At 69.2% G+C, this 57671-nt stretch carries 44 protein-coding genes, 3 pseudogenes, 3 CRISPR repeat arrays and 1 riboswitch (1 of these 51 running past the window's edge); of the genes and pseudogenes, 38 read left to right on the top strand and 9 right to left on the bottom strand.

Annotated features, from left to right (window positions below; genetic code table 11):
* The 14 genes from QFZ74_RS00005 to QFZ74_RS00070 form a co-directional block, all read left to right on the top strand.
* On the top strand, window positions 1-573 hold a 573-nt coding region (locus tag QFZ74_RS00005), incomplete at its 5' end, for a replication-relaxation family protein (RefSeq protein WP_307618692.1).
* Window positions 574-967: 394 nt separating this feature from the next.
* The gene (locus tag QFZ74_RS00010; RefSeq protein WP_307618693.1) at window positions 968-1564 is read left to right on the top strand and encodes a hypothetical protein; all 597 of its coding nucleotides are present in this window, start codon (window positions 968-970) and stop codon (window positions 1562-1564) included.
* A 125-nt stretch (window positions 1565-1689) separates the two neighbouring features.
* A complete protein-coding gene (locus QFZ74_RS00015) occupies window positions 1690-2430 on the top strand; it encodes an ATP/GTP-binding protein (RefSeq protein WP_307618694.1) in 741 nt (246 codons plus the stop codon).
* A gap of 84 nt (window positions 2431-2514) precedes the next feature.
* Window positions 2515-3159, top strand: a complete 645-nt coding sequence (locus QFZ74_RS00020) for an SAF domain-containing protein (RefSeq protein WP_307618695.1) — start codon at window positions 2515-2517, stop codon at window positions 3157-3159.
* Entirely contained in the window at window positions 3159-3986 is an 828-nt protein-coding gene (locus QFZ74_RS00025) for a hypothetical protein (protein WP_307618696.1), read from the top strand. Before QFZ74_RS00020 ends, QFZ74_RS00025 begins: the two co-directional genes overlap by 1 nt.
* Window positions 3976-5463 carry a CpaF family protein gene (locus QFZ74_RS00030; protein ID WP_307618697.1) on the top strand — a complete coding sequence of 496 codons (1488 nt, stop codon included), beginning with the start codon at window positions 3976-3978 and terminating at the stop codon, window positions 5461-5463. Before QFZ74_RS00025 ends, QFZ74_RS00030 begins: the two co-directional genes overlap by 11 nt.
* Window positions 5460-6410, top strand: a complete 951-nt coding sequence (locus QFZ74_RS00035; protein ID WP_307618698.1) for a type II secretion system F family protein — start codon at window positions 5460-5462, stop codon at window positions 6408-6410. The genes QFZ74_RS00030 and QFZ74_RS00035 overlap by 4 nt, the downstream gene beginning before the upstream one ends.
* Window positions 6407-7291: a type II secretion system F family protein gene (locus tag QFZ74_RS00040; RefSeq protein WP_307618699.1), complete on the top strand. Its 885-nt coding sequence runs from the start codon at window positions 6407-6409 to the stop codon at window positions 7289-7291. Before QFZ74_RS00035 ends, QFZ74_RS00040 begins: the two co-directional genes overlap by 4 nt.
* 49 nt (window positions 7292-7340) lie before the next feature.
* Entirely contained in the window at window positions 7341-7553 is a 213-nt protein-coding gene (locus QFZ74_RS00045; RefSeq protein ID WP_307618700.1) for a hypothetical protein, read from the top strand.
* Window positions 7554-7624: 71 nt separating this feature from the next.
* Window positions 7625-8005: a TadE family protein gene (locus QFZ74_RS00050; protein ID WP_373462323.1), complete on the top strand. Its 381-nt coding sequence runs from the start codon at window positions 7625-7627 to the stop codon at window positions 8003-8005.
* Complete coding sequence (locus QFZ74_RS00055; protein ID WP_307618702.1) at window positions 8002-8463, top strand: TadE family protein; 462 nt, start codon at window positions 8002-8004, stop codon at window positions 8461-8463. Before QFZ74_RS00050 ends, QFZ74_RS00055 begins: the two co-directional genes overlap by 4 nt.
* Complete coding sequence (locus tag QFZ74_RS00060; RefSeq protein WP_307618703.1) at window positions 8463-8915, top strand: TadE/TadG family type IV pilus assembly protein; 453 nt, start codon at window positions 8463-8465, stop codon at window positions 8913-8915. The genes QFZ74_RS00055 and QFZ74_RS00060 overlap by 1 nt, the downstream gene beginning before the upstream one ends.
* Window positions 8915-12394: a LysM peptidoglycan-binding domain-containing protein gene (locus QFZ74_RS00065; RefSeq protein ID WP_307618704.1), complete on the top strand. Its 3480-nt coding sequence runs from the start codon at window positions 8915-8917 to the stop codon at window positions 12392-12394. The genes QFZ74_RS00060 and QFZ74_RS00065 overlap by 1 nt, the downstream gene beginning before the upstream one ends.
* 655 nt (window positions 12395-13049) lie before the next feature.
* Complete coding sequence (locus QFZ74_RS00070; protein ID WP_307618705.1) at window positions 13050-13664, top strand: hypothetical protein; 615 nt, start codon at window positions 13050-13052, stop codon at window positions 13662-13664.
* 540 nt (window positions 13665-14204) lie between these two features.
* Here QFZ74_RS00070 and QFZ74_RS00075 read toward each other — a convergent pair.
* The 3 genes from QFZ74_RS00075 to QFZ74_RS30355 form a co-directional block, all read right to left on the bottom strand.
* The gene (locus QFZ74_RS00075; protein ID WP_307618706.1) at window positions 14205-14777 is read right to left on the bottom strand and encodes a hypothetical protein; all 573 of its coding nucleotides are present in this window, start codon (window positions 14775-14777) and stop codon (window positions 14205-14207) included.
* Window positions 14777-17299, bottom strand: a complete 2523-nt coding sequence (locus QFZ74_RS00080) for a type II toxin-antitoxin system prevent-host-death family antitoxin (protein ID WP_307618707.1) — start codon at window positions 17297-17299, stop codon at window positions 14777-14779. The genes QFZ74_RS00075 and QFZ74_RS00080 overlap by 1 nt, the downstream gene beginning before the upstream one ends.
* Before the next feature lie 285 nt (window positions 17300-17584).
* The gene (locus tag QFZ74_RS30355) at window positions 17585-17785 is read right to left on the bottom strand and encodes a hypothetical protein (RefSeq protein WP_373462324.1); all 201 of its coding nucleotides are present in this window, start codon (window positions 17783-17785) and stop codon (window positions 17585-17587) included.
* On the opposite strand from QFZ74_RS30355, the pseudogene QFZ74_RS00085 reads away from it, so the two are divergent.
* A pseudogene (locus QFZ74_RS00085) lies at window positions 17768-18104 on the top strand (DNA polymerase III subunit alpha); the annotation flags it as partial. The gene QFZ74_RS30355 and the pseudogene QFZ74_RS00085 sit on opposite strands and share 18 nt — an antisense overlap.
* A 690-nt stretch (window positions 18105-18794) precedes the next feature.
* Here QFZ74_RS00085 and QFZ74_RS00090 read toward each other — a convergent pair.
* Entirely contained in the window at window positions 18795-18944 is a 150-nt protein-coding gene (locus QFZ74_RS00090) for a hypothetical protein (protein ID WP_307618708.1), read from the bottom strand.
* A gap of 161 nt (window positions 18945-19105) precedes the next feature.
* On the opposite strand from QFZ74_RS00090, the gene QFZ74_RS00095 reads away from it, so the two are divergent.
* From QFZ74_RS00095 to QFZ74_RS00110, 4 genes are all read left to right on the top strand, one after another.
* Window positions 19106-20296, top strand: coding sequence for a helix-turn-helix domain-containing protein (locus QFZ74_RS00095; protein ID WP_307618709.1), 1191 nt, complete (start codon window positions 19106-19108; stop codon window positions 20294-20296).
* Between the two features lie 203 nt (window positions 20297-20499).
* The gene (locus QFZ74_RS00100) at window positions 20500-20916 is read left to right on the top strand and encodes an ATP-binding protein (protein WP_373462325.1); all 417 of its coding nucleotides are present in this window, start codon (window positions 20500-20502) and stop codon (window positions 20914-20916) included.
* Window positions 20913-21278 carry a DUF6415 family natural product biosynthesis protein gene (locus tag QFZ74_RS00105; protein WP_307618710.1) on the top strand — a complete coding sequence of 122 codons (366 nt, stop codon included), beginning with the start codon at window positions 20913-20915 and terminating at the stop codon, window positions 21276-21278. The genes QFZ74_RS00100 and QFZ74_RS00105 overlap by 4 nt, the downstream gene beginning before the upstream one ends.
* 519 nt (window positions 21279-21797) lie before the next feature.
* On the top strand, window positions 21798-22031 hold the full coding sequence (locus tag QFZ74_RS00110) for a hypothetical protein (RefSeq protein WP_307618712.1): 234 nt from the start codon (window positions 21798-21800) through the stop codon (window positions 22029-22031).
* Between the two features lie 99 nt (window positions 22032-22130).
* Here the strand turns inward: QFZ74_RS00110 and QFZ74_RS00115 are convergent, their stop codons facing one another.
* The 3 genes from QFZ74_RS00115 to QFZ74_RS00125 form a co-directional block, all read right to left on the bottom strand.
* On the bottom strand, window positions 22131-22481 hold the full coding sequence (locus tag QFZ74_RS00115; RefSeq protein ID WP_307618713.1) for a hypothetical protein: 351 nt from the start codon (window positions 22479-22481) through the stop codon (window positions 22131-22133).
* Window positions 22482-22679: 198 nt separating this feature from the next.
* Window positions 22680-23354: an HNH endonuclease family protein gene (locus tag QFZ74_RS00120; RefSeq protein ID WP_373462326.1), complete on the bottom strand. Its 675-nt coding sequence runs from the start codon at window positions 23352-23354 to the stop codon at window positions 22680-22682.
* Window positions 23355-23596: 242 nt separating this feature from the next.
* Window positions 23597-25813 (bottom strand): hypothetical protein, encoded by a 2217-nt coding sequence (locus QFZ74_RS00125; protein ID WP_307618714.1) that lies wholly within the window; start codon window positions 25811-25813, stop codon window positions 23597-23599.
* A gap of 469 nt (window positions 25814-26282) precedes the next feature.
* On the opposite strand from QFZ74_RS00125, the gene QFZ74_RS00130 reads away from it, so the two are divergent.
* Window positions 26283-27032, top strand: a complete 750-nt coding sequence (locus QFZ74_RS00130; RefSeq protein ID WP_307618715.1) for a transposase family protein — start codon at window positions 26283-26285, stop codon at window positions 27030-27032.
* Between the two features lie 6 nt (window positions 27033-27038).
* Here QFZ74_RS00130 and QFZ74_RS00135 read toward each other — a convergent pair whose 3' ends face one another.
* Window positions 27039-27704, bottom strand: a complete 666-nt coding sequence (locus tag QFZ74_RS00135; protein WP_373462455.1) for a Type 1 glutamine amidotransferase-like domain-containing protein — start codon at window positions 27702-27704, stop codon at window positions 27039-27041.
* 210 nt (window positions 27705-27914) lie between these two features.
* Between QFZ74_RS00135 and QFZ74_RS00140 the strand changes: the two are divergent.
* From QFZ74_RS00140 to QFZ74_RS00150, 3 genes and pseudogenes are all read left to right on the top strand, one after another.
* Window positions 27915-28178: pseudogene (locus QFZ74_RS00140) on the top strand (hypothetical protein); the annotation flags it as partial.
* Between the two features lie 62 nt (window positions 28179-28240).
* Entirely contained in the window at window positions 28241-29437 is a 1197-nt protein-coding gene (locus tag QFZ74_RS00145) for a site-specific integrase (protein WP_307618717.1), read from the top strand.
* Between the two features lie 160 nt (window positions 29438-29597).
* Complete coding sequence (locus QFZ74_RS00150; RefSeq protein WP_307618718.1) at window positions 29598-30809, top strand: hypothetical protein; 1212 nt, start codon at window positions 29598-29600, stop codon at window positions 30807-30809.
* 168 nt (window positions 30810-30977) lie between these two features.
* On the opposite strand, the gene QFZ74_RS00155 is transcribed toward QFZ74_RS00150, so the two are convergent.
* The gene (locus QFZ74_RS00155; protein ID WP_307618719.1) at window positions 30978-31844 is read right to left on the bottom strand and encodes a bifunctional 5,10-methylenetetrahydrofolate dehydrogenase/5,10-methenyltetrahydrofolate cyclohydrolase; all 867 of its coding nucleotides are present in this window, start codon (window positions 31842-31844) and stop codon (window positions 30978-30980) included.
* Between the two features lie 22 nt (window positions 31845-31866).
* Window positions 31867-31952: riboswitch (ZMP/ZTP riboswitch) on the bottom strand.
* Between the two features lie 249 nt (window positions 31953-32201).
* Here QFZ74_RS00155 and QFZ74_RS00160 point away from each other — a divergent pair.
* From QFZ74_RS00160 to QFZ74_RS00230, 15 genes and pseudogenes are all read left to right on the top strand, one after another.
* Window positions 32202-32744, top strand: coding sequence for a hypothetical protein (locus QFZ74_RS00160; protein ID WP_307618720.1), 543 nt, complete (start codon window positions 32202-32204; stop codon window positions 32742-32744).
* Window positions 32741-34009, top strand: a complete 1269-nt coding sequence (locus QFZ74_RS00165) for a DNA cytosine methyltransferase (RefSeq protein ID WP_307618721.1) — start codon at window positions 32741-32743, stop codon at window positions 34007-34009. The genes QFZ74_RS00160 and QFZ74_RS00165 overlap by 4 nt, the downstream gene beginning before the upstream one ends.
* A pseudogene (locus QFZ74_RS00170) lies at window positions 34009-34788 on the top strand (DnaB-like helicase N-terminal domain-containing protein); the annotation flags it as partial. The gene QFZ74_RS00165 and the pseudogene QFZ74_RS00170, both read left to right, overlap by 1 nt.
* Window positions 34789-35095: 307 nt before the next feature.
* Window positions 35096-35815 carry a hypothetical protein gene (locus tag QFZ74_RS00175; RefSeq protein WP_307618722.1) on the top strand — a complete coding sequence of 240 codons (720 nt, stop codon included), beginning with the start codon at window positions 35096-35098 and terminating at the stop codon, window positions 35813-35815.
* Window positions 35816-36174: 359 nt separating this feature from the next.
* Window positions 36175-37056: a CRISPR direct-repeat array (repeat unit 28 nt; unit sequence GAGCAACCCCCGCGGGCGCGGGGACGAC).
* 147 nt (window positions 37057-37203) lie between these two features.
* Window positions 37204-40095 (top strand): CRISPR-associated helicase Cas3', encoded by a 2892-nt coding sequence (gene cas3, locus QFZ74_RS00180; RefSeq protein WP_307618723.1) that lies wholly within the window; start codon window positions 37204-37206, stop codon window positions 40093-40095.
* Between the two features lie 277 nt (window positions 40096-40372).
* Window positions 40373-42103: a type I-E CRISPR-associated protein Cse1/CasA gene (gene casA / locus QFZ74_RS00185; RefSeq protein ID WP_307618724.1), complete on the top strand. Its 1731-nt coding sequence runs from the start codon at window positions 40373-40375 to the stop codon at window positions 42101-42103.
* Window positions 42100-43317 carry a type I-E CRISPR-associated protein Cse2/CasB gene (casB, locus tag QFZ74_RS00190; RefSeq protein WP_307618725.1) on the top strand — a complete coding sequence of 406 codons (1218 nt, stop codon included), beginning with the start codon at window positions 42100-42102 and terminating at the stop codon, window positions 43315-43317. Before casA ends, casB begins: the two co-directional genes overlap by 4 nt.
* A gap of 156 nt (window positions 43318-43473) precedes the next feature.
* Entirely contained in the window at window positions 43474-44658 is a 1185-nt protein-coding gene (gene cas7e, locus QFZ74_RS00195; protein WP_307618726.1) for a type I-E CRISPR-associated protein Cas7/Cse4/CasC, read from the top strand.
* A complete protein-coding gene (gene cas5e / locus QFZ74_RS00200; RefSeq protein WP_307618727.1) occupies window positions 44655-45446 on the top strand; it encodes a type I-E CRISPR-associated protein Cas5/CasD in 792 nt (263 codons plus the stop codon). The genes cas7e and cas5e overlap by 4 nt, the downstream gene beginning before the upstream one ends.
* A gap of 4 nt (window positions 45447-45450) precedes the next feature.
* Window positions 45451-46239: a type I-E CRISPR-associated protein Cas6/Cse3/CasE gene (gene cas6e / locus QFZ74_RS00205; RefSeq protein WP_307618728.1), complete on the top strand. Its 789-nt coding sequence runs from the start codon at window positions 45451-45453 to the stop codon at window positions 46237-46239.
* On the top strand, window positions 46232-47233 hold the full coding sequence (gene cas1e / locus QFZ74_RS00210) for a type I-E CRISPR-associated endonuclease Cas1e (RefSeq protein ID WP_307618729.1): 1002 nt from the start codon (window positions 46232-46234) through the stop codon (window positions 47231-47233). The genes cas6e and cas1e overlap by 8 nt, the downstream gene beginning before the upstream one ends.
* Window positions 47230-47550 carry a type I-E CRISPR-associated endoribonuclease Cas2e gene (gene cas2e / locus QFZ74_RS00215; protein WP_307618730.1) on the top strand — a complete coding sequence of 107 codons (321 nt, stop codon included), beginning with the start codon at window positions 47230-47232 and terminating at the stop codon, window positions 47548-47550. Before cas1e ends, cas2e begins: the two co-directional genes overlap by 4 nt.
* 47 nt (window positions 47551-47597) lie before the next feature.
* Window positions 47598-51896: a CRISPR direct-repeat array (repeat unit 28 nt; unit sequence GTCGTCCCCGCGCCCGCGGGGGTTGCTC).
* 87 nt (window positions 51897-51983) lie between these two features.
* A protein-coding gene (locus QFZ74_RS00220) for an IS5 family transposase (RefSeq protein ID WP_307618731.1) occupies window positions 51984-52866 on the top strand; the annotation gives its coding sequence in 2 pieces (ribosomal slippage) (window positions 51984-52532 and window positions 52534-52866; 882 coding nt in all).
* A gap of 72 nt (window positions 52867-52938) precedes the next feature.
* Window positions 52939-53730 carry a hypothetical protein gene (locus tag QFZ74_RS00225; protein ID WP_307618732.1) on the top strand — a complete coding sequence of 264 codons (792 nt, stop codon included), beginning with the start codon at window positions 52939-52941 and terminating at the stop codon, window positions 53728-53730.
* A gap of 44 nt (window positions 53731-53774) precedes the next feature.
* Window positions 53775-55144: direct repeats of the CRISPR family, unit length 28 nt; unit sequence GTCGTCCCCGCGCCCGCGGGGGTTGCTC.
* 1382 nt (window positions 55145-56526) lie between these two features.
* On the top strand, window positions 56527-57671 hold the 5' portion of the coding sequence (locus QFZ74_RS00230) for a hypothetical protein (protein WP_307618733.1). It continues 139 nt past the right edge of the window; the window shows 1145 of its 1284 coding nt (coding positions 1-1145); it begins with the start codon at window positions 56527-56529; the stop codon falls past the right edge of the window.

Raw genomic sequence — 57671 nt, forward strand, 5'->3', positions numbered from 1 at the left:
CTGAAAACCCCGCACACTCTCACTGTCCTGCGTACGCACCTGGCGTTCGTCGCCGACGCGCGCCGACGCGGCGACGAGCACGGCCACCTGGACTGGACCCCCGAGGTCTTCCACGCGATCGGCGACGGAGAGAAAGTCGTAGCCGACGCCGTCATGCACTACACCCTCATCGACAGCCAACAGCGGCGGAAACTCCGGGCATTCATCGAGATCGACCGCACCACGATGAGCAGCGAACGCCTGGCGGCGAAGCTGATCGAGTACGCCCGCCTGTGGTCGTACGAGCCGCAGCCCGTCGGCCGACGGCGCCAGACAGACCGGCCCGGCTGGCTGCGCTGGTACCCAGTCTTTCCCCGGGTCCTCTTCGTACTCACCGGCGCTTCACGTCAGACGATGGACAACCGGATCAACGACCTCAAGGCCATGGTCACTCACCAACCGCTCGTAGCCGACCTGGCCCGCGAAGTTCCATTGGGGGCAGTCGTCCTGAACGACCTGGAAGAACACGGCGCTACCTCCGACGTGTGGGTGCCACTGACTGGGGGCAAGCCCCGCCCGTGGACCGAACTGTGACACCACAGCACCCCGCCTGGCCGGGTAAGGCACACCAGTCCCGTCTTGAAGGCCAACCATGAGAAGAACCGGCAGGCGAAGATCTCGTTCTTGTGAACGGAGGGAAGGTCGTCCGCGCGGAACTCGGTCGGGTTCGTGTGCGGCCGGAACGAGCAAGCACACAGGACTACAAACCGACATCCGGTTCCGAAAGCGACCGGTGCAGCCCGAGTTGTAACGAGTGAACCTACGGGGCAGGGAAGTTGACCGGCATGTACGTAACTTGCGACTGCGCACAAGCGTCACCGCAACTCAAACCAGTCGTCAGGCCTGGTTCCTCCGAGCGGGAGTTGACTCAGCGGCTTCACACCACGTCACACGGGGAGACAATGTGACACACACACCACGGCGCCCGATGAAAACCACCATCATCTGCGATCGTACTGTCCGCTTCCGAAACCGCGCGGTCGTAACTGTCGCATTGGGTGCCGCGCTAGTCCTGACCGCGTGCAGCTACTCCGATGGGCAGAGAAAGGCAGCCGAGACCTCCCCCGCGGTTTCAAGTACGCCTGCATCGCCGTCGGTTGACGCAACCCAGGCAGCGAAGGCAGAGGTGATTGCCAGCTACCGCGCCTACTGGAAAGAAGTCGAGCGGGTCTACGCCAACGCCAGCGTCGACGGAACGGACATTGCTACGTACGCGGCGAGCGCCGCCCTCGTACGGGCCAAGAGCGACAGTGAACGTCTGCGCGTGAACGGACGCCTTATCACAGGCACTGTCCGCGTCAACTATCCGAAGGCCACGGTCAACCTGAACCGGAAGATTCCCAACGCGAAGATCACCAGTTGCCTGGATGTTTCGCGGTGGAACCCCGTCGACAAAGACACCAAGAAGCCTGCCCCGCTGCCCTCGACGCGCATGACGAAATACATCACTGTCGCCACGCTCGAGCGGTGGGATGACCGATGGAAGGTCATCCGAGACGAGCCGCAGGCGGGTCGAGCATGCTGACCTGGCGACTTTCCCTCGGTTGTGCCAGCGGGTTGACGGCCATCTCCTTGACCACCCCCGCTTCTGTTGCCGTAGGACCAAGGGAAGGTGGTGGTGTAGGAGCCTGCGACACGGTCTACGTGTGCGTGGACGCCAACGCGCTGGGAGGTGGTGGCAGAGGTCGTTCCGGTAACGACCAAACGTCACGCAACAATGACAGCAACGACAAGAACAAGAATCCCGTCCAATGCAATTACAAGCTTGCCGACCCGCAACCGCCGGCCGGCAGTCTCGATTGGGAAGGGCACAAGCCGGGCGACGGCGCTGTGTACGTGCAGACATGCCAGTACCTGGACAGTGCCCTGACCGTGGAGCGCATGGGCTGGTCGACTGAGTTGCCTCAAGCCCCCGCGGTCAACCCAGCCGCCCTCGCTCAACAGGCGGTGGACAAGATGCGGCTACTCGGTCCGGATATCGCGAGCCCGCGCGCGGCCGGGCGGTACACGGTGGGTGTGCCGATGTGGATGTGGGTCCACCGGAGCGCCGAGACCTACGGGCCGAACACCGCGTCGGCTTCGGCTGGCGGCGTGACCGTCACTGCGACCGCCAAGGTATCGAAGATCGTCTGGCAGATGGGCGACGGGACCTCCGTGACGTGCAACGGCCCCGGTACCCCGTACCAGGCCTCCGAGGGTATGGCGCAGTCGCCGACTTGCGGGCACGTGTATTCCAAGACGTCAGCCGGTGCCCAGGGCGGCAAGTACCAGGCCACCGCGACCTCGACGTGGACGATCGGCTGGCAGGGCGGCGGAGCGGCCGGCCAGCTCACCGAGAACCGGCAGAGCAATGTGCAGGTGGCAATCGGCGAGGTGCAGGTCGTCAGGTGACGCCGCCGAAAGGAAAGAACGTTGAGTAAGACCCGAGTACGTGTAGACGCGGCGGGCTCGACCGGAGTCCCTCAGCAGGGACGTGTGGCCGGACCGGTTACTCCCCCGCGGGTGTCGGCCCGGCGACGACGCCCCGGTGTCATCGCTCTGTCGTTGGCACTGATTGCCGCGGGAGGAGCCGGTGTCGCCGTCCTGCTGCTGCAGGTCGGCGACCGCATCGAGGTGGTGACCGTGGTGCGCGGTGTCCAGGTCGGCCAGGTGGTCACCGAGCATGACCTGGGCAAGGCCTCTGTCGCCCTGGACCCGCTCGTCACGGCAGTCCGCGGCAGCGACCTGGACTCGGTGGTGGGCAAGCGGGCCGCCGTCGAGCTCACGCCCGGTTCCCTGCTCTCGCCGTCTCAGGTGACGAAGGACAGCCTGGTGAAGGCCGGCGAGCAGTTGGTGCCGATCGGGCTCAAGCCGGAGCAGGTGCCGGCCACGGCACTGGTGCCGGGCCAGAATGTACAGCTGGTCCACGTCCCGGCCCAGGGCGAGACGGACACCGGCAAGACGTCCGACACGTCGCTGCAACCCATCGACGGTCGGGTGGTGAAGGCCTCCAGCGCCGCGCCCGGCACCGGTGTGGTGGTCGTGGACGTCGCCACTACTGCGCAGGACGGCGCCACGGCTGCCGCATGGGTGTCGGCCGGTACCCTGCGCCTGGTCCTCGCTGCTCCGGGCGGTAACTGATGGCTGTGATCGCGCTCGCGGGCTGCAGTGGCGCGCCCGGCGTGACCACGAGCGCTCTCTCCCTGCTGCTGTCCTGGCCGCTGGATCCGGGGCGGCGGATGGTCCTGGCTGAGTGCGACCCGGATGGTGGAGCCGTGCTGCATGGTCTGCTGCAGGGCGGGCTCGGTGACCGGCACGGGCTGCGTAACATCTCTGTCGCCGCCCGTAGGGGCGAGTTCAGCGAAGCTTTCTGGCGGCAGTTGATCGACCTGACGAGCGAAGACGGCAACGGGAAGGCGCCGGGCGACCGGCTGCTGCTGCCTGGCATCAGTGACCCCGCGCAGTCGGCGAGCCTCGGCACGGTCTGGAAGATGCTGGCGCAGATGTTCCGCGGGATCGACGCCGAGACTCACCACGATGTCCTGGTCGACCTCGGTCGCCGAGGCGCGTACGGGCCCTCCGGGGTCTTGGCCGAGCAGGCCGATGCCGTGTTCGTGGTCGTCCGCAACACCCTGCGCTGCCTGCAATCAGCAGAGGCCCGCGTGCGCGCGCTGGAGGAGCGCGTCGGTGACGTCGGCCTGCTGATGATCAACGAGGGTCCGTATCCCGCAGGTGAGGTGCAGCGCGTTCTGCAGGTGCCGGTGGTCGCGACCCTCCCGTATGCGCCGAAGGATGCTCGTGTGCTGTCCGATGGTGCCGAACAGCCGCGTCACTTCGCGAAGTCGCCGCTGATGAAGGCTGCCCGCACGGCCAGCACCGTGATGGTCCAGCGGGCCGCCATGCGCCGGGCCCGACTCGATCCACGCGGCCTACACGCGGCGGGCGGAGAGGTGACCCGTGCACGCTAGGCCCCTGCACCCCGACCCCACGGTGGCGCCGCTGCCCCAGGCGTGGACGCAGCAGCCGAACAACGCGCCTGCCCCTGCCGGTGCTGCCTCGAGTGCACACGTACTCGGCGCGGCAGCTCCTCAGGTCACCGTCGACTACAGGATGGCCCGGGAGATTGCGTCCCAGGTCGCCAAGCAGCGCGAGGAGCTGCTCAAGACCAAGCCCGGCATGGACCGGGCCAGCGAGGAGCAGCGCTGTCTGAACTGGATCGCCGAGGCCGTCGCGCTGTGGTCGGACGCCCACGCGATGACGCCGCAGGAAGACGAGGCGCTGCGGCGCGCGGTGTACGACCTTCTTTTCCGGGCCGGCCGGCTGCAGCCGTATCTGGATGACGAGCGGGTCGAGGACATCATCATCCAGGGTCCGCGCGAGGTGTGGCTCGACTATGGCGACGGCGAGCGTCGCAGGGTCGGCCCCATCGCGGAGTCAGAGGAGGAACTGCTGGAGCTGCTGCGGGGGTTGGCTCGCGGTTCCGGTCACAGTGAGCGCACCATCTCCACGGCGAACCCCACCCTTGCTCTGTCCCTGCAGGACGGCTCCCGCCTTCAGGCCATCACCGGGTTGGGTCCGATGACCTATGCGGTCATCCGTCGGCACCGGGTCTCCCACGCCGATCTCGATGACCTGGTACGGCTGGGCACCATCGACCCGATCCTGCGTGAGTTCCTCGGTGCGTGCGTGCGCGCGGAGAAGAACATCATGATCGCGGGCAAGCAGAAGGCGGGGAAGACCACGCTGATGCGGGCGATGCTCAAGGAGTTCGACCGGGAGTGCCGCTTCGCGACCATCCAGACCGAGGACGAGCTGTTCGCCCACGCCAACGGCTACCACAAGCAGGTCGTCTCCCTGGTGGGGCGCGAGTCCAACGGCGAGAAGGACGTCACCGGGCGGGGCGCCGGCGAGGTCACGCTGCTGGACCTGATGCATCCGGCGCTGCGCATGTCGCTGGAGCGGATTGTGGTCGGCGAGGTCCGCGGCCCGGAGGTCGTCGCCATGATGCAGGCGTTGACGAACGGGTCGGGCGGCAACCTGTGCACTATCCACGCGCGTCGGCCGGACATCATCTTCGACCGGATCGCCGAGCTGTATGCGCTCGCCCAGGAGAACCTTTCTGAACAGCTTGCCTACCGGCAGACCGCCAACGGTCTGGACTTCATCGTGTACGTCGATATGACGGACGAGACGCGGATCGGCGGCCGCCGTCACCGCTATGTCTCCCATGTCCTGGAGCTGACCGGGATCGGCGAGAGTGGGCGGCCGGCTACCAACTCGGTGTTCTCTCCTGGTAGCGAGTTCGGTGAGTTGCGGGCGGTGCCGCGCATGGATCCGGGCTGCATCGACGACCTGCGCCGTGTGGGCTTCGACTCGGCTCTGCTGCAGCAGCCATATGGGGCGTGGCAGGCGCCGCTGCCGCTGAAGGTAGGGGTGAGCCGATGACCCTGCTGTTGGGGCTGTTGAGCGGCATGGCCGTCGTCGGCGGTCTGATCGGTGTCGTGGCGGGTCTGGTGGGAACGACCGCGCCGCGCAGGGCTTTCCTCCGCGAGCGCTGGCAGGCCCTGCGCGGTGGGGAGCATCAAGGCGAGGACGTGCGCCTGCGCCGGCGGACCCTCACGGTCGTGTCCGTCGTGGTCTTCGTTGCCGTGTGGCTGGTCTCGGGGAATTTCGTCGGCGGTGTCCTGCTGGGCGCGGCCGTCGTCGGCGTGCCCTGGCTGATTTCTCCGGCGCAGATGGCTCAGGAGCGCATCGGCCAGCTGGAAGGCTTGAGCGAGTGGACGCAGCGGCTGGCCGGCCTGCTCCGGCTGGGCATGGGTCTGGAACAGGCGATGATCACCAGCCGTCAGGGGGCGCCGGAGGAACTGGCCCCGCAGATCAGCAACTTGTCCGACCGGCTGCGGCTGGGGAGGCGGCCGCAGGGAGCGCTCCGCGCGTTCGCCGATGAACTGAACGATGTCACCGCGGACAAGGTGGTCGCCGCGCTCATTTTGTCGGTCAACGACCGCGGCCCGGGCTTGGCTCAGGCGCTGGAGGACCTGGCAGGCACGGTCCGCGAGGAGGTCGCCAAGAAGCGCGCGATCGAGGCGGACCGTGCGAAGCCTCGGACCACGGTGCGGTGGATGACCATCATCACCGTCGGTGTCATGGTCGCCGGATTCTTCGTGCCGTCCTACACGAAGCCGTACGCGACGCTTCTCGGGCAGCTCGTCCTCGCCTTCCTGACGGCGGGGTTCGTCGGGGTGCTGGCCTTGATGCGGCAGTTGGGCTCGTTCCGCCGTATCCCCCGTTTCTTGATCACTGACCCGACCAGCACGGTCCGACTGCCTGCGCCCACGCCGGGGCCGGACCTGCCGATGGCTGCCCTGGAGCCGGAAGGAGCCATCTCGTGAACCTGCTCCCCGCCGTTCTCACCGGCGCCGCCATCGGCGTCGGCGTGGCGTTGCTGGTTCGGGAATTCCTGCAGCCTCAGCCCGCGTTGGGCCCGGCCCTGAAGCGCAGCGCTCCAGCCGCTCTGACGATGCCCGAACCGGAGCCTGACCGCGAGGAGGTGTGGGGCCGGTGGCTGCTGGCCCGCCTCGAGCGGGCCCCGGGCGTCCGGGTCCCCACCACGAGCCTGGCCCTGCTCGGGCAGGGGCCGGGCCAGTTCATGCTCAAGAAGATCGCGCTCGCTGCGCTGGGTCTGCTCAGCCCGGTGGTCGCGACGATTCCGTGGATCATCGCGGGCGTTGGCCTGCCGTTCTACGTGCCCGCCGGCGTCGGACTCCTCGTTGCGGGGCTGCTATTCATCACGCCCGACCTCGCGGTACGGGACCAGGCCAAGCGGGCCCGGGAGGAGTTTACTCACGCCCTGTCCGCCTACCTCGACCTGGTCGCGCTCAAGCGGGCGGCCGATGCCGGCCCCGCCGAGGCGCTGGAGAAGGCGGCCGAGGTCGGGGAGGGCTGGCCGTTTCTGTATCTGCAGGGCGCCCTGCGCCGGGCCCGGCTGGAGAAGATCCCGCCGTATCAAGCGCTCGCGGAACTGTCCGCCGAATACGACCTGCCGGTTCTGGACGACGTCGCCGACATCATGCGCGGCAGCGCCACCGACGGCGCGGCCGTCTACAAGGCGCTGCGGGCCCGTACCGCCGCGCTCAATGCCGAGTTGCTGGCCGGGCAGGCTGCGGAAGCGAACGCCGTCAGCGAGAAGATGACCGCGCCCGGGGCCTTGCTCGCCGTGTTGGTCATGTTGCTGATGGCGTTCCCGGCGGTGATCCGCATGCTCACCGTCTAGACCACCTCGACTCACTGGTTTTCTGAAGGAGCAAGGAGTGCCGATCTTGATGCAGACCGCAGCCCTCACCTGCCGTGCCGTGCACTGGCTGACCACCCGTCTACACGAGGGCCTGGAGGAGGCCAAGCGTCGGCCGGACCGCGGGGACATCAGCATCACCACCGTCATCATCTGGGTGGCCGTCGTCGCCGGCGCTGTCCTGATCGCCGGGACCATCGCTGTCGTGATCTCCAAGTACAACGGCAAGCTCGCTGGAGTGTGATGTCTCGTTGCGAGCATCTGAAGGGCTGGTGGGCGGAGCGCAGATGGCGCGACGACCGCGGTGGCACTGCGATGCAAGACGACCGCGGTGACACTGCGATTCAGATGGCGATCATCTTTCCGTTCGTGCTGATCGCCACGGTGGCCGTCGTCCAGGTCTCCATGTGGTTTTACGCACGGCAGATCGCGCTGACCGCTGCCCGCGAGGGTCTCACCGCGGCCCGGGCCTACCAGTCGAGGCCGGCCGACGGTGCGGACCAGGCACGGGAGGTGCTGGGCCGTACTGCGGGCGACAGCCTGACCGGATACAGCGTCTCTGCCAGCAGTAGCGGCCAGCGCGTACGGGTTCAGGTCTTGGGCTCCGCCATGTCGATGATCCCGGGCATCTCGGGCCTGCAGGTCGTCCAGTCAGCGTCCGGCCCGGTGGAGCGCTGGACCCTTCCGGGAGAGTGAACCAGGTGGCATACACGGCCCGTCGGGCTCGCAGGCTCGGGAGTGATGAGGGCAGCACCGCGATCGAGGCGGCCATCATCCTTCCGTCGCTGATCATGTTCATCTGTCTGGCGATCACCGGCGGGCGCATCGTCACCTCCGGCGCGAAAATCGACGCGGCAGCCGAGGACGCGGCTCGGGAGGCGTCCATTCACCGCACGGCCGCGGCCGCCCAGCAGGCCGCGCAGACGGCGGCGGCCGAGTCTCTGAACGACCAGGGCATCACGTGCGCGTCCACCACCGTCGACATCAACACCGGTGGTCTCAACGTGCCGGTGGGCCAGGTGGGAACCGTCACCGTGACCGTGACCTGCACGGTCGATCTCTCCGATCTGCTGCTTACGGGGGCACCGGGGGCCCACACCCTCACGTCGACGGCCACCTCGGTCGTGGACCAGTACAGGCAGCGGGGTAATTGATGATCTCCCGTCCGGCAGGTCTGCGCCGAGCGCGGTTGGACGACCGGGGAGGCGTCACGGTGTTCGTCGCCGTCTGCGTCATCGCGCTGATCGGCATCATCGGCGTCGCCATCGACGGCGGCAGCAAGATGCGCGCCACCGAACACGCCGACTACATCGCGGGCGAGGCCGCCCGGGCAGGCGGACAGGCCATCGACCCGACCAAGGCCATCAGCGGGGAAGGGACCGTCGTGAATCCGCAGGACGCAGTCGCCGCCGCCCAGGCCTACCTGCACTCCGCCCGTGCCACCGGCACCGTCACCGTCTCCGGCGACGGCAAGACCCTCAACGTCGTTGTCACCGGCTCCTACGACACGAAGTTCTTGTCCGTGGTGGGGATCGGCTCGCTGTCGACGACCGGCCGCGGCAAGGCCACCCTCCTGCATGGCGTCACCGCTCCCGAAGGAACCTGATGCGCACCGCTCCCTCCCCCGCCGCAGCGACCGGACGCACACTCGGCCGGCTCCTCACAGCCGTACTGAGTCTGCTGGTCCTGGCCTCCGCCGTCGCCGGGCTGCCGCTGCTGCTCGCCTGGACCACCCCGGTCATCTGGGCCTCCACCCACGACGACCTCACACACCTGCTGGACCGGCAGGACACCGGTTCAGCGTTCCTGCTGCTGCTCATCGCGGTGGGCTGGACCGGCTGGGCACAGTTCGCGTTCTGCGCCGTACGCGAGCTGATCGCACAGGTGCGGGGCCGGACGTGGCATGCCCCGCGCGGGCTGGGCGCCTCACAGCGGGCCGCGGCTCTTCTGATCGGCAGCATCCTGGTGCTGCTGCCTACGAGTTCGGCCCTCGCCTCCACCGCCCAAGCCGCCCCGGCCAGTACAGCGGCTCACATCCCCGGCCAGACCCATACCTCGCAGGACGCCAACTCCGTGCACGCCTCGACCCCCGCGGCAAGCTCGGCGACGTCCCACCCGCAGTACACGGTGCGCGAGACGCGGCCCGCGGAAAGCCTGTGGGGCATCGCCGCCAGCGAGTTGGGTGAGGGCGAACGGTGGCGGGAGATCGCCGAACTGAACGAGGGCCGGGTCATGGCCGACGGCCAGGTCTTCAAGGCCAACAGTTTTCTACAGCCCGGCTGGCAGTTGGTGATGCCAAAGCCCCCCGGCACAGCAGGGGGCGTCCGTACACAGCTGGCCGACGAAACCCCGCCGAGCCGCGAGGACGACGCGGGCGGCGAGGGCGGCGAGGGCGGCGAGGGCGGCGAGGGCGGCGAGCACATTGTGGCGGTCCACTCCGGCGACTCCCTGTCGACGATCGCGGAAGACGAGCTCGAAGACGCCGACGCGTGGCCGGCGCTGTTCAAGGCCAGCCAGGGCAAACCGCAGCCGGATGGCCTGCCCGCCATCTCCGATCCGAATGTGATCTACGCGGGGCAGCAGGTCACTGTGCCCGACAGCCACACCGACCAGCCGCCCCTGGAACGGGACCAGGGCAATGAGACGGGCACCACAGGCAGCAAGGAGCCCCCTCCCCCGACCGCCCAGAAGCCCGGAGGTGAGCAGAAGCCAGGTGACGGCCCAGGACATGAGCAGGCACCCGCGCCCGCGTCCCCGGAGCCCAGCGCACCGGCCAGTCGGCCTGCTCAGCAACCCGGACAGGAGCAGGCCGCACCTTCCGCTCCGGCCTCCGCGACGCCCGAGCCAAGCGTGAGCGTCTCACGTCCCGCTGCCTCCCCCTCCGCGTCGACTGAGCCGTCCGGCTCCGCTGCCTCCTCCGCGGCCGCGGCGTCCGAGACCCCGGCGATGGCTCCGGCCAGCAGCTCTCTGAACCTGCGGACCGTTGTGGGTGCCGGGGCGCTGTTGGCGGCCGCCGTCACCGGTGCTCTCGCGTTGCGCAGGACGCTGCAGCGCCGCCGCCGCAAGCCCGGCGAGACGATCGCCATCGCGTCGGAGACCTCCACGGCGGAGGCGCAGTTGGCGGCTGCTGCGGAGCCAGGCGGAGCCTCCCGATTGGATGTGGCCCTGCGCACCCTGGCCCACCAGGTGGCCCAGGAGGACGACGCCGCGCTCGTGCCGGCTTTGCGGGCCGCCCGGATCGGGAGCCGCTCCTTGGAGGTCCTGCCCGAGGACCTCGCCCTGGAGCCGCAGGCACCCTTCGTCTCCGGGCAGGACGGATGGTGGGTCCTGCCTGCCGATGCTGACCTCCTGGACGAGGAGACGGCACGCGCGGTGCCGGCACCGTATCCAGGGATGGTCACGGTCGGCAGCACCGAAACAGGTGACCTCCTGCTTCTCAACCTCGCTCAGATGTCGTCGCTGCTGCTGGACGGCAACCCGGTCCACATCGCGGAGGTGTGCACCTCGCTCGCTCTGGAGCTCGCGATGAGCCCGTGGGCGAGCGAAGTCGAGGTCGTCACCGTGGGGTTCGGCGAAGACCTGCCCCAGCTGCTGCCCACCGCGCGGATCGCCCACATGCGGCAGGCGGTGCACGCGCTGCGGGACCTGGGTGAACGGCTATTGGAAGCGCACCAGATGCCCGAGATCCAGCACCAGCCGTATCTGCTGCTGTGCGCGTCCTCTCTGGACCCGGACGTGGCCTGGGAGTTCGCTGACGTCATCGACAAGGCCCGTACGGTCCCTGTGACTCTGATCGCCCCTGCGAGCACGGCGGCCGCGCACTTCCCCGAGGCGCAGATCCTCAACGCCTCCCTCAGCAAGCCGCAGAGCCTCGACTTCGCCGGCACCGACATCACGATCCAGCGCCTGGAGCACGCCGCCTACCTCCAGATCACCACCGCCCTGAAGGTGTCCGGACAGCCACCCCACCCCGCCGAGGGGCCCTGGCAACACGTCCCGGACGAGCCCAACAGGACACAGCAGCCCGACCAGACATCCACCCAGGGGGTCGTCCTCGAGCCCGAAACCGCCACGCCCCCCAGCCCCTCGCCGACGCCGGCGGACGCAAGCAGCGAGGTGTTCCCGGCGCTGCTCGCCGCTACGGATCCGGCCTCACTCCGCCTCCTGCCCACGACGCCGCCCCAGGCCGACGACGGCCCCGGCCCAGACACCGAAACAGCGCCCCCGACCGCCGAACCGGGCACTGCCGAAGCACCCCCGACGGTCAACGACGCCCCTGCAAACTCCGGCAACGAACCCACCGCGCCGGAGACGGGCCAAGTTTACGACCCGCACGCGCCGGAGATCCGGGTCCTGGGCCCGACCGAGGTGACCGGCGTGGACAGCACCGGCCACGGACCGCGGATGGCACAGCTCGCCGCCCTGCTCTTCTTCCGGCCCGGGCGAAGCGCCGACCTCCTCTGCTACGACATGGACCCCCTCAGCCCCTGGACACCGAGCACCCTCAACGCCCGCATGCAGGGCCTGCGCCGCTCCCTCGGCAACGACCCGGCCGGCGCCCCCTACGTGCCGCGCCGCAAGTCCGGCGAGGACCCCTACCGCCTCTCCCCCGCCGTGCGCTGCGACTGGACCCGCTTCCTCCACCTCGTCGAACACGCTCTGCCGTTGGGCTCCTCCGGCCTTGCCGATCTGGAAGAGGCCGTTGCCCTCGTGCGCGGCCGCCCGTTCGGAGGCAGGCCACTGCCGTGGGCCGAGCCCTACCAGCAGGAGATGATCACGCGAATCATCGACGTCGCCCACACCGTAGCCACCTACCGCACCGCTGCGGGCCCGCACCACGACCTCAGCGCTGCCCGCCGAGCCGTCACCACCGCTCTCGAGGTCGACGACACCGCGGAACTGCTGTACCGGGACTGGCTCCGGATCGAACACGCAGCCGGCAACCGGCACGGGCTCCACACCGCGATCAGCCGCGTGCAACAGGTCAACCTGATGTTGGGCTGCTCGCTGGAGGCGGAGACCGACCAACTCATCAACGAACTACTCAATCACGCCCGACCCCAACCACAACACCACCTCTTCTAGCGGAGCAGCCCGTGCACCCGTTGAATCCCCGCACCCACCACGTGGAGAGGTGTCCCGAACAGGGGCCCAGACGCCGGGCGTGACCTCACCAGCGAACCCTGCGCCATCACGGACCTCGTCGGCACGTCTGTGACGACGTCTCCAAGCAGCTGCGGAACGGCTGCCTGCACGCGGCAGTGTCCATCGATCTGCCGCGCGCGCACGAGGCTGCCGCCCCGGCCGCGTCCGACACGGTCACTGGACCAGCGGCGCATTCCGTGTACCACTGCACGAACCCCTGTCCGAGCTGGCAGTCGAGTACGCGCCTCGGCGTTGCAGGGCCGACTCGGCCCGGACACTGAAACGAGCGGGCGGCCCCGGCTCATCAACGGAGTGCCGCTCGCCGAACTTCCCCAGTCCGTTGACAACGGATCAAGTGCGGCGAGGAGTGTGCCTGGCCGTTTCCAAGAATCCCCGTCAGTGGAGCGCTTACCCGTGCTGACTCTTGGTGGGGCGCACGAGGTGCTGTCATCAGGGCCGACGACGGGCGAAATTGCTGACGGCTGCGGTCAAGGAAGGCCTGAGCCGTCAACGTTGCACGCTGATGCGCCGGTTTGTTTCTTGCGGTTGCAGCGGTTGCAGCACTGATGTCAGTGGCCGGTGTCACGCTACTCCCATGACATGCCTTGCTTCCGTGACCCTCACCACCGGTGACCTGCGCGCCCTGGCCGAGGGCAACGACATCCCCGGTCTCCTGGAAGATGACGGCTACTTCCGCTGTGAACTGCGCGGCTCCCACCCTGGACGTCATGTCACCCTGGTAGACCACCTGGCCTGGGACGAGGACCCGCCGGTCACGACGCACTGGCTGTGGTGGGACAGCAGCAGCCATCACCTCACCCACGCACCGTCCTGCTTGAATTGCCATCTGCCGCACAACCATCCTGCCGACTCCGGCTGCGGCGCCAGCGCCAGCCTGTGTACGGCTGCCACCACCATCACCGACGCCGACCGGTCCATGCTCGAGGACCTCGAAGACGCCGTACACCAGGCCGAGACCGACCACCGCTGCCAGTACACAGCCGGCCACGAAGGCCCGCACATCCGCCTCGCCCAGAGCCAGGACCGGCCCGACAACACCAGCACCGCATGGTGGGTGTCGTGGCCCATCCCCGACGGCACTCCCTATCGCCTCGCCATCATGCCCGAATGCCCCGCCACGGCAGCCGACAGCAACGACGACGGCCTGTGCCTGCACCCGTCCGGCCACCCCGGCGACCACTGCTGGTAGACCAACACCGCACCAGTGCCTCCCGTCCCCTTCCCAATGGACCGCCCAGCGTCCCCGCGCCAGCAGAGACATTCATCCGTGCGTGGTTGGCCTGGTGCAGACCACCCTGCACGCCTGCCAGGAGAACCGGTTTGAAAGCAGGCGGACCGATCTGGTGCAGCCGAACGCCCACGCCTGCGAAGGGGTGTTCTGTGCTGTTGCCGGTACGAAGGCCAGGTCTGAATTCCCCCCACGGCCGGGGTGACGATGCACGAGGCTCCGGGGCGTTCTTCGTCGACGCTGCCGCCTGCATTGCCTTGCGTTCGTCCGTGCCCAGCTGCTGGCGCGACTGCGACGGTCGATTCTCGCAGGCGCGGTGTTCGTGTCGCTGAAAGCACCGCAAGTGCACACGATGCCGCCGGTTTCGGATTCCACCGGTTGATCTCTGCTGGCTACCGGAGGCCACTGGTGTGGGCGTGGATCAGTGGTGATGCGGGATTCCGGTGGAGCTGGCGGGTGTATCCGTGGGTGGCATGGGGTTGGGCTGCCGGGTGTGGGCTGTTATCTGAGTTCGACGGAGTACGAGGCGCCGGGGAACTCCCAGCCGTCGGTGCCTTCGCCGATGTCCGCCACGATGATGTCGTCGATGAAGTGGTCCTCGAACGCGGTGTCGGTGAGCTCGCCGGCCTGCCAGAGTTCCTCGATCTCGTCCCAGTTGCCCCGGTGGCCGTCGATCCGCAGAGGCGCGGCCCGCCGTGTTCCGCGCTCGCGTTCGTCGTCGCCGGTCCTGACGGTGCCGCTGATCTCGAACTGGCCGTCCTTGACCTGATCGGGGATCGGCTCGGCGGGGGCGATCGCAGCATTCTCGTAGGCGGTGTGAATGAGATCGCGGTAACTGCGGCGGATGTTGTACTCGGGGTCGGACAGCCAGTTGATCAGGGTCTTGGTGGTCACGTGGAGGCCGGCTTCCTCCAACGCCTGGTAGCCGCGCTGGGTTGAGGTGAGCTGGCTGATCTGGGCGTGCCAGTGCTTGGCGGTGTAGGAGGACAGCCGGTGGCGGGGGGTGACCTGGGCGCGCAGGAGGTCGTTGAGGGCGGCACCGAGGGAGCCTCCGCGGCCTGTGGGGCCAGCCATCAGTCGTCACCTTCGGGGATGATCTCGCCGCGCTGGACGAACTTGGCTTTCACTTCGCCGAAGCCGGTCCCGATCCGGTACGTGGCGGGCGGCGTTCCGGGCGGCGTCCAGAAGACGGCCGCGTCGACGTTGCGCAGGGCAAGGAGTGTGTGGCCTTCCTGGACGGCCCTGAAGGCCACGCTCCAGTGACGGACGGATGCCTCGGCCACCATGCTCATGCGCCAGTCGGGGCGCCAGAACGGGGAGCGCTGTTCCTGGCGCTTGGGCCACAGCAGGCGCAGCGCGATCGACAGGCGCGTCTTGTATGCCTTGTACGGGTCGCCGCCGACCTGGACGAGTTCGGTCCGCGCCTTCCGGGTGGCCTCATAGAAGGGCTTGAGGAGGGACTCGTTGGCCTTCCCGGTCCACGAGTCGTGGATGGCCGGCACGGCGTCGAGGTGGCCTTCGCGGACGAGCTTCTCGAGCTGCTTGATGTGGGGGGTGGTCACCCACACGCGGCCCTGCTCGTCGGGCCGCTCGATGATCCGCCCCAGGGGGTGCGGCATGTCGGCGCGGTTCCACTGCGGGATGTCGATGAGGTAGATGCCGGCCTGAGTCTTGTCGAACGCGTCGAGGGGACCGGTGTGGAGGAGCCTGTTCGGGGCGAGGGGGACGGCCGAACAGGCGGAGGGGTAGCTGCCGTTGCGGTCGATCAGGCACATCACGCCGTCGCCGAAGAACTCGGGCACGTCGAGCTGGTCGCGCCGGACGCGCTTTCCGTTCGCCTTGATGTGGGGCACGCGGGTGAGGGTGACATCGGGGTGCACCCAGCGGGGCTCACCGTCCATGTCCTCGCTGATCAGCGGCCACGGACCGCTGTCCCGGTCTTTGGTGCCGATGACCGGGATCGGGTGCATCTTCGACCGTGTGACCGCGTCCTTGAGAATCCTCAGAGCAGGGAAGACCGCCCCCTCGGGCTCGTCCTCCTCGTCCCCCGGCTTCAGACCGTCCTGGCCGTCTTCCTCATCCTCCGCCGCGTCGTCCCGGGCGTCACTGACCGCGGGGGCGTGGACTTCGGCACCAACAGCAGCGGCCTGCCCGTCACTTCCGGAGGCGTCAGCGGAAACCGGGGTGTCGTAGGCCCTCAGCGCGGCGGCGAGCCGGTGCCCCTCAGCGGTGTCCGGCATCCGCGATACTACGGCGGCGGCCTGGAGCAGCGACGGCAGAATCCCCTTCAGGGCTTCCAGGTCACCGCCGGCGCATGCGGCACGCCATGCCGCCAGCTCGTGGGTGAGAGCGGCGGGGAGTCCTTGGTGTCCGCCGGACGTGTAGGGAAGGGCCGCCTCGGCCAGTTCCAGCGCTGCCGTCTTGCTGATGACCGGCGCGGGCGCTGGCCCTTCCGGACTGGGGGCACGGTCCAGGGGGGCGGCTCCGGCGTCGAGGAAGCGGGCGTGCAGCAGGTCGGGCCGCAGGTATGCCGAGCCGATCACGCCGAAGTCGCGCTCCGCGACCGTCACCTGGACCTTGGCGGGGTCCTCAGTCGGTGCCAGCGTGACCAGGACGTCGGCGTCGAGAAGACCGAGGAGCGCGGGGTCGTCGCTGTCGATGATGGCCAGGACCGGGACGTGCAGCGTCCGGGCAAGGGAGGCCAGCACCTGCGAGGCGTCCGGCAGACGGTCGCCGGACAGCGGCAGACGAGCGCTGGGGGTGGCCTGGAGCCGGTCCACGACCACTAGGGCCAGGTCCTCGACGTGCGGGGCGGTCTCCGCGATGGCCTCGGTGGTCAGGTCACTGCCGTCGTCGATCAGTAGCGGTGCCTGGACCAGCTTCTGGGCGAGCTGCTGCTCGTGCGCGGTGAGACGGCCCTGCTTCAGGCGCGGGTAGTCGCCGCCGGTCTCCGCGGCAAGGATCCGGCGCATGATGTCCGCCCGGTTCGGACCCGACGCCGCGTAGAGCACCTTGTGGCCGTCGACGAGCGCGGTCTGCCGTGCGGCCGCCAGCCCAAGCAGACTTCCACCGACATTCGGGGCGGCCGCCACCAGCGTCAGCCGGCCGGACGGCACGCCGCCCGTCGCCGCGTCCAGCCCGGACAGCCCGAACAAGGGCCCGGCGGCCTGGTCGGAGGTGAGCACCGCACCGATGGCATCGCCCAGCGTGGCGAGCCGGCGCGGCGCGGTAGTGCGATCCGGATTGCGTGGACTGTTCACCGCACCTCCTGCGGGCGCCGCGTTGGTGGCCGCGGCCGGATCGGATGAGGGAGAAGTCGAGACGACGTCGGCAGGCAGCAGCACCGCGACCGGCGTGGTGTTCCGCAGGAGCACCTGCGGCTGCCCCTTTGCCGCCCGCGAGATGAGGTCACCGAAATCCCTCTGCGCCGCACTCAGGACGTGCGTCGGCAGCAACTCGGCCTTCCGTGCCGCCGGAAGACGGTCGAGCGGCGCCAGCACAACACGGTCCTGCCGTTTGTGGATCAGGGTCGTGCGCCCGTTCTCAGCGCGTTTCACAAGGGTGTAGAGGGCACTGCGTGCCTCGGTCGCGTTCATCGCGCCCTTTTCATGCACTGCACCCTCCCAAGCCCATCAACTCATCGCCATGATAGCAGTATTCACACAGAAAAAGGGGAAGAATCACATAGTTTCCAGCGAATGTCACTCACCGATAAGACTTTCGGTGTGAGTTGACTCCCTGCATGTGACGTCGCCCGAGGCGTTAATGAGTAGTCGGGCACACGCCGAAGACCGGAACCTTCCACACCGGCCCCGACCCTCCACTCACTTCTCCCGCAGACGAGCACACACTCCGCCTGACGCGTCGTCGGCTACCTGTCGTCAGCTGTGGGTTCGCTCCTCGGCTACGTCGTTGTACGCGAGGTGCCCGACCGCTGCGCAGGCCTTGCTCAAGCTGCCATGCAGAACGCCCGCGAAGTCCCGCGCCCTGCCGGACGACTCCGCGAAACGCTCGAGCACCTCTTCCAGGGGATCGCCCCGCCAGCCGGACCCGGCCTGACCTGACGGCGCCTGCTGCTGCACGCCACCGAACTGCACCGGCAGTCCCGCAACCGCTCCACCACCGACGGGCTGCCGGGCATGACCAGCCGCGACAAGCTCGCCGCCGACGACGTCACGCATCACCTGATGGACCACCCCCACCGCCTGCTGCGCGAGCTCGGCGCGACCGACGCCGCCCACCTACGCGGCGTGATCCCCGGACAGAAGGTGTTGGTCGCCGGTGTGGGTCTCCACCCAGACCCCGCCGATCCCATCCGGGAAGCTAGTCATCTTCTGCACGCTGGAGGACGGCTCCGGCCTTGCCGACATCGACTTCTTCGAGGACTCCCACGAGGCCTGCCCGGCGAGGCCCGCGGCCCGCGCCACCCGCCCGTCTAGCCGCGCTGTACACCACAACTGCAGGCTCGACAGCTACTGCTCTGGTGCCGCTCCCTCCGCAGACCAGCTCCGCCCGCATCGCCTGCGAGGGTGATCGTGGGTAGCTGCCCGTCCCTCTCTGTCCTAACTGTGAGTTAGGTGGACATGAAGAGGATTTTGTCTTGGAGTGCGGTGGTTGCTCTGACGTGCGTCGTCCCACTCGCGACGCCAGCAGCCGCTGACTCCAGTTCGTGCACTCACCATTGGTCGGGCCCGCAAGTGTGTATCCGTCTCGAAGGGCGCAATTCGTGGAATTCGGTGACGGCGATCTGGTCGAACCCACCGAAGAAAGCGAAGACGAGGTCGGTTCGGGTCACCTTGGACGGTGACCAGCTCGGGTCTGCGCAGACGGCCCGGCGGGTGGGCAAGACGATCAGCTACAGGTGGTCGGCGTTCGACACGGGCACGGACACGAAGGTGTGCGTGAAATTCGCCGGGATCAACAGGGTCGCGTGCGAAACGACCAGATACATCGGTAATCGACAGCAGTTCTAGGCGCCCGCCTCGCGTCCGTGTTTGATGACGAAGCCCCCGGTGTCCGCTGGAACAGAACGAGCCGCCGGGGGCTTCGTGGTGTCGCCCGGGACCGACGGGGTACGGCGCCGAACGACATTCAGGGGGAGACCGTGGCTTTCACGGAGGGCACGGTGTTCTGGGGCCGGTCCAGCCGTCCGTACAGCGCGCGCATCAACCGGGCCTTGTTCTGCACCCCGTGCAGGGTGCGGGGCCGTTGGCGCAGGCGGCGGTCGGACTCGCCCAGCACGAACGCACGACCTGTCCGACTGGCTCAACGACATCCCTTCTCATAGCCGTCACCATCAACGACCAAGCCCCGCCGTTCAGGACGAACGGCGGGGCTTTTCGTGTCCCCGCGGAGCCGACCGCAGGTACGGTTCTGGTGTCGAAGCAGAACAGGAGACAAGTATGCACTCTCTGCCTCAAGACCACACGGGTACGCGAATCGCCCGGCTGCGCCGCGAGCGACATCTCAGCCAGAAGGCCCTCAGCGAACTCTCTCAAGTTCCGTACAGCACACTGACGAAGGTGGAGCAGGGGCGCATCCCTGCCTCCCCCCACGTGATCGGATCCGTGGCACGGGCCATGCGGGTCGACGTCGCGACGATCCAGGGGCAGCCGTACTTGAACGAGCTGCGTGCGGATCAACTCGACCTGCTGATCACGCCCATTCGGCGCTCCCTGGACGTCTACGACCTCGGCGTCGACCCCGACATCCGAGTACGACGCTCCGAGGAACTGCACCGTGACGCAGAAAACCTATGCGCCAGCGTCCGGGCCGGCGAGATCAAGAGCGCTGCGTCTCGTGTCGCCGGACTCATCGAAGAGGGCACAACGGCCGCACACGCCTCGCAGACCCACGAGGGCTGGCTGACCCTGGCCAGCTTCTACCGCTCGGCGTACGACGTCGCGGCCAAGCTCGGATACCCCGACCTCGCGCAGCTCTCGCTCGCGCGCCTGGATTGGGCGGCCAAGCGCGGGTCCGACGCAGTGCTCGGCGGCATGTACCACTACCTGCGATCCCTGACCTACCTGCGGGACGGCCAGTACCGCACGGGCGGGCGTCTGGTGGAGCTCGGGCTGGCCACCATCGCGCAGGCCGAGAGCTCCCGGGAGCGGCAGGTCGTCACCGGGCAGATTCACCTCGGCGCGGCCGTAATTGCAGGCAGAGCCCACGACGAGGACAACGCGAGGAACCACCTCAGCGAGGCTGAGCGAATCGCAGGCGAGACCGGGGAGGCGGCTCAGGTCCACTGGCTGGCGTTCGGGCCCACCAACGTGGGTGTGCACAGGGTGTCCGTCCTCGCCGAACTCGACCAGTACGGAAAGGCGGTGGAGGCCGCCGACCAGACCAGGATCCCAGCGGACTGGCCCAAGTCCCGTACGAGCCACCACTACGCGGAAGTCGCTCGCGCCCAGTTGTGGACTGGCCGAACAGAGGACGCCTTCAAGAACCTCCTCATGGCACGGAAGGTGGCGCCCCAACAGGCCAAGTACCACCCGACAGTCCGCGAGACCTACGCCGGACTGGAGGCGGCACATCGCCGGCTGCCGGACAGCTTCCTGTCTTACGGAGCATGGCTCGGCCCTGCCGCATAACACCGGGTGAAGCTTTGACCCCAACTATCAACAATTAGTGATAGTTGGGGCCTTGCTGTGTCGGCACCATGACGGAACCTGCGAATTTCGACATGGAGCCGACCATGACGACTCATCCACTGGCGCAGGAGCACGCCTGTCGAAGCGCCGCTCCCGACGCCACACCCTTACATCGCTTGGACCGTCCCGGCCATGGCGCCGTGATGTGCGAGCATTTCACGATCTCACGTCACAAACAGGACACACCGCCGAGTGCACAAGACTCCGCCCAAGTAGGGCACATGCGCCGCATCGCGGCGGCCCGACTGCGCGACTGCGGCCTTGAGGCCCTGATCGACGACGTGCTGATCGTCGTCTCCGAGCTGCTGACGAACGCGATCCTGCACAGCAGCACTACGACGATCGGCCTGCTCATGCGCGTCGACGGCGACATACTGCACATCGCCGTCGACCACGGGGCCCCGGGCGCATCCGAATGCCAGCTCCCCCGCATGGACGCCGAGTCCGGCCGCGGGCTGTTCCTGGTCGACGCGCTGACACAGGCCAACGCAGGCACCTGGGGCATCAGCGCCTGCGGGACCTGGTGCCACTTCAAGCTGCCCTCCGGCGGTGCCCGGTGACCGCTGACATGGAGCGCCTGCTAGCACGGCTGCGGGAGTACGAGCCGTTCGACGGCGCGGCGATCCTCGACGACGTCGAGGCCCTGCTGGACGGTGCCGCCCCTGACGAGGAAGACGTCGAGGAACTGGCGATGCGTCTGCGCGGCCACTCGATGCAACTCGTCCAGATCGCTGTCGCCAACGGCGCCGACCAGACCGGCACCGAAGCGAGCCGGCTGATTCAGATGGCTCGCACCCTGCGCGCCGAGGAGATGCCCGACGACCACGGGCAAGCAGTGGGGCTCCTGCGGCGCATGGCCTGCTCCGTCAACGACCTACACGACCACCTGGGCGCCCACAACTTCCTCAGGCAGACGGCATGAACGACCGCTCCCTTCCCCCCCACTCCCCACCCACCCCCCCACCCACCCTCCCGGACGAGAGAAAGCAGATCTCTGCCGTGCCCACCGCATCCGCGCTGCCGCGCCTGGTCCCCTTCATCACCCAGCGCACGGGCGAAGAGCCCGCACCGGACAACCTCGTGATCCTGCTGCACCCCTCCGGGCCGCGCCTCTACTACGCGGACGAGGACCGCCGCGACCGGGACATGCGAGGCACCCTGATCGCCCGGTGCAGCTTCAACCCCGTCGACGACCACGGCCAGCCGACCGGCAAACCCCAGTGGAAGATGATGCACCCCCACCGGCAGATGATGTGCATGCAGGCACTGCGCTGCCAGGTCTGCCGGAACCCCGCCCGCACCCCTCTCGGATTCATCTTCCTCACCGGCCCCCAGGACCAAGACCCCACCGCGCCCACCGTTCTCACGAACCAGCCGGCCGGTATGCCCCGAGCACGCCCTCGCTGCCTCCAGACTCTGCCCGCACCTGGCGGGGGACCTCATGGTGTTCTTGGCGAAGAGCGCGCCCCTGTACGGCGTGCACGGCACCCTCTACGGCCTCAACGACAACGGCCAGGTCCACGCCCTGGCGCAGCCCGAACACTCCCTGCCCTTCGGACACCCCAACATGCCCACCATGCTCGCCTCCCAACTCATCCGCCGCCTGACCTCCTACCGCATCGTCGACCTGGACGAGCTGCAGCGCGAGCTGACTCTGGCCGTACTGGCCGCATAGCCCCTGCCCGGCCGCCCGGCCGACACACGTCCCGGGCCCTTGGGCAGGTACAACCCTCCCAGCGCGGGGCACACCGACCCGACGTTCCCCCACGGCAGGTCAGCTCCCCGCGCCGGGCCCAGAACCGCCGGTCGCCCAGCACGACGACCAGCGCAGGGCGGCGCGGTAGCCGACGTACGAGGCGGCGATCAGTGTCAGGACGGAGGCGAAGGCCAGCTGGGCGAGGAGTTCGCGCAGGGCCTCGTCGCGGTGGCCGCGTTGCACGGCCGCGACGACGACGCGCGTCTGGCCGTCCGACGTGACGCGCTTGGCGTGCAGCCGCAGGGAGTCGGGCGTGATCGGCACCAGTGAGCCGACATCGCGCCGTACCGCGTGCCCGTACACAGCCGCGTCGACCTCGGCGGGGGTGAGCAGCGGCCGCCGGCGCACCGCCGCACTGGAAACGAGCACACGGACGCGAGCGTCGAGGACCTGGTGGAGGCTGCCGCTGAGACCCGGCGGCCATCACGCTGCTGTCGCGTGGCCGTGACGCCGGCTGGCCGTGGAAGTCGGCTGCCTGACTCGCCTCGGCGCCCTGCCTGACGCACGAAACCTCCGCAGGGCAGCGCCCGACGTCGTTGTCTGGACCCCGAGTTCGGGCACGTCGCGCTACCGGGCGAGCGTAACGGCGAGCGGTACGTCCGGACAGCCGTCCAGCACGGCGGTGAGCGTGGCTTGCTCGGCGGTGTCGATGCTCAGTTTCCAGCGCAGTTTGTCCGCGATCCAGTCTGCGGTGTACTGACATCGGTAACCGACGGCCGGCGGCAGCCAGGTCGACGGGTCCTGGTCGGCCTTCGATCGGTTGCTGGTGGCGGAGACGGCGATGAGCGCGCGGTCGTCTCCGAGGTCGTTGGCGTAGGCCTCCCGCTCCTTCGCGCTCCAGGTGCTGGCTCCGGAGTCCCAAGCCTCGGCGAGCGGCACGAGGTGGTCGATGTCGAGACCGCGCGGCCCGCTGACGTACCGGTCGTCGTACGGGGAGTACCACTCGCCGCCGGTCAGGGTGCAGGTGCCGGTCCGGTCGGGGGCGACCACGGCTTCGGCGAGGAGGACCTCGTTGCGGGTGCTGCAGCCGTCGCGGTCGGCGTCGATCCAGTGCTTGAACTTGGTGCGCTCGTAGCCGGTGCGGTCCTCGGCGCGGACGGGGAGCTGCGCGAGGGCGTCACGGACGGGCGCGGTGACCGTCTCACCGGGGACCTTGCCGGCGGCCGGGGCGCCGTGGGCGGTGGCAGGGATGAGAAGTACGGCAACGGCGGCCACGGCGACGGTGGTGCGGGCGAGGCGCACTCGGGATTCCTTTCGGAGATCACGAACGGGGCGTGATCTTCGTAGCGGCTCCTCGGGCGGCGCGCGCGGAGGCCGACGACGGCTCTACTCGATCGGACGGTAAGCATGATCATCAGCCAGTCACACCGCGCAGCCTAAAATCCCAGGTCTGACAGACATCCCCGACGAACTGATCAAACTGGAACGATCCACCGAAGGAGGCCAGTTGGGGAAGCCCGGGTAGTTCTCCACCTCGGTCGGGCTCATCGGCGCCCGCGGGGCCAGAAGAAGTACCCGAGGGCGAGTGCCGCGATGCCGATCGCGGACACGCTCCCCGTCGCCCATATCGCCGCGTCGCGTGACTGGAAGAACCCGGCCTGCAGGACCTGCACCACGCCGGACATCCCCGCGCCCGCGATCACGGCCAGGAACACCTCCAGCTTCGCCCGCTGCCTACCCTCCCGCCGCTCCTCCTCCCGGGACTCCTGTTCTTCGCGCTGCCTGGCCAGTTTGGCGATGCTCGACCCGAGCTGGTCCTTCGCCACTTCTTCGATCATGGCGTTGAGTTCCGTGGCCCGCTGGTGAAAGGTAGACCCGTCCAGTACCAGCCGCAGGACGTCCGCCACGACTGGCGACGAGACCAGCGACGGCGAGCGGATTAGGGTGATCGTCGACCTGACCGACATTGCGAAGTCGTTGAGACGGGTCCTCTCGGCGTCGAGTTCGCGCGCGAGCGCCCGAAGAGCTTGCGAACTGCCACCTGGGTTGCGCTCCGCCGTGTCGACCCGCGCTCTGAACGCCTCAACGCGCTGGTAGTGGTCGACTAGTTCGAGGGACCAACCCGTGAACAGCCCGTCGAGGGAGGCGACGAACTCCACAACGTGGCCCCGGCCGTTGTGGGCGAATTCCGGCATCCCTGGGGCGATGATCGCCGTGGTGTTGGAGGTCCGCACGATCTGCTCGCCGGTCAGCCCGGTGATGGTGGTAGTCAGGTCGCTGGCGCGCGTGTACCGAGCCCACTCCACAATGGAACCTATCAGGTGAGTGACTGGGTTGGTCAGCAGTTGGGTGCCCATCACTCCCTGGAGGCCCGCGGCGGTGCGCACCTCCTGCCGCGCGTCCCCGGCCGGCCCCAGCGTGGTGGAGGCCGCGTTGACCGCGACGACAACGTGGAACATCCCCGGACTCGCCAAGGCGCGTGAGCCATCCCGGCCCCCGGTGTCGCCCAAGCACTCGCACACGTCCTCGGCGAGGTTCAATGCCAGTTCCGACAACCGCCGCCACCGAGGGGACCGGCCATCCCGGAAGGCGACACGGGCCGCCCCGTACTCCGGCGCGGCTCGCAGCATCGCCGCGTAGAGGTCAGCCGGGCTGGCGTCCACGATCTCCCGGCTGAAGCGGACGTAGTGGTTACCGAGCCGGGAGAAGCGGATCTCCGCCCGGACCTGATCGAGCGGGCGGCCGTCCATGCCGCTGACCATCACGTCAGGAAGCTCGACCAGTGCGCCGCCGTACCGCCGTTCGAAGGCATCCGAACCGTGCCAGACGTCGTCCAGGTTCAGCGAGCTGTTGACAGAGACCCGCCTGGTTCCCCCCAGCTCCCAATCAGCGCAACGCGTGGCGACCGCGTCGAGAACCTCCTGCGGTGGCACGCCGCGCACCGCGAACGGGTAGAGATACACGATCTTCCCGTGATCCACGCGCAGCCACGGGTCGTCCTTTCGCTCTGCCAGCGACACCAACGCCAGCCGGTGCGCCTGAATTTCGCTCAGGTAACCGAAGTCAGTGACGTGGCCTCCGTCTTCGGCCACTTCGATCTGCGCGATCGCCTCGTCGAGCGGCTCGCCCATCGCAAGGAACTCCCGGACCCCGCGCACCGCTCGGGCGACCGCCACGCCACACACGTCGTCGATCTCTGCGATCCGCGCGAGGAGGTAGCGGCTGATATCGGGAAGGCCGTCCGCTGCCCGCCGCGCGAGCTCCCCAGCTTCGCGTGCCTTCACCACGGCCGCGTCCAACGCCGCCTGCTGGGCTTCCAACTGCCCGGTGACCATCGCGTTCTCTGCGTGGATCTGCGCCGCGACACTCTCCATCAGAGCTACCACCGCCCGCCCTGCCACCTGGTTCGCGGCCTCCAGACGCGCCCCGCGCTCCCGCACGCACTGGGCGGCCGCCTCCAGCGTCTCCCACAGAGGCTCGAAGTGGTAGGAGATATTCCACTCCGCTTCCACCACGGTGAGGACGAACAGCAGCAGGAATGGAACACCGCCAGGCGCGATCGCGGCCTTCTCCCACTGCCGGAGGATCTCGGCAATAGCAGCCTCGGTCCGGTCAACCGACCGGCGCCCCTGCGACGGCTGATCCGGCACCGGATGAACATCCCACTGCGGCAGCACAACCAGGCGGTCGGTCTCCACCTGCAGACCCGCCAGCCACTCGCGCAGTGGCCGTAACTCACCTGCGGCCAGGGCTTCCATCATGGGGCGATGCATCCTCCGATGCTAGAAGCCGCCACGCTGCGCAGGAGGCGTTTCCTGAAGTGTTGGAGGGAGACGCTGCCCTGGGCGAAACGGTCGTCCCACGGCGAGCTCATGACGCAGCGCCAGAGCAGCCCGGGGAAGGGAGTTGCTGTGGTAAGAGACTGATCGGACTCATACTGTCCCTCACCGACTACGACCGCTTCGCCGCCGTGTCCCCCAGAGCGGCCCAGATCGTGCTGAACACACACCGACCCTCTCCCGGAGGCCCCTATCTCCTTTCCGTCCGGCCCCCTGCCACTGCACGACATCGCCACCAGACCGCTCCCCAGAGGCGCGAGCGGCGTACTCGTCCAATGAGCCCTTCGAGTTGGCCACCGATCGGGTGATGGGCCGTGTAGCGCAACGAGCGAGGCCCCCGGGCTGTTGATCGAGATGTCTGACGTCTCAATCACGTTGCTCGGGGGCCTCGTTGGTCATCCATGCTGCCGCACTCGACCTGCCGCATGCACTCGTGGAGTGGGTCACCATGCTGATCATCACCCGTGAGGGCGACCGGCGCTGCAAGCTTCGTCCGTCCCAGCGCGCGATGGTGGCACTGGTGTACCTGCGCGAGCACACCACTCTTGCGAAGATCGCCGCCGGGTTCGGGATCAGCGAGTCCACCGCCCACGCCTACACCAGCGCGGTCATCGACCTGCTCGCCGAACGTGCACCAGGCCTCCTGAAGACGCTGCGCGAGCACGAACCCGAGTTCGTCCTGCTTGACGGCACCCTCGCCGAGTGCGACCGGGTCGGCGACGGCCGGGCCGACTACTCCCACAAACACCGGCGCCACGGCGTGAACGTGCAGGTCGTCACCGACCCCGGCGGCCAGTTGCTGTGGCTCTCGCCCGCCCTGCCGGGCCGCACCCATGACCTGACTGCCGCCCGCACCCACCGGATCATCCGGATCTGCGAACGCCAAGGCGTTCCCATCCTGGCCGATCTCGCCTACCAGGGCGCCGGCCCATGGCTGACCACCGGCATCAAACGCAGGCCCCTGCAGGAACTCACCCCCACCGAAAAGTCCCGCAACCAGGCACTGGCCGCAGCGCGAGCGCCCGTCGAACGCGGCGTCGCGAGGCTGAAGTCCTGGCGGATCTTCCGCAGGTCCCGGTGCAGCCCCAACCGCATGACGTCAATCGCCAAGGCTATCCTCACGCTGGAGCGGCAACGCTGAAGAAGCTCACTGAAACAACTTCCAGTGGCCCTCGGAGACCACTTCGACAGCGCCGTTGGTCACCTTGATGGCGGTCTGCTCGTCAATCGCATACGCCGGCCCCTCGATCCCGGCCGCCCATCGTTCTGCCTCGGCCATGGTGTTCTCCGGGCAAGCCGGGTGATCCAGGTGCGGGAAGATCGAAAAATCAACCACGCCCAGCGCACTGTCGCCGCCGGCGGGCGGCTTCCAGCCCACGAGGTCCTCACCGATGCGGGGGGTCATCACCAGGCTCCCGGCGCTGAGGCCCACATACACCGTGTCGGGCAGCGACGGCAGGAGAGCAGCCAGCCCGGACTCCCGCATCCAGTGGCACAAATACAGCGCGTCACCGCCATTGACCAGCAGGACGTCGGCCTCCCGGACCCAGGAGACCCAGAGCGCCTCGTCGATGCTGGGCAGCGCGGTGAGTTCCAGCACCCCCACCGACTTCCACCCCAGCTCGGTCATGGGGCTCGGGGATCGTCCGCTGATGAACCGCCAGGGCCCGCCCGGATCGGCGCCGGGACCCCCATACCCCGCGGTCGGGATACACAGGGCGCTGGACTCGGCGATCGGCTTACCCAGCAGGTCGACCAGCGCATCCTGGATGCTCGCGTTCTTGATGCCGGAGTCGGTGAGGAGAAGCTTCATCATGTCCTTCCCGAGGAACGTCGTCGCCATGGTCAGAAAACGGTAGTTGATCTGACTGAACGAGCTTGGCGTGACTGTCCGCCTCCCCGGAACTCGCACGCAGGCGCTGCGGTCCGACGTGGACAAGGCCAGCCTCCGGCGCTCCGCGCCGGAGCGAGGATGCAACAGCCCCGAATAGGTGACAGAGGCGCGGGCATCCAGTCCAGCGCCATGCTCGCCCTCTCCGCCGAGGGAATCCTCCCGAAGGTCGATTACGCCATATTCGCCGATACCGGTTGGGAACCCAAGGCTGTCTACGCACACCTCGACCGCCTCGAACGAGAAATAGCGAAGCCCGCCGGTATACCCGTTCTCCGCGTCTCAGCCGGAAACATCCGGGAGGATGCACTCGACCCCGATCACCGCTTCGCATCCATGCCCCTGCACATCCTCAATCGGGACGGGAAGAAGGGCATGACCAGGCGCCAATGCACAGTTATCTGCACCTCTCCTCCTCGTTGATCGCAGTGACCAACAACTCGATCAAGGAGAGCGAAGTGGATCTACGTCACGAACTGATGGAGGGCCGGGCCCAACTGCCTCGCGCCGGCGCCGTGGTGGACACCGGTGAGGCCCACCCTCCATACGTGGTCGTCAACGGCATCGGGCACGAAGTGGAGCCCGTCACCGCGTACCTGCGCAACCTGGCGCTGAGCGACAACAGCCCGTTGACCTCCCGAAGCTACGGGTTCGGGATGCTGCGTTGGTTCCGGCTCCTGTGGCTCCTCGATGTCGCCTGGGAACGGGCGACCGAGGCGGAGGCAGCTGTCCTGACCGGCTGGCTGCGTACGGCACCGAATCCTCAGCGTCGTCGGCGCAACCCTCAGTCGCCGCCCCCGGGGACGGTCAATCCGCGGACCGGAAAGCCGTATCTCAGCCCCGGATACGCCCCGACGACGATCAACCACGCATTGTCCGTGGTGAGCGGCTTCTACACGTTCCATGCGCACTACGGGCGCGGTCCGGTGGTGAACCCCGTACCCGTTTCGCCGCAGCGGCGCCGGGCGTTGAGTCACCTGAGTCCGCTGGAGACCAAGCCAGTTCTGGGCCGGTCCAGGTTGCGGCAGAAGGTCGCGCATCGGCCCCCGCGGTCCATTCCCGACCTCTTGTGGAACGAGCTGTTCACCGCGATGGGATGCGAGCGGGATCGGGCCCTGCTCGACTGCTACGTCACCAGCGGCGCCCGCGCGGAGGAGCTGCTCGGTGTCGGTACGAACGATATTCACTGGGCCAAGCCGGGCCTCTACGTCATCTCCAAGGGCACCCGCGAGCGCGAACTCGTTCCGATCTCGCCGGAAGCCTGTGTCCGGCTGGCCCGCTACCTGGACAGCACCGGTACACCGCAGGCCGGTGATGCCGTCTGGCGGACTCGGCACGGGCAGGACCGCCCACTGACCTACTGGGCGATGCGGCGGGTGGTGCAGCGGGCTCAGCAGAACCTCGGCACCAACTGGACCTTGCACGATCTTCGTCACACGGCGGCCCACCGGATGGCCAACGGAGGCAAGCTCACGCTGCCCGAGGTCCAGACCGTTCTCAGGCACGCCAACATCCAGACCACCAGTCGCTATCTGGCGGTGCGGGTCGAGGAGATCTTCGACGCTCTCCTGGAGCACTACAACCAGCCCCGGCCGCAGACGAGTTACCCGACCGGCTACTCCGCCGACGACATCGCGGCGGTGTTCGGTGCCTAAGACCGCCGCGAGCCCCACCACCGGCGTCAGCCGTCGGCACGGCCTGATCCCCGAGGGCCTCGACTATCCCAGCCGATTCGTCGGCGGCTCGATGGCGCCGCAGCCAGCCACCACGGCCGCGCCGCCCCGCCCGTTCGATGACCTCTCCACCACCAGCGCGATGTCGATCGCGAGGCTGGTCGTCGAGGTCTGGGAGGGAGGCGTGTCCACTCGGCAGCAGCGCGGCATGGCCGCCCGCGCTGTGCTGGACTACCTCGCCGGTTACCCCGGCCTGACGTGGCAGGAGCGGTGGGACGCCAGCCCGGTCGGGCAGGGGCTGGAGCACGTGAACGACCTGGAGTGCCGGCGCAGTCCCAGCATCAAGCTATCCACCGGCCTACGGGCGCTGATCTGCCTGCGGGTCATCGAGCCATCCCTGGTCGTCTTCCGGCGTCACCACATGTCCAGCTTCGCAACGATGTTCATCGCCGCCCAGGGCGACCCGCTGCTGGACGACTTCGTCAAGCAAGTCGAGGTCCACCAGCACTCCTATGCGCACCGCACCGAGGCGTTGTACGACCTCTGCGTGCTGCTGGCCTCCCAGGGGGTCGCACTGAGCGATGTAACGGCGCCCGCGCTGCTGCACTTCGCGCAGGAAAACCGGCGCGCGTGGGCGCTCGTGAACCCGGGGAACAAGGCCGGGAACCGGCTCCGCGGTCAAGGCGTATGGCATGTCCTGCACGCTGCGGGCCACCTGCCGCCGACCGTTCCACCAACCATGCGCGCTGCTCTCATGCGGGGCCAGAAGAGCGTCGAGGAACTCGTCGATCACTACCCCATCCGCAACCGGGCCGTCCGCGGGCTGCTGATCGAGTACTTCACCCGCCGCCGCGCGGACACCGACTACGGCACCCTGAAGAACCTGGTCCTGCACCTGGCTCACCACTTCTGGGAGAAGATCGAGCGGATCAGCCCCGACCAAGCTGACCTGCGCATCTCCCCGGAGACCTACGACGCCTGGCGAAAGATGATCGCAGTCAAGGACAACGGTGCTCCGCGCGCCGGGGCCGACGGGCTGGTCATCTCGATTCGCAGCTTCTACTACGCGGCACTACCAGGAGCATCTGGCACACCGACGCCAGATTCGGCCCGAAGGCGAGTACCGGGACACCACCTCCGACGAATGGACCGAGTTCGAGGAGCACTTCGATCGTCGCAAGGTCGAGCTCGGTTCCTGCGGCCGCCCGTACGGCACCCCCTGCCAGCACGAGCACGCTTGCGTCCGGTGCCCGATGCTGCACGTCAACCCCAAGATGCTGCCCCGCCTCGCGGAACTGGAAGAAGACCTCCTCGACCGCCGAGCACGCTCCGAAGCCGAGGGCTGGACCGGTGAGACCGAAGGCATCGACCTCACCCTCACCTTCCTCCGGGCCAAGCGCGACGAGACGCAACGCCGAGCCCAGCGACCACCCGTCGACCTCGGCATCCCTGTGTGCCGCCGTCCGAAAGAGCAGAAATGACCTTCCCCAAGCCGATGACGGAACTTCCGGCAGCGCTGAGGTCAGTAGCGCTGGATTCCAAGCTGGCTTGCGGCGGCGTTCACGGTCTGTGCGAGCAGGACAGCGATCGTCATCGGCCCGACACCGCCAGGCACCGGAGTGATCAGACGGGCGCGGGTGAGGGCGGTGTCGAAGTCCACGTCGCCGACGTTGCCCGGGTTGTATCCGGCATCGATCACAATCGCGCCGGGCTTGATGTCCTCACCCTGGATCAGCCTGGGGCGTCCCACAGCCGCCACCACGACATCCGCTTCACGGACGATCCCCGACAAGCCCGCCGTCCGGGAGTGGCAATACGTCAGCGTTGCGTCCTTGGCGAGCAGGAGCATCCCCACCGGTTTGCCGAGGATGGCGCTGCGGCCCACCACGACAGCGTGCTTGCCCGCGAGGTCGACGTCGTACGCCTCCAGCAGTCGCATGATCCCGCCCGGCGTGCAGGACACGAAGCCCGGCAGGCCAAAGCTCATCGCGGCGAAGGAGTGCATCGTGACCCCATCGACATCCTTCTCCGGGGCGATCGCCTCGAACGCCGCGCGCTCGTCGATGTGCGGACCGCAAGGATGCTGCAGAAGGATGCCGTGCACCTCCGGATCGGCGGACAGGCCAGCGAGGGTGTCGATCAGCTCAGCGGTCGTGGTCGTCGCGGGCAGAGCGATGTGCCGGGACTGGATACCTGCCTTTGCGCACCGCGCCCGCTTCATACGGACGTACGTGACCGACGCAGGGTCCTCTCCCACCAATACGGTCGCCAGACACGGCGCAGTGCCCGTGCTCTGCGAAATCTCCGCCGCCTTGACAGCAGCCTCTTCGACGATGCGCTTGGCAAGGCTGGTGCCGTCCATGAGCTGGGCCATCTGAGTCGCGGACACGATTGTCCTCCAGGCGTTGCTGACTACTCGCCCAGGCGCACGGCAACGACGTCTCGTCAGACCGCTCCCCGGTGGTACTCCACCTCAGCGCCAGTCACGGCCCGCACCGCACTGTAGTCGACCAACTGCTCACACAGCGCAGCACCCTCACTCCTGACGCGCCCACGACCTGCTGGGCGGTCACCGATCATCCGACCCACCCCCATCCAACTCGGAGGCACTTTGACGAGTCACATACCCCCATTCACCCGTGAGAGTGAAGTGCAGAGAAGTACCGGGGAGTACAAAGTCAAGCCGATCAAGAAGAAGATTCGAGAACTCCTCGGATACCCTTATCCCAGCCGAATACCTCAGGATGTGTACGTCGAGCAGTGGGTCGGTATCTCCACCGATGAGTTCCATCGCGCAAAGGACGCTGACGTCCGCTACATGCGCAATCATCACCCGCTGATCGACCTGAACTGGTCCCGGCCGGATTGCATTCGCTACCTGACTTCGCTGGGGCTCGCCGACACCCCGAAGTCAAGCTGCCTGGGCTGTCCTTTCCACGGAAATTCGCAGTGGCGACAGATCCGCGACACCAGCCCCGAAGAATGGCGAGACGTCGTGGAATTCGACGCCGCTATTCGCCAGGGCAACGCCCGCGCCAACGCCACCGGCAACAGGCTCCTCGGCCAGGCATTCCTGCACCGCTCCCGTCTGCCCCTCGACGAGGCACCGATCGACCACGTCACCGCCGCCGAGCGGGCCGCCCGCCAGAGCGAGTTCGCCACCAGCAGCACCCCAGACCCCATGGAGGTCGAGGAGCTGGAACAGGGCGTGATGGACGGCTGCTCCCCGTGGGCCTGCCGCGGCAGCGAAGCCGCGCTGACGCAGGACGACTTCGGGCTCGCCACGTGATCCTGGACCTGTTCGCAGGTCCAGGCGGCTGGAGCCACGCGCTGTCCGTGCTCGGCGCGCGGGACATCGGCCTGGAGTGGGACGAATGGGCCTGCAAGGCCCGCGCCGCCGCAGGCCAGTTGACGGTGCGCACCGATGTGGCCCTGTATCCGGTATGGCCGTGGGTCGGCCGGACCCGCGGGCTGATCGCGAGCCCGCCGTGTCAGGCATGGAGCATGGCCGGCAAGCGACTCGGGCTGGTCGACCAGCCGCTCGTACACCAGGCGGTCGCCGATCTCGCCGCCGGACGCGACACCCGCGAGGAACTGCTGGCCGGCTGCCGCGACGAGCGCAGCCTGCTGGCCGCAGAGCCCATGCGCTACCTCCACGCGCTCAACCTGGCGGGCGAGCCGGAGTGGGTCGCCATGGAAGAGGTCACCGACGTCCTGCCCCTATGGCGCCAGTACGCGGAGGTGCTGCGCGTGTGGGGATTCTCGGTGTGGGCCGGGATCTTGAACGCTGCCGACTTCGGGGTGCCGCAGACGAGACGGCGGGCGATCCTGCTCGCCTCGCGGGTCCATACCGCTCAGCCGCCCCCGCCGACCCATGCGCGGGTCGCCGAGCCGGACTCGCTGTTCGGGCCGGGCCGTGACCGCTGGGTCAGCATGGCCGAGGCTCTCGGATGGGGCGCCACCGACCGCCCGGTCCCCACCGTCTACGCCGGCGGCGGCCCCGGCGGCGGACCGGAGCCCTTTCCTTCCGGATCCCGCCAGACGCTCGCCCATGCCCGCGACCGCGGTAACTGGCGTCAGCATCCCGACGTGGCGCTCGAACCGCAGAAGTGCGGGGCGGGCTGTACCGCACGCCACGGCGCCCGCGCCGCGACTCCCGCCGACGCGCCGGCACCCACGTTCACCAGCAAGGCCACCCATTGGAAGTGGTCCCTGCGCAGCAACAACCAGACCAACGCCACCGTCCGCAGCGTGGCCGAGCTGGCCGGGACGCTGTTCTTCGGGCACCGCGCCAACGAGTGCACCTGGGTCGCCGAAGCCGCCGTCCCGCAGCCGGAGCACGGGGAGGCGCAGGCCGCGCCGGATCCGATCCGGATCACCGCCCGTGAGGCCGGAATCCTGCAGACCTTCCCCGCCGACTACCCCTGGGCCGGCAACAAGGGTCAGGTCTTCAGCCAGATCGGCAACGCCGTGCCGCCCCGCCTCGCGGCCCACCTACTCGCCCCTCACCTGGGCGTCACCCTCCGCCCCGACGACTTCACCCTGGCCGCCTGATGCCCCCCACTCCCCAACCCGAGACGGACGGCCTCGACGCTGTCTCCGTACCGGAGCCGGTGTACTACGCCGAGCAGGCGCTGCTCGGCGCCCTCCTGCTGGAACCCCAACGTCTGCCAGAGGTCACCGGGCTCGAGCCCGGCACCTTCTCCCGACCGGCGCACACGGCCCTGTTCACCGCCATCCACAGCCTCCCGCCCCCTGATCCGGAGCAGCACGCCAAGAATGCCGCGTGGCTGGACAAGGTCCTCACGCACGCGCAGGAGCACACCCGCCGTCTCCTGCGTGCCTCGTATCTACACACTCTGATCCAGGTCTGCCCGGCGCCCCGGAACGCTGGTGCGTACGCGCGGATGGTCGAGGCCGAGCACGCCCGCCGTCTCCTGCGTGCCAGCGCCCAGCGGCTCGCGCAGACCGCGCGGGACGTCACCCTCCAGCACCCCGTCCCCACCACCCTCACCGCGGCCGACGCTCTGGCCGAAGTGGTGGACAGCCTCGCAGCGCGCTTTCCACCGCATCCGGGATCCGTGCCCCGCACCCCCGCCCCCGCACGGGCCGACATACCCGACGCCGCTGAGGCGGCCGCCGAGGAGAGGGTGCTGCTCGCCACCGCGACGGCACAGCCGGACGAGGCCGAGCAGATGCGATGGCTGAACGCCTCCGACTTCACCCAACCCCTGCACGCAGGACTCTGGCAGTGCCTGACCGCACTGATCCGGCGACGTGCACCCAGCGACCCGGTCACCATCCTCTGGGAGGCCCAGCAGCGCGGCCTGCTGACCGCCGAGGTGGAGCCGGCCGGCCTGTTGCGGCTCCTGACCGAGCATGCGGCCTCCGCGGAGCACTGGGGCGAGCGCGTCCTGCAGCGCTCGATGCTGCAGACCGCGGTCCACGCCGGGCGCCGTATCGAGGCGTTCACCGATGATCCGGCCCCATCAGGCCCGCGCGCCCCACGGCCACGACAGCACCCCGCGCCGGCCCGCCGCGGACCTCGGCTCCGGCCGCCTCGCACCACTCCCGTTGACCCCAACCCCCGTCGGTGGCCGGACCCGAGGTCCGGCCACCGACCGAAACGAGCACCCCGTCGTGACCACGCCCACGCCCCCGTCCACCGACACCCACGTCCGCCTCGACCTCCACCCAACCCACTCCAGCACCGTGACCGCCACCCTCACCGGACCCCGGCACCCGATGGCCACCGCCCTGCTGACCGCGCACGGCTTCGAAGCCATCGACGAACGCACCCTGGTGCTGGCCAGGATCGACCACGAAGAGCCCCACTGGGCCGAGCAGACCGGCCAGGCACTGACCGGGGAAGGCATCCCCACCGAGATCACCCCGCGGCTGCGCGAGGCGATCGACGAGGAGTGGACCTGGGCCGACTACCCCATGCCCTGGTGCAGCCGCCAGGAGATCCGAGACGTCTCCAACGAGGCCAACACGATCTACGAGGACATCCGCCGCGGGCGTCTGATCATCCACGCACACGCCGACGACGGGTGGACCACCGTCGCCGTCGGCACCTACCGCGACACCGGCAAGAGCGTCCACCTCCGCGGCGAGAACCACCTGCGGCAGGTGGAAACGGAGTACGACTCACCCGCCCCAGCCCTCACCGACTTCGAACGCCGCCTCGGCCCCCGCGTCCGCCCCGGCCCCGGCCCCCGCGACCACCACCGAACGACAGACCGAACAAGCCCGCACCTCGCTCGGTACACCCGCCGCCGAACAGGAAATCGAGCCCGAACAGCCGGTGAAGGGACCCCAGACCGTGCCCTCCCACGCAGCCGACCCCGGCGACCATAACGCCCTCCTCGACACCTTCCTGACCGAGCACAACGACTGGGAGAAGTGGCGCACCTGGTTCCACAGGGGGAGGGCCACAGTAAAGATGGACGAATACAGCAAGAGGAAGGCGTTCAGAGCCGTCAACAGCAGGAATCGCCCGTCCCTGTACACCAGGCTGCGCGCCGGTTTGCGCGGTGCCTCCGGATGCACCGTGCCCTCGTCCGTTTCGTCCTGCGCGTCAGCCGCCGGTGCTTGAGGTGCACCGAGCGGCGCGGTGGCGACGAGCAGTCCGGCAGCGTACAGCGTGACCGCCTCCATGACGAAGGAGATCCGGAACAGCGATGCCGAGTTGACCGACAGGACGGCCGCGCCCAGGCCCAGTCCCACGAGCATCGCGGGGACGACTCCATGCCGCGGGAGGCGGCGTAGGTACGCCACGAGCAACCCCCGCGGGCGCGGGGACGACGCCGTCGCCGTCACGCGGATGACGATCAGTGCCGAGCAACCCCCGCGGGCGCGGGGACGACCTCACGATCTACGGGCAGACGCTGCCCGAACTCGAGCAACCCCCGCGGGCGCGGGGACGACGAAGGACAGACCCAGTGACCGAAGAAGAAGCAGGAGCAACCCCCGCGGGCGCGGGGACGACGCGCCCTGGTACGTGCAGTGGCAGACGCGGCACGAGCAACCCCCGCGGGCGCGGGGACGACGGGCGGCCGGCCTTCCAGTTGGAGTCGGTGCGGGAGCAACCCCCGCGGGCGCGGGGACGACGTCGTCCTCGCGGCCCTCGCCCTGGTGGGAGACGAGCAACCCCCGCGGGCGCGGGGACGACGTCGCCGTTGGCCTGGGCCTGCTCGATCAGCTCGAGCAACCCCCGCGGGCGCGGGGACGACGTCGCCGTTGGCCTGGGCCTGCTCGATCAGCTCGAGCAACCCCCGCGGGCGCGGGGACGACCGTCGGGATGAGTTGGTGCGGGTGCAGGGGCAGGAGCAACCCCCGCGGGCGCGGGGACGACGTTGAACTCCATGTCGGACAGACCCTGGGGGACGAGCAACCCCCGCGGGCGCGGGGACGACCACTTCACGGCATGCGTCGCGGCGTTGTTGAACGAGCAACCCCCGCGGGCGCGGGGACGACGTTTTTTGGCTGTGCGGCGGGTGGGGAAGCGGGGAGCAACCCCCGCGGGCGCGGGGACGACAGGAAGCCGCGGCGGGCCAGCATCAGGTCGCTGGAGCAACCCCCGCGGGCGCGGGGACGACCCTTATTGACCTGCGGTGAAGCTACCAAGTTTGCCTGTTTTCCTTTACATGCATCCTGGGTGTGCGGTCCTTCCGCCTGGATTGTCAGACCCGCCGTCTATCGTGCTGGCCATCTTGGAACAGGGGTAGTTCGAGGGGGCGTTGCGCGTGGTGGACGAGCGGTCGGTTGTGGAACTGATGCGGTCCATGGGGATGTCCGAAGAGACCGTAGCGCGGGTGTCCCGGTTGTGGGGGAAGTCGGCGGCGCGCAATGGCGGGCGGACTCATCTGCTGCTCGGTCACCTGTTGGACACGGCGGCTGTGGCGGGTCTGATGTGGGATCGGTACCTGTCGCCGTCGTTCCGTCGGCGTCTGGACGAGGTCGCTGGGGGGCGGGGACGGGCCTGGTTTATGTGGGTTTGCGGGATCCACGACTGCGGCAAGGCGTGCCCGGCGTTCCAAGGGCTGGACGCAGTGGAGGCCGCTGCCGTGCGCGCGGCCGGGCTGGCATGGGGGCGGTTGCAGACCGGGCGGGGAAAGAAGTGGCGGCATGACGTGGCGGGTGGGGCGATGCTTCTGCCGCGGCTGCGTGAGGAGTGGGGCGATGCCGAGGCCGCAGCGTGGGTGTGGCCGTTGGTGGCGGGCCATCACGGCGCCTTCCCGTCCGTCGGCAGGCTGCGGCCGCCGTACCCCGACGCGCTGGGGCGGGGGTCGGCTTGGACCGAGGTTCAGCGTGCTGTGGTGGATGTGTTCAGCCGTGCCGTCGGCTTCGACGGTCTGGCGGCTGCGAGACCGGTTTCGTCGTTGCGGAAGGCAGAGCAGCTGGCGTTGGCGGGGCTGATCGTGATGGCCGACTGGATCGCCAGCGACAACGAGTGTTTCGAGGGGTTGGCCGATGCTCGTGATGTCTCGCCTGCCGGGGCGTTCCATCGGGCTGAGCTGGCCTGGCGGAAGCTTGGGTTCCAGGGAGGCTGGGCAGAAGTCGTTCTGCCGGGTTCCGCCGTTGCGCCTCTGACGGGACGTCTGGGGGTGTCACCGCGTGCTTCGCAGCGGGAGCTGGTGGAGCGGGCGTGGTCGATGCCGGCGCCGGGGCTGCTCGTGGCTGAGGCTCCGATGGGCGAGGGCAAGACAAAGGGCGCGCTGGCTGCGGCGGAGGTGCTGGCAGCTCGTTTTGGCCTGAACGGTGTGTTCGTGGCGATGCCGACGCAGGCGACGAGCGATCCCATGTATGAGCAGGTCCTGGACTGGGTGCGCTCGTTCAATCCGGGACTCGAGTCTCAGGTCGCGCTGCTGCACGGAAAGCGGCGGTTCAACCAGCAGTGGAAGAAGATCTGGGAGGGCGAACAGCCGCACGGGGCCGGTGAGTCCGAGAGCACGGTGTGGGACGATTTCGGGGCGATCGACGAGGACGACGACTTCGGCTGGCCGGGCAGCAGCACGACCGAGGCGGAGGCCGAGCGCAGCGGGCCGCCAGTGTGGTTCCTGGGCAGCAAGCGTGGACTGTTGACGCCGTTCGCTGTCGGTACCGTCGATCACCTGTTGTATGCGGCAACGCGTACGCGACATGTGATGCTGCGGTTCGCCGGTCTGACGGGCAAGGTCGTGATCGTGGACGAGGTTCACGCAGCCGATGTCTACATGCGCCAGTTCCTGCTGGAGGCGTTGCGGTGGCTCGGTCAGGCGGGGGTGCCGGTGGTGTTGTTGTCGGCTACCTTGCCGCCCGCGCAGCGGCAGGCGTTCGTCGACGCGTACCTGTCGGGGGTGTTGGGGGTGGCGGACGTCGACCAGCCGGTACCGGCTCCGGCCGGTTATCCCTGCGTGACGACGGCGTTCGCGGTGGCCGGGCAGCCGGTGGTGGAGAGTTCCCGTACGCGGGTCCCGTCGTGGCGGGAGTCGGTGCCGACCCGGATCGAGTGGCTGCCGGATGCGGAGAAGGAGGGGGCGGAGGTTGCCGCGGCGGCGCGGGAGGTGGTGCGGGACGGTGGCGTCGTTCTGGTGGTGGTGAACCAAGTGGAGCGAGCTCAGGCGGTCTATGGTGCGTTGCGCGACGGCGGGTTCGACGGGCCTCTGCATCTGCTGCATGGGCGTCTGTGTACAGCCCACCGGGCTGAGCGGACGCAGGAGTGCCTTCGCTTGATGGGGCCGGAGGCTGGGGGCGAGCGGCCGGAGCGCATGGTGGTGGTCGCCACGCAGCTCGCCGAGCAGTCGTTCGACGTGGATGCGGATCTGCTGATCACGGATCTCGCACCGATGGATCTGCTGCTGCAGCGGATCGGGCGGCTGCACCGGCACGCTGGGACGCGGAGGCCATTGGCACATGCCACGCCGCGCGTCTTGGTGACCGGGGTGGCCGCCGAAGACGGCGGGCGTCCTCGGTTCCTGTATGCGTCGAAGAAAATCTATGGGGAGTGGCCGCTGCTGCGTGCTGCGGCCCTGGTGACGGAAGCCGCAGGCCCTTTGGTGCCTCGCGGTGGCGCTGGCGGAGGGGGCAGCGGGGCCTGGAGTGTTCCGGCTGATGTGCCTGGCCTGGTGGCGCGTGCGTACGGGGAGGCGGAGGTCTGTCCGGCGGAGTGGGATGAGTCGGCCGCTTTTGGTAGTTGGAGGGCGGAGGAGGAGAAGCGTCGTTCGGCGGCCGAGGAGTTTCTTCTGACGCGGCCCCGTGAATGGGGGGCGACGACGTTGGAAGGTCTGCACTATGCGGCCAGCAGCGCTGGGTCCGAGGAGGACCTCGATGCGGTGGTACGAGATGGTGATCGTGGCGTCGAGGTCGTCGTGGTGCACCGTGTGGCAGGCGGTTTCACGGCTCTGGACGGAACGCAGCTCGGTGTGCACGGCGAAGTCCTGGACGAAGCGGTAGTGGAGCGGCTGCTAGGCGGATCTGTCCGGCTGCCTGTCGGACTTTCCGAACCTGGCCGGTTGATGAAGCCGCTGCCAGGGTGGTCGGCACACCCCTGGTTGCGGTATGCCCACGCGTTGGTCCTGGAGGACGGGTGTGCGGAGCTGGGCGAGTCCGGGCTCTCGTACGACGACGTGCTGGGACTGGTGGTGGCCCGGCGGTGAGCAGGAGGGGCGGCGTCGTCCCCTTTCTGTTCCCTGACCCCGCTGTCGCGGGGACGACGTGAAGCAGCGAACCGGAACACCCCCGCGTCAACGGTGCGGGGAGCGGGGACGTCGCCGCGCCAGGGCACGGTACCCGCTGAACATCCATCACACGAATAGTTCAGGAAATCTCCACGGATTCTTCAGAAGTGCTTGCGAAGCAACGAACCTTGGCTGCAGTCTTGAGGTCGCTGGCAGACGGTCGCACAACTTGGCTTATCTGAGGTGGAGTTGCGCGATGCGGTCCGTGATCTCCGGGGGAGAACCGCTGGCGTGCAGAGGGGGGAAGGCCATGGAATGGGAAGATGATCTGGTTCGACAACGCTGGCTGTCCGCCGCCGAATTGGGTGGCGAGGGCCGGGGGCTGGGACTGCTGGAGACGCTGACCGGCGCGCATGGGATCCGGCGGTTGGATCTGCCGGTTCCGACGATGCTGCCGGCCGTGTTGCGTCAGGTGTTGTTGCCCGTCGTGTTCGACGCGCTGGGAGTGCCACGGTCACGCAAGGAGTGGGCGCGGCGGTTCGGGCAGGGCAGCTTCTCCGACGAGGAGAAGGAGAAGCTCGCCGACTATCTCGGCCCCCGTTACGGAGACCGGTTCCGGCTCTTCTCCGAGCGGCCGTTCGCGCAGGTGGCGGGTTTGTCGGCGCTGAGTGGCGAGACCAAGACGTCGGCTCTGCTGGTTCCTTCGGCGGCATCGGGGAACAACGTGCCGTTGTTCAGCGCCTTGAGCGAGGCCGATCATCTGGACCTGACGTCCGCCCAGGCCGTGTTGTGGCTGCTGCACGCCCACTGCTGGGACACGGCCGCGATCAAGACCGGGGCCGTGGGCGACGAGCAGGCGAAGAACGGCAAGACGACGGGTAATCCGACGGGCCCCTTGGGGCAGCTCGGTGTGATCGTGCCGAACGGCCGGACCCTGTACGAGACGCTGCTGTTGAACACACCCATCCTGCACGACGGGTTGGATCCCGGTGACCGGCCACAGTGGGCCTGGGACGAGCGGCCCGCGTCGTCGGGCTCGAAGTCGCCTGCGAGCCCCGAGTGGTCGGCGCGGCCCGCCACAGGCGTGCTGGACCTGCTCACCTTCCAGTCACGCCGGATCAGGCTGATCCCGGCCGAGACCGAACAGGGCCCGCGGGTACGGCAGGTTGTTGTCTGTGGTGGCGACCGGCTCACGGCCACACCCGAGCAGGAACTGCACACTGCGTGGAACCACACCGCCAAGCCGAAGGCGGGCCAGCCGGCACGCCGGCCCCGCCGTCACACGTCGGGCCGTGCGGCATGGCAGGGGCTCGGCGCCCTGCTGGCGCTGTCGATCCCGGAGGATGGTGACGGCCCGTACACGTCCCTGCTGCTGCGCCAGATCAGCGACCTGCACGCGGATAAGTACATGTCCGCGGGTTTCGCCCTGGGGGTGGAGACCTGTGGTCTGGAGTACGGCAACCAGTCGGCGGTGGTGGAGAACGCCATCGCCGACACTCTCCCGTTGCCCGTCGCGTCCCTTCTCGCAGACGACGACTGGCTGCGCGTGGCCGTCCTGGAGTGCGTGGAGCAGGCCGACCGAGTGGCCAGGGCGTTGGACAGCCTCCAGAGTGATCTGCGTCGCGCCTCCGGCGGGGACCCTCTCCCGCGGGACAAGGGCGAGCGGCCATCGCTGCTTCTCCTCCACGCGGTCGATGGCAAGATGCGGCGTCTGCTGGCCGGGCTGCGGACCATCGGCGACGACTACGAGCTGCTGGAGCGCGCTCAGGAGGCATGGGAGATCACGCTGCACCGGGCGGCACGACGGCAGGCGGACGCCCTGCTGGCTGCCGTGCCACCCCGGGCCGTGATCGGCCGCACCGAAAAGGCCAACGGCAAGGACATCGCGTTCCGCAGCGGCAAGGCCGCCGGCGCCTTCCACACCAGGCTCGGCGAGATCCTCACCCGCGTCAGCGAAGTCGCAGCAGTGGGGGGAGAAAAGGCATGAGCACCCTGACAGCCGTCTCCGGAAGTCATCGCCGCCCCTACTACTGGGAGGAGGTCACCGAGAACTGGTCCGCGCCTCGCGGACAGTCCAACGCCAACGCCACCGGTCTGCCGACGTGGGCCGAACATGGCCTGCGCGCGCTGCGCGAGGGTCTGGGACGAGAGCCAGGCACCGTACCCGGTATGCGATACCTGCACCGGGTGGAACTCACCGACGCCGCCCGGAACGCGGAAGACATGCCGCGCTCCTACCAGGCCGAACACGCCGCGCTCACCCTCTTCGGCCTGCACCAGCACGGAGCGACGAAACCCGTCCACCACCCGGGAGCAGGACTGGGGGCGGCCTGCCGAGCGTTGCGCGAGCACCAGGCCACCGCACCTCTGAAGACCAGCGGCCAGCGCCTGACCACCGTGCAAGAGCGGCGGGTGGCCGTCCCAGTGGCACGGCGACTTGCTGCCGCCGCGACAGCATTGGACCTCGACGAGCTCGTGCACCATCTGCGCGGTCTGGTGCCGATGCTGCGGCAGGCGGAGGTCGGCCTGGACTACACGCGGCTCCACCGCGACCTGTGTGACTGGCTGACACCTCACCACGGCCGGGTGCTGCGCGCCTGGGGCTTGCAGTACACCCACTCCCCCGCCGAAGCCGCAGAGAGCGGGCGGAATGAAAAGGGTGTGGAGCCTGCCTTCTGGGCCGGCTTCGACCCCGCCCGTCCGGACGCCGGGGCCGAACTGGCGGCCCTGCGCTGCGGCCTGGGCGAGGAGGCCGGGACAGTCCCGGCCATGTGGGTCTGCTACCGCACAACGATGGGCAGTGAACTGCGCGCCAAGGGCGCCCTGACCCGGGACCTGATCGCCGAGCACACCGCGCTGGCCCTCTTCGGGCTGCACCAGCAGGGCCGGCAGCAGCCGATGCATACGCCCCACCTCAGCCCCGGCACCGCGTGCCGGCTCCTTCTCGCACGGAACAAGAACACGGACCGGACGGCGCTGGAGCGCAGACTCGGCGTCCTGCTCACCTCCCTGGACACCGGCGAGCTGGCCCACCACCTGCGCAGTCTCGTTCCCCTGCTGCGCCAGGCTGACGTCGGCCTCGACTACGACCTCCTGCGCAGGGCCCTGCGCAACTGGGGCGACCCGAAACAGCCGGAGGCGCAGTCCCGGCTCCGCAGCGCGTGGGACCGCGACTTCCGCCGTACGGACCCGCAGACCTGACCGACAGCAAGTCGGCCGCGCCCCTCGCCCAGGTACAGCACCACACCTCACACCCTGCCGGCACCGGCACCGACCTGGCATGCCGCCGGCCTCAGGGCGCACGTACGGATTTTCCGCGCCCAGCCATTCGGTACTCATCTTCGAAGGAGCTACGCCATGGCCAAGCCCACCCTTTTTGTCGAGGTCCACATTCTGCAGAGCGTGCCGCCGTCCAACATCAACCGGGACGACTCGGGCACTCCGAAGCAGGCTCTCTACGGCGGTGCTCGCCGAGCCCGCGTCTCCTCGCAAGCGTGGAAGCGTGCCGCCCGTATCGAATTCGCCAAGGGCGAGGAGCCCGCGGACCGAGCCACCCGCACGAAGCGGATCGCGGCCCTGCTCGCCCAGCGCCTCGCCGCTCCCGCCGGCGACGGGGGTGCGGGACTCGACACCGCCCAGGCCGACCGGCTGGCCACCGCACTGCTGGAGCCTCTGGGCATCAAGAAGTCGACCAAGAAGGAAGAACAGTCCGCCTACCTCCTCTTCTTCGGTAAGCGCCAACTCGACGCCCTCATCGCCCTCCTCGACGGACGCGCGGCGGAACTCGCCGCACTCACCGACAAGGAGCTCGAAGAAGAGATCAAGCAGCTTCCCGTGGTCTCGGCGCTGTCCACCGGGCACCCGGCCGAGGTCGCGCTCTTCGGCCGGATGGTCGCCGACCTGAAGGAACTGAACGTGGACGCCGCCGTCCAGGTCGCCCACGCGCTGTCCACCCACGCCGTGCGGACCGAGTTCGACTACTTCACCGCCGTCGACGACGAGAACATCGACGACAGCGGCGCAGGCATGATCGGCACAGTGGAGTTCAACTCCTCCACCCTGTACCGCTACGCCGTCCTGGGCGCGCACCAGCTGCGTGAGAACCTCACCTCTGCCGAGGCCACCCGTGACGCCGCCGTCCGGTTCGTCGACGCGTTTACCCGCTCGATGCCCACCGGTCACCAGAACGCCTTCGCCCACCGCACGCTGCCGCACCTGGTCCTGGTCACCGTCCGCACCGACCAGCCCGTCAACCTCGTCTCCGCCTTCGAGAAGCCGGTCACCGGCAGCCAGGGCCTGGCCGCCGAATCCGCGCTGGCCCTTGCCGAGGAACTGCGCTCCGTCGGCGACACCTGGGGCAGCACTCCCGCACGCGCCCTGGCGACCTACGCCCTGGAGAGCGACAAGCTCCCGGAAGTCTTCGGCCCCTCCCTTCCGTTCCGGGCCCTGCTCGACGAGGTCGGCGACGTGATCGGCGGCTGGCTGGCCGACGCAACGATCCCCGCCCAGACGACGGAGGCTGCAAAGGTCGGCAAGCGATGAGCGACCGCGCCGTGCTCGTTCTGAGGCTGGCCGCCCCCCTGCAGTCCTGGGGCGGCCCCTCCCGCTACAACCGACGCGACACCCGCGCCCAGCCCACGAAATCCGGCATCCTCGGCCTGCTCTCCGCGGCCCAGGGGCGCCCGCGTGAGACCGACCTGACCGACCTGCTCGGTCTGCGCCTCGGCGTACGCGTCGACCAGCCCGGCACGCTGCTGCGCGATTACCACACCGTCAGCGATCACCGCGGCCTCCTTCTGCCGGCCGCCAGGGTCGACGCCAAGGGTGTGCAGAAGAAGAACAGCGCGGGCAAGTACACCGGCGTAACCTGGCGCTACTACCTGCAGGACGCCGTCTTCACCGCCGTCCTGCACGGCCCGGCCCCACTACTCGAAGACCTCGATCACGCCCTACGGCAACCGGTCTTCCCGCTCTCGCTCGGCCGCCGATCCTGCCCGCCCACCGGCCCGATCAGCCTCGGCCTGCGCCCCGACACCGACCTGCAGACCGCGCTGTCAGACGAGCCCTGGCAAGCATCGGAACACCACCGCACCCGCCATCGCGGACCGACCGTGACGCTGGAGGCGACTGTCGAAGACCCGACCGGCGACCTCCGCATCTCCGACGTGCCCGACACCTACGACCTGAAGGCGGGCACCGTCTTCCGCGAACGCACCGTCCGCCACCTGTGGGTCACGCTGCCCACCGGCCATCCGCAGGACAGGCGAGCGGACAACGCCGCACACTCAGCCGATCCCGGCCACGACCCCTTCGCTCTCCTGGGCTGGTGACACCTTGCCGTACCTGTCGAAGATCGCCCTCAACCCGCGCCGCCGCAAGGCCGTCTCCCTGCTCACCAACCCCCACCGACTGCACGCCGCCGTACTGAGCGGACTGGCCGTCGAGCCCGTTACGGAACGGGTGCTGTGGCGGCTGGAGACCAACACCGCACACCGCGCCGAAGTCCTCGTCCTCACCGAGAGCCGCCCCTCCTGGCACCACCTAGTAGAAGAGGCCGGCTGGCCTGACGCCGACGGCGGCGAACCCCTCATCGCCGACTACACCCCCCTGCTGGAACGCCTGACCCTCGGCAAGGAGTTCGCTTTCCGGCTCACCGCCAACCCGGTCCAGAGCACGCAGAACCCCATCAAGCCCAGCGACAGGCAAACCGAACGCATGAAGACCGCGAGCGACGCCGCACGCAAGCGCCGCGGATTCCGCGTCGCACACCGCACCGCCGCCCATCAACTCACCTGGCTCCACAAACGAGCAGAACGCCACGGCTTCACCATCCCCGCCGTCCACACCACCCCCGGCATCGACATCGGCGCCACCACCGACACTGAGGGCACCACGAACCCCGCCCCCGCCGTGTCCATCACCGCCAGAGACACCCTCCGCTTCCGCAAGGGCACCAACGGGCCGCACATCACCCTGTCCACCGCCACCTTCCAGGGAAGGCTGCGCGTCACCAACTCCGAGGCATTGCGCGCCACCCTGCTGGAAGGAATCGGCCCCGCCAAGGGATACGGCCAGGGCCTGCTCACCCTCGCCCCGCTCCCCCATGAGGCACCCCATGGCTGAACCCTGGTGGCGGACCGGCCCGCAAGACGTCCACCGCATCGAAGACCGTGTCTCCAGCCTCTACGTCGAACGGTGCCACATCGACCGGGACGACAACGCGATCGTCCTGATCAACAAGGCCCGTATCGTCCACGTCCCAGCCGCCTACCTCGTCGTACTCCTGATCGGGCCCGGCAGCCGCATCACCCACGCGGCCGTCACCTTGCTCGCCGACTCCGCCACCTCGGTGTGCTGGGTCGGCGAGCAAGGCGTACGTCTGTACGCCTCCGGCCTCAGCACCGCCCGCGGCTCCCAACTACAACTTCGCCAGGCATGGCTCGTCACCCGGCCCAAGGAACGCGTCGCCGTCGCCCGGCGCATGTACGACCTGCGCTTCCCCGGGGAAGACACCGCCACGCTGACCCTCCAACAGCTCCGCGGCCGGGAGGGCACCCGCGTCCGCAAGCTCTACGCACAGCACTCCGAACGCACTGGCGTACCGTGGACCAAACGCGACTACAAGCCCGGAGACGCCTTCGCCGCAGGTGACGACGTCAACCGCCTGCTGTCCGCGGCCAACTCAGCCCTCTACGGCATCTGCCACGCCGTCATCACCGGCATCGGCGCCAGTCCCGCCCTCGGCTTCGTCCACACCGGGTCCGCCTTGTCGTTCGTCCTGGACATCGCCGACCTCTACAAGGCCGAGTTCACGATTCCGCTCGCCTTCGACCTCGCCGCCAAGGGCCTCACCACCGAACGAGACGCCCGCACGGCCCTCCGTGACACCGTCGTCCAGCACAAGCTTCTCCCCCGCATCGTCACCGACATCAAGAAGCTCCTCGTCCCCGACGGAGCCGCCCTCCTCGACGACGACCTCCACGGCCTCTGGGACGAGGGCAACACCATCGTCAGCGGCGGCCGCAACTGGGCCGACCCCTTCGCCTCGGAATCCCACCTCGACGTCATACCAAAGGAACCGGAGCTCCGCGATACCCGGCCAGAGGTGAACGGGTGAGCGCAGGAACAACCGTCGTGATCCTGATCTCCGCACCGCATGGCTTGCGTGGCCACCTCACACGATGGTTCGTCGAAGCCGCCCCCGGCATCTACGTCGGAACCCCCAACGCCCGTATCCGCGACCGTCTCTGGACTGTCCTCGTCGACCGCATCCACGACGGGCAGGCCATCATGATCGAGCCCACCCCGACCGAACAGGGCTGGGCAGTCCGAACCGCCGGCCGAGACCGCTGGACACCAGTCGACTTCGACGGCCTCACCCTCATGGCCCGCCCACGCCTCGTCGGCACCCCACCATGGCGCCCAGAATCCTAGTGAATGAAAACCGCCCACCCGCCTGACGAAACCCCAGCTCAAGAAGTGTCGTCCCCGCGCCCGCGGGGGTTGCTCGGCGGCTCGCTCTCCATGGAGATGACCCGCGCGGTCGTCCCCGCGCCCGCGGGGGTTGCTCCTCCCCTGGAGACGTCGCCCCCGTCGCCGACACGTCGTCCCCGCGCCCGCGGGGGTTGCTCGATCCACGACCTGATCAACGGCGCGGCCGACGTGTCGTCCCCGCGCCCGCGGGGGTTGCTCGGTGCCGGAGCTGTTCAGGTGGATCGCCGACCCGTCGTCCCCGCGCCCGCGGGGGTTGCTCCCAGAACGTCGAGAAGGAGGCCGCGAACTACATGTCGTCCCCGCGCCCGCGGGGGTTGCTCGCCGGTGCCCCGGCACAAGCCGCCCCGCACCGTGTCGTCCCCGCGCCCGCGGGGGTTGCTCCCGGTCGGGGCCTGCGGCCCCTACTCTGGGTGGGTCGTCCCCGCGCCCGCGGGGGTTGCTCCGCCAGCCCGCAGGAGATCACGTTCACGTTCCCGTCGTCCCCGCGCCCGCGGGGGTTGCTCCTCACGCAGACCCCGGGCACCGCCCCCGAGACCGTCGTCCCCGCGCCCGCGGGGGTTGCTCCCGGTTCATGATCGAGCGCGCGCCCGACTTCACGTCGTCCCCGCGCCCGCGGGGGTTGCTCGACCTTCCTGATGCTGCCGCTGCTGGCGCGTTCGTCGTCCCCGCGCCCGCGGGGGTTGCTCCTTGATGCCCTCGTCGACGATCCGGCCGGCCATGTCGTCCCCGCGCCCGCGGGGGTTGCTCTCATGGCGCTGCCAGGGCCCGGACTGCCGTCGCGTCGTCCCCGCGCCCGCGGGGGTTGCTCCCAGTTCAGCCTGGCCATGAGCTGGTCGACTTCGTCGTCCCCGCGCCCGCGGGGGTTGCTCGGGCCGTCGGCCTTTCACCGTGGGCCCCGGGGAGTCGTCCCCGCGCCCGCGGGGGTTGCTCCAAACCCCCGAGCGGCGCAGCCCGGGGGTTTTGGTCGTCCCCGCGCCCGCGGGGGTTGCTCTCCGCGCTCCAGCTGCGTAAGCACTGCGACGCGGTCGTCCCCGCGCCCGCGGGGGTTGCTCGAACCAGATTTTGGCCTTCTTCGGGCGGAAGGGGTCGTCCCCGCGCCCGCGGGGGTTGCTCGCGCTTCGGGCAACCGCAGGGGCGGCACGGGTCGTCGTCCCCGCGCCCGCGGGGGTTGCTCGCGCACGTCGGCGAGGGCGAGGGCCCAGACGGCGTCGTCCCCGCGCCCGCGGGGGTTGCTCGGCGCTGATGCCGATCATTGTGCAGGTCGTCAAGTCGTCCCCGCGCCCGGGGGGGTTGCTCCTGGTGACCGGCTTCGCCCAGATGTCCGTCGCCGTCGTCCCCGCGCCCGCGGGGGTTGCTCTTGCCCGCCGAAACGGGCGCACGGGAACCACATGTCGTCCCCGCGCCCGCGGGGGTTGCTCCCGCTTCAGATCCGACAGGGCCGCGTCCGTCTCGTCGTCCCCGCGCCCGCGGGGGTTGCTCCATGCCGGGCTTGCCGTTGTCCGTCCACCCCGGGTCGTCCCCGCGCCCGCGGGGGTTGCTCGTACGTCGACCTCGTCTTCGACGTCCCCGGCAGGTCGTCCCCGCGCCCGCGGGGGTTGCTCCCTGGACGTCCTCCGCAAGGTCGCTTCCCCGCCGTCGTCCCCGCGCCCGCGGGGGTTGCTCTCACTGCGGAACTCGATGACAAGGCCGCCACCGGTCGTCCCCGCGCCCGCGGGGGTTGCTCGCCCAACCGCAAGGTCATCCGCCTCCAGCAGATGTCGTCCCCGCGCCCGCGGGGGTTGCTCGACCGACAGCGCGGCCGCGTCGGCGCGCGAGTCGTCGTCCCCGCGCCCGCGGGGGTTGCTCGACGTAGTAGGGGAGGGAGGGCAGCATGTCGAAGTCGTCCCCGCGCCCGCGGGGGTTGCTCCGATCCGCCGAGACTGAGCGCGTCCGCTTGGCCGTCGTCCCCGCGCCCGCGGGGGTTGCTCCTGGCGGGCGGTTTTGGTGGTTGAACCGATCTTGTCGTCCCCGCGCCCGCGGGGGTTGCTCCTCTCCTACGTCTGGGCCCTGGCCGGCCAGGTCGTCGTCCCCGCGCCCGCGGGGGTTGCTCCCCCATCACGTTCGACCCGTCCCACGCTCTCGTGTCGTCCCCGCGCCCGCGGGGGTTGCTCCTTGTCCGCCGCGGCGCCCGTCGGCTCCCCCCAGGTCGTCCCCGCGCCCGCGGGGGTTGCTCGGGCCGCCGCTGCCTCACCTGGTCGCACGGTCTGTCGTCCCCGCGCCCGCGGGGGTTGCTCGCGCAGGTGACCCCGGGAAGTTGCGCGTGCGCGGGTCGTCCCCGCGCCCGCGGGGGTTGCTCGGTGTACGTGTCCTGGACGGACATCCTTGATGCGTCGTCCCCGCGCCCGCGGGGGTTGCTCGCGCGTCGCCCTGGCCGTGGCCGCCGTGTTGCTGTCGTCCCCGCGCCCGCGGGGGTTGCTCGTGGCCCCGGCTGGTCTCTCACCACCGGCCGGGGTCGTCCCCGCGCCCGCGGGGGTTGCTCGCGCGTCGCCCTGGCCGTGGCCGCCGTGTTGCTGTCGTCCCCGCGCCCGCGGGGGTTGCTCGAGGTCGAGTTCTTGATCTTGACCCACTCGCCGGTCGTCCCCGCGCCCGCGGGGGTTGCTCTGCGGCGGACACGCCGTGCGACATCCGTAACGAGTCGTCCCCGCGCCCGCGGGGGTTGCTCGCTGACCACCATGTTCCAGTTCGTCCGTCCGCCGTCGTCCCCGCGCCCGCGGGGTTGCTCTCCGCCCGGCACATAGTTCGGGTCCGCGGCACCGTCGTCCCCGCGCCCGCGGGGGTTGCTCCGCTTCTGGGCCGACCATCCCGACCAGCGGCCCGTCGTCCCCGCGCCCGCGGGGGTTGCTCCGCGTCTGCTCCTTCCTGACCCAGGACTACTGGGTCGTCCCCGCGCCCGCGGGGGTTGCTCCCGCGGACGGCTCAGCTCGGACTCCTTCACGCCGTCGTCCCCGCGCCCGCGGGGGTTGCTCGTTCCGCGGGGCTAATTTCTGAAGCGAATTCGCGTCGTCCCCGCGCCCGCGGGGGTTGCTCGCCACACACCTGCGTCATGGACGCCCTATCCAGGTCGTCCCCGCGCCCGCGGGGGTTGCTCCAGGCACGCGCCCTCGCAGACCAGATCCTGAAGGTCGTCCCCGCGCCCGCGGGGGTTGCTCTGGACCGCCTGACCAGGCACACCCCATAGACCCGTCGTCCCCGCGCCCGCGGGGGTTGCTCATACGCGCTCACGCCGGGCCACAGGATCGGTGAGTCGTCCCCGCGCCCGCGGGGGTTGCTCGCCACACACCTGCGTCATGGACGCCCTATCCAGGTCGTCCCCGCGCCCGCGGGGGTTGCTCCAGGCACGCGCCCTCGCAGACCAGATCCTGAAGGTCGTCCCCGCGCCCGCGGGGGTTGCTCTGGACCGCCTGACCAGGCACACCCCATAGACCCGTCGTCCCCGCGCCCGCGGGGGTTGCTCATACGCGCTCACGCCGGGCCACAGGATCGGTGAGTCGTCCCCGCGCCCGCGGGGGTTGCTCGCCACACACCTGCGTCATGGACGCCCTATCCAGGTCGTCCCCGCGCCCGCGGGGGTTGCTCCAGGCACGCGCCCTCGCAGACCAGATCCTGAAGGTCGTCCCCGCGCCCGCGGGGGTTGCTCTGGACCGCCTGACCAGGCACACCCCATAGACCCGTCGTCCCCGCGCCCGCGGGGGTTGCTCATACGCGCTCACGCCGGGCCACAGGATCGGTGAGTCGTCCCCGCGCCCGCGGGGGTTGCTCTCCGATGGCGGGCACGGGCCGGGCCTAGCGGACGTCGTCCCCGCGCCCGCGGGGGTTGCTCGCCCACCAGGCCCGCATCAACGCCGCCCAAGGAGTCGTCCCCGCGCCCGCGGGGGTTGCTCCGGCATCACCAGGGAGCCGGCCGCCGCCCATCCGTCGTCCCCGCGCCCGCGGGAGTTGCTCTCTCGCCCTGCCGACCGTCAGGTCCGCTGGGTCGTCGTCCCCGCGCCCGCGGGGGTTGCTCCCCCTGCGCGGCCAGGTCCTGGAGGTCCTTGGCGTCGTCCCCGCGCCCGCGGGGGTTGCTCCGGGGACGCCGACCCGGGCGACGATCTGGACGTGTCGTCCCCGCGCCCGCGGGGGTTGCTCCCTGGTCGAGATCACCCTCATGTACTCCAACCTGTCGTCCCCGCGCCCGCGGGGGTTGCTCGCTGGACAGCCTGACCGGGCAGCGGACCGTACAGTCGTCCCCGCGCCCGCGGGGGTTGCTCCATCGGCACCACCTGGTACTGCGCCGCCCCCTAGAGGCTGTCTGATGGGTCGGTGACCGAGGCTTCCGTTCCATCATTCTGTTCGGCGTGGGGAGAGGCGATCTGTCAGACCGTGAGTGGTCTCGTCTGGAAGAGCATCTACCGAAGGCAGTTGGCAGAGGCGGACGGTGGAAGGACCACCGGATCGTCATCAACGGAATCCTTTTCAGGCTCCGGACCGGTGTCCCATGGCGTGACCTGCCCGCGCGCTTCGGGAGCTGGAAGACGGTCTACGACAGGCATAGGCGCTGGTCGGCGGACGGCACGTGGGACATGGTCTTGCATGCCGTGCAAGCCGACGCCGATACCGAGGGGCGCATCGATTGGTCCATGGTGAGCGTGGACTCCACCGTGTGCCGGGCTCACCAGCACGCGGCCGGCGCCCGCAACCGACCGCCCCGGATCAGCGGCAGGCGGTCCCGGCCTGCCCAGCATCGAGAGGATGAGGCCCTGGGCCACTCCCGCGGTGGCCTGACAACCAAGATCCACCTCGTTGGGGACGGAAGATGCCGCCCGCTGGCACTGCTGATCACACCAGGCCAGTGGGGCGACGCGCCCCAGATGATCCCGGTCCTCGACCGTGTCCGAGTCCCCCGCCGCAGGCGGTGGCCACCCGCGCACCCGGCCAGACCATCTTGGTGGGGACAGGGCGTACTCATCCCGCAGGAACCGGCGTTACCTGCGCAGGCGCCAGATCAAGCACACCATTCCCGAACCGAGGACCCAACAAGCCAACCGCCGACGTCGCGGAAGTGCTGGCGGCCGACCTCCCAGCTTCGACCGCGGACGATATGCCCGTCGAAATGAAGTGGAGCGAACCATCCTGGCACTCAAGGGATTCCGGGCCGTCGCGACCAGGTACGAAAAGCGGGCGTACGTCTTTCACGGCACTGTCACCGTTGCCGCGATCCGGCTGTGGCTCCGCTCGTGATCCGTGAGTGGGAACGGCTGTCACAGCTGGCCGATACGCTGCGAGCGATCTACGACCGGCTGACTGGAAGGCATGATGACCCGCACCCCCAGACCGACGCTCGAAGCGATACTCACCGCGCTTCCCGAACTTGCTCCCCACGCGCGCGACGCAGTCATACTCCATCCCGAGCGGGCAGAACCGGACTGCCGGAACAGTTCGATTGGCGGGCCACTGCTGTGGCCGAGTGACGAACCGTGGCCCGAGTGCTCCTTGCCCGACGAGAACAACCCTGTCGGCGTACCTGCCACGGCCATGGTGCCGGTCGCACAGATCTTCCGGCGCGACGCGCCGGGACCCTGGTGGCCCGCTGGCATCGACCTCTTGCAGATCCTTTGGTGTCCCAATGAACACTGGGATCCTCCGGTCCAGCAGGCCGACGTCAGCCCTGTACTCGAGGTGCGATGGCGTCGGGCCGCTGACGTGACCAGCCCATTGACGACTCCGCCGTCGTCCTCGCGGTATGACGAGGACGGCTACCTGCCCCGGGCGTGCGCCCTCACCGCCGAGCCCGTGACCGACTTCCCTTTCCGTGAGGAGCTACCTGCAGAACTCCGTCCGCGGCTTGAGGAACTGGTCCGCGAAACCGGCGACGGCGGTGACGTCATCACCCGCCTCGCCGGCTGGAAACTCGGCGGCTGGCCGAGCTGGCACCTGACGCACCCCACAGTCTTTCCCTGCGGTGACTGTGGCACGGCCATGACGCTCCTGTTCACAGTGGCCAGCGACGACGAGACAGGCGTCATCGTCGGCCGCTATGGAGACCTGCGCATCTTCACCTGCCCCACCGACCACCGTCACGCGTTCCAGGTGGACCTGCACTGACCTGGGGTTCGTCACCCGCACCACGACCCATCAGACAGGCTCTAGTCGTCCCCGCGCCCGCGGGGGTTGCTCCCGCGCGTTCTCCGCTCGCGTCCTGATGACGTCGTCGTCCCCGCGCCCGCGTGGGTTGCTCCCTCTTCGTGTTCGACCGCACCGGCGGCGGGACGTCGTCCCCGCGCCCGCGGGGGTTGCTCGTGGGCCGCCTGCCGGACCTCCCCGAGCTGCAGGTCGTCCCCGCGCCCGCGGGGGTTGCTCGGGCGAGAAGACCCGCGAAGTGCCCGTCCCCGCGTCGTCCCCGCGCCCGCGGGGGTTGCTCGCCCGGATGCGGAGCGTCTGATGCTGCTCGATGGTCGTCCCCGCGCCCGCGGGGGTTGCTCCACCGCGGCGGATCTGGTGCACCGTGTAGGCGAGTCGTCCCCGCGCCCGCGGGGGTTGCTCCGTGCAGTCGGCCGTGAACTCACTGCACGGCAAGTCGTCCCCGCGCCCGCGGGGGTTGCTCGACCCTGACCTTCCGGGCGATGGCCGGCATGCGGTCGTCCCCGCGCCCGCGGGGGTTGCTCGGCGGTCAGCGTGCTCGGCTGGCGGTACGTGCGGTCGTCCCCGCGCCCGCGGGGGTTGCTCCCCCATGTCGTCGCGGTCGTACGCATGCGCCAGGTCGTCCCCGCGCCCGCGGGGGTTGCTCCGACTACGAGGGCGTCCTCGACGAGGCCGAACTGTCGTCCCCGCGCCCGCGGGGGTTGCTCGGGGCTCGACCCGCTCGCGTACGCGCAGGCGGAGTCGTCCCCGCGCCCGCGGGGGTTGCTCCCTGTACGGCACGGGCTCGCTGAACCAGCCGACGTCGTCCCCGCGCCCGCGGGGGTTGCTCTCAGCCGACAGCGCGTGATCACCACGTGACCGGGTCGTCCCCGCGCCCGTGGGGGGTGCTCGATCCAGCGGGTTGCACCCCGCTGTGACTTGCCGTCGTCCCCGCGCCCGCGGGGGTTGCTCGCAGATCGCCGCCGTGGACGGGTTCGCCCTGGAGTCGTCCCCGCGCCCGCGGGGGTTGCTCCCGGGGGTTGTCGCCCTGCAGCAGGCCGTGTGCGTCGTCCCCGCGCCCGCGGGGGTTGCTCGGTAGCGACCCTCTTCCTGTGGGAGAACGTCCTGTCGTCCCCGCGCCCGCGGGGGTTGCTCCGCCGAGATGGTCGCCGCCGACCCTGACGTTTGGTCGTCCCCGCGCCCGCGGGGGTTGCTCGGGCGCCGTCCAGCAGGCCCTCGCCGCGCGTCCGTCGTCCCCGCGCCCGCGGGGGTTGCTCCGGCCTGAACCACGGCGAGGATCTGCGCGATCTGTCGTCCCCGCGCCCGCGGAGGTTGCTCGACGCCGACGACCCGCTCCGTATCGCGACCGCGGTCGTCCCCGCGCCCGCGGGGGTTGAGCAGGAGACCGGTCAGCGTCCCAAGCAAGATCCGGACAAGGCCGTTGATGCTCCTATTGCTCGTCAAGCGACTTGGAGCCATTTGCGGTAGGCGTGGGTGAGGTCGTCGTCTCGGCGGCCAGGGCCTTGACCAGGGAAGGGGCTTCTGACCAAGCTCCTATCAGGTCATGTTCCGCCCGGCCGGAGCCATGAGAACAGGCCCCGGCAGCCGGACAGACCAACAGGAAGACAGCCCAGCAGGGCGTCAGTCAGTGCCCGAGCCACGGCCACCGGAACCTGAGTATCAGCATCAATGTCAGTGCCTCGTGCGATCCTCACCCCGGAAGCGGGCACTTCAGAAGGAGGCCGGGTGGCGACGGGACGTCCGCGGAAAAATCCGCGCGATCCGGTGATGATTCTGCGGGATGCCGGGCTCGAACCACTGGAGCCCTATACAGGAAGTGATAAGCCCTGGCGCTGCCGCCATGAAGCGTGCGGGAGAGAAGTGTCACCGCGGCTAGGCAACATTGCCGCGGGCCGGCAGGGCGGCTGCCGGTACTGCTCAGGCACGGCTCCGATTCCTCCGGAGCAGGCGGCGGCGTTGATGCGCTCGGCCGGCCTGGAACCGCTGGAGCCGTATCCCGGGGCGACATCCCCTTGGCGCTGCCGGCACGTGTCGTGCGGTCGGGAGGTCAAGCCGCGCTACTCGTACATCAAACGCGGAGGGGGACCTTGCCGATGGTGCGCGCCGAACGCGCCGGTCGATCCGGACCAGGCCGCCGCGCTCATGAGGTCGGTGGGTCTGGAACCGTTGGAGCCCTATCCCGGGACCGACATCTCCTGGCGGTGCCGCTGCACAACCTGCGGCACGATCGGGACACCCACTCATGGGTCGGTCAAGGGCGGACAAGGGGGCTGCGGCCCGTGCGGGCGCAAGAACGCCGGGCAGGGCATCAGCCGGGCATGGTCGCGTCGCCGCGAACTGCCCCGCACGGACGGCGACCGGGCCGCATTTGAGGCGAAGGACTTCGACCTCGAGCCGCTGGAGCCCTACCCGGGACCGAGCGGGCTGTGGCACTGCCGCCACCTCGCGTGCGGCCTAGACGTCGAGATCAGGTTGAGCAACCTCAGGCGCGGCCTTCGGGCATGCCCGTACTGCCCTCCCTCCCCGGGTGGCCGACGCCGCTGGCCCGCGGACGAGGCCGAAGCCCTCATGCGTGCCGCCGACCTGGAACCGCTCGAACCGTACGCCGGGCGTCGTAACAAGGCGTGGCGGTGTCGCTGCAACGGCTGTGGGCGTGAGACGTCACCGAGTCTGGGCGGCATTCTGGCGGGCCAGGGCGGCTGTCGGCACTGTGCCGACGTGAGGGCGGCAGCGGGTAGAAAGACCGCCCCGGACGTCGCGGTGGCTGCCATGCACGCGGCTGCGCTGGAGCCGCTGAAGCCGTACGCCACCTCGGTGACTGCGTGGCGGTGCCGTTGCACAGCCTGCGGCAACGAGGTCTCCCCGACGCTCATGAAGATCCGTGCTGGTGGAGGATGCAAGTTCTGTGCCACCCACGGCATCGACCTGTCAGGACCGTCGAAGGTCTACGTGATCACCCACCAAGAGTGGAAAGCCGTCAAGATCGGGATCGGTGCCTGCACCGGCTACACCTCTCGCCTCATCCAACACGAACGCCAGGGTTGGCAACTGCATCAGGCCCGTGAATACACCACCGGCGCAGCCGCCTACGACGTCGAGCAGGCCGTGCTGGGCCGCCTGCGTCAGGCCGGACTCATCCCATTCCTCACGAGCGACGTCATGCCGAACGGCTGGACCGAGACCTGCTCCGCAGCCCACATCACGGCGGCCGAGGTGTGGGCCATGGTCGATGAGGAAACACGGAGCGCAGAAAAACCCTATGCGCCCCGAGTTGCCGGCCGACCACGTGCTGCGGTCCTCATCGACGCGGAGGCCGCAGCCGCTGAGATGCGGGCTTGCGGATACGAGCCACTCGCGCCATATCCCGGCCGCACCAACGCGACTTGGCCCTCGCGCTGCACGACCTGCGGGCACGAGGGGCGTCCTACGTTCAACGCCGTCCGCAACGCGGGCCAGCGCTGTCGAATCTGCCGAGCGAAGGAGACCCAGGCGAAACGCGCCGCCACGAACGCGCCCAAGGCCAGAGAAACCATGCGCGCGGCCGGACTCGAACCGCTGGAACTCTACCCGGGCAGCCAAACACCGTGGCGATGCCGCTGCACCACATGCGGTCGCGAAACCAGCCCCACCCCCTCCAACGTCAACAGCGGTTCGAAGGGCTGCCGGTTCTGTGCCCTCAACTCGGCAACCGACGAGCGTGCCTCCGCCGAAGTGCGAGCAGCCGGGTTCGAACCGCTGGAGCCGTACCCCGGTCGTACCACGGACCGTTGGCGCTGCCGCTGCTCCTGTGGGAACGAGGTCGCGACGCGTCTATCCTGCATCCGGTCGGGAACGACCGGCTGCAAGAAGTGCCCCCGATCCGGTGGCCGAACCGATCCCGCGACAGCCGTCGAGGAGGCGCGGGC

Origin of the sequence: Streptomyces sp. V3I7 (assembly GCF_030817495.1) — a bacterium.
In the GTDB taxonomy this organism is placed as follows: domain Bacteria; phylum Actinomycetota; class Actinomycetes; order Streptomycetales; family Streptomycetaceae; genus Streptomyces.

Bases quoted from the DNA above. Each gene is read 5' to 3' on its own strand.
- QFZ74_RS00010 (WP_307618693.1), top strand. From the start codon at position 968: ATGAAAACCACCATCATCTGCGATCGTACTGTCCGCTTCCGAAACCGC.
- QFZ74_RS00025 (WP_307618696.1), top strand. From the start codon at position 3,159: ATGGCTGTGATCGCGCTCGCGGGCTGCAGTGGCGCGCCCGGCGTGACC.
- QFZ74_RS00035 (WP_307618698.1), top strand. From the start codon at position 5,460: ATGACCCTGCTGTTGGGGCTGTTGAGCGGCATGGCCGTCGTCGGCGGT.
- QFZ74_RS00045 (WP_307618700.1), top strand. From the start codon at position 7,341: ATGCAGACCGCAGCCCTCACCTGCCGTGCCGTGCACTGGCTGACCACC.
- QFZ74_RS00050 (WP_373462323.1), top strand. From the start codon at position 7,625: ATGCAAGACGACCGCGGTGACACTGCGATTCAGATGGCGATCATCTTT.
- QFZ74_RS00060 (WP_307618703.1), top strand. From the start codon at position 8,463: ATGATCTCCCGTCCGGCAGGTCTGCGCCGAGCGCGGTTGGACGACCGG.
- QFZ74_RS00065 (WP_307618704.1), top strand. From the start codon at position 8,915: ATGCGCACCGCTCCCTCCCCCGCCGCAGCGACCGGACGCACACTCGGC.
- QFZ74_RS00070 (WP_307618705.1), top strand. From the start codon at position 13,050: ATGACATGCCTTGCTTCCGTGACCCTCACCACCGGTGACCTGCGCGCC.
- QFZ74_RS00075 (WP_307618706.1), bottom strand. From the start codon at position 14,777: ATGGCTGGCCCCACAGGCCGCGGAGGCTCCCTCGGTGCCGCCCTCAAC.
- QFZ74_RS00080 (WP_307618707.1), bottom strand. From the start codon at position 17,299: ATGAACGCGACCGAGGCACGCAGTGCCCTCTACACCCTTGTGAAACGC.
- QFZ74_RS00095 (WP_307618709.1), top strand. From the start codon at position 19,106: ATGCACTCTCTGCCTCAAGACCACACGGGTACGCGAATCGCCCGGCTG.
- QFZ74_RS00100 (WP_373462325.1), top strand. From the start codon at position 20,500: ATGTGCGAGCATTTCACGATCTCACGTCACAAACAGGACACACCGCCG.
- QFZ74_RS00110 (WP_307618712.1), top strand. From the start codon at position 21,798: ATGGTGTTCTTGGCGAAGAGCGCGCCCCTGTACGGCGTGCACGGCACC.
- QFZ74_RS00125 (WP_307618714.1), bottom strand. From the start codon at position 25,813: ATGATGGAAGCCCTGGCCGCAGGTGAGTTACGGCCACTGCGCGAGTGG.
- QFZ74_RS00135 (WP_373462455.1), bottom strand. From the start codon at position 27,704: ATGAAGCTTCTCCTCACCGACTCCGGCATCAAGAACGCGAGCATCCAG.
- QFZ74_RS00150 (WP_307618718.1), top strand. From the start codon at position 29,598: ATGTCGATCGCGAGGCTGGTCGTCGAGGTCTGGGAGGGAGGCGTGTCC.
- casA (WP_307618724.1), top strand. From the start codon at position 40,373: ATGCGGTCCGTGATCTCCGGGGGAGAACCGCTGGCGTGCAGAGGGGGG.
- casB (WP_307618725.1), top strand. From the start codon at position 42,100: ATGAGCACCCTGACAGCCGTCTCCGGAAGTCATCGCCGCCCCTACTAC.
- cas7e (WP_307618726.1), top strand. From the start codon at position 43,474: ATGGCCAAGCCCACCCTTTTTGTCGAGGTCCACATTCTGCAGAGCGTG.
- cas5e (WP_307618727.1), top strand. From the start codon at position 44,655: ATGAGCGACCGCGCCGTGCTCGTTCTGAGGCTGGCCGCCCCCCTGCAG.
- cas1e (WP_307618729.1), top strand. From the start codon at position 46,232: ATGGCTGAACCCTGGTGGCGGACCGGCCCGCAAGACGTCCACCGCATC.
- QFZ74_RS00225 (WP_307618732.1), top strand. From the start codon at position 52,939: ATGATGACCCGCACCCCCAGACCGACGCTCGAAGCGATACTCACCGCG.